Source organism: Gordonia sp. UBA7860 (genome assembly GCF_002500165.1).
GTDB lineage: Bacteria > Actinomycetota > Actinomycetes > Mycobacteriales > Mycobacteriaceae > Gordonia > Gordonia sputi.
Genome location: NZ_DLSO01000178.1, coordinates 2,669 through 50,054, shown reverse-complemented (window position 1 = coordinate 50,054; position 47,386 = coordinate 2,669). Strand labels below are relative to the sequence as shown.

The 47,386-nt window shown below is 64.8% G+C and carries 42 protein-coding genes; 14 read left to right on the top strand and 28 right to left on the bottom strand.

Annotated features, from left to right (window positions below):
• Positions 1 to 954: MFS transporter (locus tag B3T59_RS22050; RefSeq protein WP_287005146.1), on the bottom strand; the 954-nt coding region annotated here is incomplete at its 3' end.
• A gap of 104 nt (positions 955 to 1,058) precedes the next feature.
• Here B3T59_RS22050 and B3T59_RS22045 point away from each other — a divergent pair.
• Both B3T59_RS22045 and B3T59_RS22040 read left to right on the top strand, forming a co-directional pair.
• Positions 1,059 to 1,388: a LysR family transcriptional regulator gene (locus B3T59_RS22045; protein WP_287005145.1), complete on the top strand. Its 330-nt coding sequence runs from the start codon at positions 1,059 to 1,061 to the stop codon at positions 1,386 to 1,388.
• The gene (locus B3T59_RS22040; RefSeq protein WP_287005144.1) at positions 1,361 to 1,993 is read left to right on the top strand and encodes a LysR substrate-binding domain-containing protein; all 633 of its coding nucleotides are present in this window, start codon (positions 1,361 to 1,363) and stop codon (positions 1,991 to 1,993) included. The genes B3T59_RS22045 and B3T59_RS22040 overlap by 28 nt, the downstream gene beginning before the upstream one ends.
• Before the next feature lie 66 nt (positions 1,994 to 2,059).
• Here the strand turns inward: B3T59_RS22040 and rsgA are convergent, their stop codons facing one another.
• The 4 genes from rsgA to B3T59_RS22020 form a co-directional block, all read right to left on the bottom strand.
• Positions 2,060 to 3,094, bottom strand: a complete 1,035-nt coding sequence (gene rsgA, locus B3T59_RS22035; protein WP_064862034.1) for a ribosome small subunit-dependent GTPase A — start codon at positions 3,092 to 3,094, stop codon at positions 2,060 to 2,062.
• 49 nt (positions 3,095 to 3,143) lie between these two features.
• Positions 3,144 to 4,409 carry a 3-phosphoshikimate 1-carboxyvinyltransferase gene (aroA, locus tag B3T59_RS22030; RefSeq protein ID WP_064904950.1) on the bottom strand — a complete coding sequence of 422 codons (1,266 nt, stop codon included), beginning with the start codon at positions 4,407 to 4,409 and terminating at the stop codon, positions 3,144 to 3,146.
• Positions 4,410 to 4,453: 44 nt separating this feature from the next.
• On the bottom strand, positions 4,454 to 4,840 hold the full coding sequence (locus B3T59_RS22025) for a VOC family protein (RefSeq protein ID WP_064862032.1): 387 nt from the start codon (positions 4,838 to 4,840) through the stop codon (positions 4,454 to 4,456).
• A 105-nt stretch (positions 4,841 to 4,945) separates the two neighbouring features.
• Positions 4,946 to 5,167: a hypothetical protein gene (locus B3T59_RS22020; RefSeq protein WP_064904949.1), complete on the bottom strand. Its 222-nt coding sequence runs from the start codon at positions 5,165 to 5,167 to the stop codon at positions 4,946 to 4,948.
• A gap of 68 nt (positions 5,168 to 5,235) precedes the next feature.
• Here B3T59_RS22020 and B3T59_RS22015 point away from each other — a divergent pair, with 68 nt between their 5' ends.
• Positions 5,236 to 5,574: a DUF2200 domain-containing protein gene (locus B3T59_RS22015; protein WP_064865058.1), complete on the top strand. Its 339-nt coding sequence runs from the start codon at positions 5,236 to 5,238 to the stop codon at positions 5,572 to 5,574.
• 33 nt (positions 5,575 to 5,607) lie between these two features.
• On the opposite strand, the gene B3T59_RS22010 is transcribed toward B3T59_RS22015, so the two are convergent.
• Positions 5,608 to 7,308 (bottom strand): nucleobase:cation symporter-2 family protein, encoded by a 1,701-nt coding sequence (locus tag B3T59_RS22010; protein WP_064904947.1) that lies wholly within the window; start codon positions 7,306 to 7,308, stop codon positions 5,608 to 5,610.
• 78 nt (positions 7,309 to 7,386) lie between these two features.
• On the opposite strand from B3T59_RS22010, the gene B3T59_RS22005 reads away from it, so the two are divergent.
• Entirely contained in the window at positions 7,387 to 7,896 is a 510-nt protein-coding gene (locus tag B3T59_RS22005; RefSeq protein ID WP_197501446.1) for an NUDIX domain-containing protein, read from the top strand.
• A gap of 184 nt (positions 7,897 to 8,080) precedes the next feature.
• Complete coding sequence (locus B3T59_RS22000; protein ID WP_005202214.1) at positions 8,081 to 8,833, top strand: class I SAM-dependent methyltransferase; 753 nt, start codon at positions 8,081 to 8,083, stop codon at positions 8,831 to 8,833.
• A 53-nt stretch (positions 8,834 to 8,886) separates the two neighbouring features.
• Here B3T59_RS22000 and B3T59_RS21995 read toward each other — a convergent pair whose 3' ends face one another.
• Both B3T59_RS21995 and B3T59_RS21990 read right to left on the bottom strand, forming a co-directional pair.
• Positions 8,887 to 9,648: an SDR family NAD(P)-dependent oxidoreductase gene (locus B3T59_RS21995; RefSeq protein ID WP_005202213.1), complete on the bottom strand. Its 762-nt coding sequence runs from the start codon at positions 9,646 to 9,648 to the stop codon at positions 8,887 to 8,889.
• A 41-nt stretch (positions 9,649 to 9,689) separates the two neighbouring features.
• The gene (locus B3T59_RS21990; protein WP_005202211.1) at positions 9,690 to 11,516 is read right to left on the bottom strand and encodes an acyl-CoA dehydrogenase; all 1,827 of its coding nucleotides are present in this window, start codon (positions 11,514 to 11,516) and stop codon (positions 9,690 to 9,692) included.
• 194 nt (positions 11,517 to 11,710) lie between these two features.
• On the opposite strand from B3T59_RS21990, the gene B3T59_RS21985 reads away from it, so the two are divergent.
• A complete protein-coding gene (locus B3T59_RS21985) occupies positions 11,711 to 12,298 on the top strand; it encodes a TetR/AcrR family transcriptional regulator (RefSeq protein ID WP_039854309.1) in 588 nt (195 codons plus the stop codon).
• A 122-nt stretch (positions 12,299 to 12,420) separates the two neighbouring features.
• On the opposite strand, the gene B3T59_RS21980 is transcribed toward B3T59_RS21985, so the two are convergent.
• Both B3T59_RS21980 and B3T59_RS21975 read right to left on the bottom strand, forming a co-directional pair.
• Positions 12,421 to 14,349: an HNH endonuclease signature motif containing protein gene (locus B3T59_RS21980; protein ID WP_005202199.1), complete on the bottom strand. Its 1,929-nt coding sequence runs from the start codon at positions 14,347 to 14,349 to the stop codon at positions 12,421 to 12,423.
• A gap of 696 nt (positions 14,350 to 15,045) precedes the next feature.
• Positions 15,046 to 16,542 carry an aldehyde dehydrogenase family protein gene (locus tag B3T59_RS21975; RefSeq protein WP_005207126.1) on the bottom strand — a complete coding sequence of 499 codons (1,497 nt, stop codon included), beginning with the start codon at positions 16,540 to 16,542 and terminating at the stop codon, positions 15,046 to 15,048.
• Positions 16,543 to 16,875: 333 nt separating this feature from the next.
• On the opposite strand from B3T59_RS21975, the gene B3T59_RS21970 reads away from it, so the two are divergent.
• Positions 16,876 to 18,297 (top strand): purine-cytosine permease family protein, encoded by a 1,422-nt coding sequence (locus B3T59_RS21970; RefSeq protein WP_287005143.1) that lies wholly within the window; start codon positions 16,876 to 16,878, stop codon positions 18,295 to 18,297.
• Positions 18,294 to 19,898 (top strand): GMC family oxidoreductase, encoded by a 1,605-nt coding sequence (locus tag B3T59_RS21965; RefSeq protein ID WP_005207123.1) that lies wholly within the window; start codon positions 18,294 to 18,296, stop codon positions 19,896 to 19,898. Before B3T59_RS21970 ends, B3T59_RS21965 begins: the two co-directional genes overlap by 4 nt.
• Here the strand turns inward: B3T59_RS21965 and B3T59_RS21960 are convergent.
• Complete coding sequence (locus B3T59_RS21960) at positions 19,879 to 21,444, bottom strand: APC family permease (protein ID WP_287005142.1); 1,566 nt, start codon at positions 21,442 to 21,444, stop codon at positions 19,879 to 19,881. The two genes, B3T59_RS21965 and B3T59_RS21960, sit on opposite strands and share 20 nt — an antisense overlap.
• A 140-nt stretch (positions 21,445 to 21,584) precedes the next feature.
• Between B3T59_RS21960 and B3T59_RS21955 the strand changes: the two genes are divergently transcribed.
• Positions 21,585 to 22,496: a LysR family transcriptional regulator gene (locus B3T59_RS21955; protein WP_005207121.1), complete on the top strand. Its 912-nt coding sequence runs from the start codon at positions 21,585 to 21,587 to the stop codon at positions 22,494 to 22,496.
• Here B3T59_RS21955 and B3T59_RS21950 read toward each other — a convergent pair.
• A complete protein-coding gene (locus B3T59_RS21950) occupies positions 22,490 to 24,184 on the bottom strand; it encodes an amidohydrolase (protein WP_287005141.1) in 1,695 nt (564 codons plus the stop codon). The two genes, B3T59_RS21955 and B3T59_RS21950, sit on opposite strands and share 7 nt — an antisense overlap.
• 26 nt (positions 24,185 to 24,210) lie before the next feature.
• On the bottom strand, positions 24,211 to 26,313 hold the full coding sequence (locus B3T59_RS21945; protein WP_287005140.1) for an FAD-dependent oxidoreductase: 2,103 nt from the start codon (positions 26,311 to 26,313) through the stop codon (positions 24,211 to 24,213).
• A gap of 270 nt (positions 26,314 to 26,583) precedes the next feature.
• Here B3T59_RS21945 and B3T59_RS21940 point away from each other — a divergent pair, with 270 nt between their 5' ends.
• Positions 26,584 to 27,201 (top strand): TetR/AcrR family transcriptional regulator, encoded by a 618-nt coding sequence (locus B3T59_RS21940; protein ID WP_287005139.1) that lies wholly within the window; start codon positions 26,584 to 26,586, stop codon positions 27,199 to 27,201.
• Here B3T59_RS21940 and B3T59_RS21935 read toward each other — a convergent pair.
• The 6 genes from B3T59_RS21935 to B3T59_RS21910 form a co-directional block, all read right to left on the bottom strand.
• On the bottom strand, positions 27,137 to 28,627 hold the full coding sequence (locus tag B3T59_RS21935; RefSeq protein WP_287005138.1) for an aspartate ammonia-lyase: 1,491 nt from the start codon (positions 28,625 to 28,627) through the stop codon (positions 27,137 to 27,139). The genes B3T59_RS21940 and B3T59_RS21935 overlap by 65 nt on opposite strands.
• Entirely contained in the window at positions 28,617 to 29,777 is a 1,161-nt protein-coding gene (locus tag B3T59_RS21930) for a M20 family metallopeptidase (protein ID WP_287005148.1), read from the bottom strand. The genes B3T59_RS21935 and B3T59_RS21930 overlap by 11 nt, the downstream gene beginning before the upstream one ends.
• Before the next feature lie 50 nt (positions 29,778 to 29,827).
• Entirely contained in the window at positions 29,828 to 30,502 is a 675-nt protein-coding gene (locus B3T59_RS21925) for a DUF1028 domain-containing protein (protein ID WP_287005137.1), read from the bottom strand.
• A complete protein-coding gene (locus tag B3T59_RS21920; protein WP_065181078.1) occupies positions 30,499 to 30,951 on the bottom strand; it encodes a RidA family protein in 453 nt (150 codons plus the stop codon). Before B3T59_RS21920 ends, B3T59_RS21925 begins: the two co-directional genes overlap by 4 nt.
• A 70-nt stretch (positions 30,952 to 31,021) precedes the next feature.
• Positions 31,022 to 32,374: a flavin-containing monooxygenase gene (locus B3T59_RS21915; protein WP_287005147.1), complete on the bottom strand. Its 1,353-nt coding sequence runs from the start codon at positions 32,372 to 32,374 to the stop codon at positions 31,022 to 31,024.
• Between the two features lie 123 nt (positions 32,375 to 32,497).
• A complete protein-coding gene (locus B3T59_RS21910; protein ID WP_287005136.1) occupies positions 32,498 to 33,154 on the bottom strand; it encodes a class II aldolase/adducin family protein in 657 nt (218 codons plus the stop codon).
• Positions 33,155 to 33,344: 190 nt separating this feature from the next.
• Here B3T59_RS21910 and B3T59_RS21905 point away from each other — a divergent pair, with 190 nt between their 5' ends.
• Genes B3T59_RS21905 through B3T59_RS21895 form a run of 3 tightly spaced genes read left to right on the top strand, consistent with a single transcriptional unit; the run spans position 33,345 to position 34,701 of the window.
• Positions 33,345 to 33,824, top strand: a complete 480-nt coding sequence (locus B3T59_RS21905; RefSeq protein ID WP_287005135.1) for an SRPBCC domain-containing protein — start codon at positions 33,345 to 33,347, stop codon at positions 33,822 to 33,824.
• Complete coding sequence (locus B3T59_RS21900; protein WP_287005134.1) at positions 33,821 to 34,255, top strand: ArsR/SmtB family transcription factor; 435 nt, start codon at positions 33,821 to 33,823, stop codon at positions 34,253 to 34,255. The genes B3T59_RS21905 and B3T59_RS21900 overlap by 4 nt, the downstream gene beginning before the upstream one ends.
• Positions 34,255 to 34,701, top strand: a complete 447-nt coding sequence (locus tag B3T59_RS21895) for an SRPBCC family protein (RefSeq protein ID WP_287005133.1) — start codon at positions 34,255 to 34,257, stop codon at positions 34,699 to 34,701. Before B3T59_RS21900 ends, B3T59_RS21895 begins: the two co-directional genes overlap by 1 nt.
• A gap of 11 nt (positions 34,702 to 34,712) precedes the next feature.
• Here the strand turns inward: B3T59_RS21895 and B3T59_RS21890 are convergent, their stop codons facing one another.
• The 9 genes from B3T59_RS21890 to B3T59_RS21850 form a co-directional block, all read right to left on the bottom strand.
• Positions 34,713 to 36,428 (bottom strand): sigma-54-dependent Fis family transcriptional regulator, encoded by a 1,716-nt coding sequence (locus B3T59_RS21890; RefSeq protein WP_287005132.1) that lies wholly within the window; start codon positions 36,426 to 36,428, stop codon positions 34,713 to 34,715.
• A 277-nt stretch (positions 36,429 to 36,705) separates the two neighbouring features.
• On the bottom strand, positions 36,706 to 38,355 hold the full coding sequence (gene groL / locus B3T59_RS21885; protein WP_005207107.1) for a chaperonin GroEL: 1,650 nt from the start codon (positions 38,353 to 38,355) through the stop codon (positions 36,706 to 36,708).
• A gap of 98 nt (positions 38,356 to 38,453) precedes the next feature.
• Positions 38,454 to 39,515 carry an NAD(P)-dependent alcohol dehydrogenase gene (locus B3T59_RS21880; RefSeq protein ID WP_287005131.1) on the bottom strand — a complete coding sequence of 354 codons (1,062 nt, stop codon included), beginning with the start codon at positions 39,513 to 39,515 and terminating at the stop codon, positions 38,454 to 38,456.
• On the bottom strand, positions 39,512 to 40,324 hold the full coding sequence (locus tag B3T59_RS21875) for a metal-sulfur cluster assembly factor (protein ID WP_287005130.1): 813 nt from the start codon (positions 40,322 to 40,324) through the stop codon (positions 39,512 to 39,514). The genes B3T59_RS21880 and B3T59_RS21875 overlap by 4 nt, the downstream gene beginning before the upstream one ends.
• Complete coding sequence (locus B3T59_RS21870) at positions 40,321 to 41,382, bottom strand: amidohydrolase family protein (protein ID WP_287005129.1); 1,062 nt, start codon at positions 41,380 to 41,382, stop codon at positions 40,321 to 40,323. Before B3T59_RS21870 ends, B3T59_RS21875 begins: the two co-directional genes overlap by 4 nt.
• Before the next feature lie 180 nt (positions 41,383 to 41,562).
• Positions 41,563 to 41,901: a propane 2-monooxygenase effector subunit MimD gene (mimD, locus tag B3T59_RS21865; protein ID WP_174273062.1), complete on the bottom strand. Its 339-nt coding sequence runs from the start codon at positions 41,899 to 41,901 to the stop codon at positions 41,563 to 41,565.
• Between the two features lie 5 nt (positions 41,902 to 41,906).
• On the bottom strand, positions 41,907 to 42,866 hold the full coding sequence (locus tag B3T59_RS21860) for a toluene hydroxylase (protein WP_287005128.1): 960 nt from the start codon (positions 42,864 to 42,866) through the stop codon (positions 41,907 to 41,909).
• A 47-nt stretch (positions 42,867 to 42,913) separates the two neighbouring features.
• On the bottom strand, positions 42,914 to 43,957 hold the full coding sequence (locus B3T59_RS21855; RefSeq protein ID WP_287005127.1) for a 2Fe-2S iron-sulfur cluster-binding protein: 1,044 nt from the start codon (positions 43,955 to 43,957) through the stop codon (positions 42,914 to 42,916).
• Positions 43,958 to 44,124: 167 nt separating this feature from the next.
• Entirely contained in the window at positions 44,125 to 45,762 is a 1,638-nt protein-coding gene (locus tag B3T59_RS21850) for an aromatic/alkene/methane monooxygenase hydroxylase/oxygenase subunit alpha (protein ID WP_287005126.1), read from the bottom strand.
• Positions 45,763 to 46,196: 434 nt separating this feature from the next.
• On the opposite strand from B3T59_RS21850, the gene B3T59_RS21845 reads away from it, so the two are divergent.
• Positions 46,197 to 47,300 (top strand): hypothetical protein, encoded by a 1,104-nt coding sequence (locus B3T59_RS21845; protein WP_287005125.1) that lies wholly within the window; start codon positions 46,197 to 46,199, stop codon positions 47,298 to 47,300.
• The last annotated feature ends 86 nt before the right edge of the window (positions 47,301 to 47,386 follow it).

Below are 47,386 nucleotides of genomic sequence, written 5' to 3'. Positions count from 1 at the left end.
AGCCCACCCCAGGAGTTCGATCGCCCACACGCCGTATTGGGTGTGGCGTAGATACCCGCGGTCGGCGAGTTTGCCGACGCGCGGCGCCGCCAACGCCCCGGCCACCCCGGCGAGTCCGAAGAGTCCGATCGCGGCGTCGGAGAAGTGGTACTGCGAGCCGTGTGCCCCTGCGAGCAGGAATGCGATGGCCGTCCACATGCCGCTGAAGGCGGCCATGTTCAGTCCGCCGAGAAGCATGCGGTGACGTAGGACCCCTTCGCTGCGAACCAGGGTGACGATGGACCACAGCACGCGGGGATAGCTCGTCGACGTGGCGCTGATCGCCGTGCGCGGGGCATACCACCACACCGCGGCCGCCATCGCCAGCTGGACCACTGCTGCGACGACCAGCACCGTGCGCCACCCGCCGACCTGCGCAACCAACCCGGCGAATACACGGGAGAACAGGATTCCGACAAGTAGTCCGCTCATCACCGTGCCGACGATTGCACCGCGCTCGCCCGGCGCGGCGACCGCTGCTGCCCACGGCACGACGACCTGCGCTGCTGACGCGGAGACACCCACCGCGAAGACCATCACCATCAGCACCGCGTAGGCCGGAGAGAAGGCCGCGATGGCCAGGCCGATGCAGGAGACGACGAGCAGTCCGCCGACCAGGATGCGTCGGCTGACGAAGTCTCCGAGCGGCACGACGAGTGCCAGACCGATGAGGTAGCCGACCTGAGTGACCGAGACGACGAGACCTGCGGCAGCGGTCGAGATGTGGAAATCGTCGCCGACCTCATGCAGTAGTGGCTGCAGGTAGTACAGGCAGCCTGCGGATGATCCCGCCGTGATCGCAAAGAGCAGCACTACCAGTCGACTCAACCGCGGCGTGACCGTCGACGGTGTCGCGGACGTTCCGGACGGGTTCGTCTCCGATGAGCTGGGTGAGGTGCGCTGTGGCGAAGTCATGAGTCCATGGTGAGCCGGATAGGCCATGCTGAAAAGCGATAGATTTCGATACGGACATCACCATCGTTGATGATTGATACGTTGCTGCGACCACCCTGCTGGAGATGCGAATGGAATTGCGTCAGCTCGAGTACTTTCTCGCGTGCTGTGACCAGGGAACTTTCACCGCGGCGGCGCGATCTCTGCACGTCGTGCAGTCCGCGGTGTCGACAGGAGTGGCGAAGCTCGAGCACGAACTCGGTGCAAAGCTCTTCGACCGGACGCGCACCGTGCTGGTGTTGACCGACGCCGGGCGGGCGGCGATGGCCCCGGCGCGGGAAGCGTTGCGCGCACGGGACGAGGTGCGTGACGCGATCGCCGGGATGCGTTGCGCGCACGGGACGAGGTGCGTGACGCGATCGCCGGGATGCGAGGCGAGGTCCGTGGCGAGGTAGTGCTCGGAGCCCTCGTCAACGTCGCCACGATCAACCTCGCCGGGGCGTTCGAGGTGGTCCATCGCCGTCATCCGGGCATCTCAATCGCCATGCGGCAGAGTCCGCAGGGCAGCGCGGACAACGTCCGGCATCTGCGCAATGGCTCCCTCGACCTGACGCTGCTGGGTGGTCGCGTACGCGATCTGTCGGGGATCACCTCGTACGCGTTGGCCGCCGAGCCGCTGGTACTGGTTACTCATCCCGACCACCGGCTTGCGCGCGCGGGACGTTTCGCCGCCGACGACCTCGCAGACGAGCGCGTCATCGACTACCCACCTGGTTGGGGAACCCGAACGATCATCGACGCCGAGATCCCGACGCGGCATTCGGTCATCGAGGTTGCCGATCAGGTCTTTGGAATTCAGTTGGCACGCAGTGGTTTTGGTGTGACAGCGGTTCCCGCCAGCGTTGCGGCCGATCAGTCCGGAGCCGGTATCGTCCCCTGTGTCGACCGGGATCTCACCTGGGTGATCTACGTAGCCCACTCGGCTACCAGAAGCCTGACAAGGCGGCGGGCGCCGTGCTGGATATCGTTCGAGAGGTATGCGGGCCGCCTGGGGATATGACAGCGTGACAGGTCGAAATGCGAAGGGCCGGTGCGACATTGCGCGCCGGAAACCTGACCGCGATGTTCAGTTCTCCCCGCTCTGCTTCGTCCCGGTCTCCTTTGTGTCGCTGACCGCCCGTAACAGGTGCCGCACCGCCATGGCGCGCCGGTGGGAGTGTCCGGTCAGCGAGTCCAGTGCGCACTCGGGGTCGGCGGGCGGTCCGAGGTGGGTGCACCCGCGCGGGCAGTTCTCGATCGCTTCGTGGAGATCGTCGAAGGCGTTCACGATGTCGTCGGCGCTGACGTGCGCCAGGCCGAACGAGCGGATACCCGGTGTGTCGATCACCCAGCCGCGCGGCTTGTCGTGGTCGCCCGGCAGTGGCAGTGCAACCGACTGCGTCGACGTATGGCGTCCCTTGCCGACGCCGCTGACGACCCCGGTTGCTCGTTCCGCTTCTGGGACAAGGCGATTCACCAACGTCGACTTTCCGACCCCCGAGTGTCCGATGAGCGCCGTGCGGTGATTGGTGAGTAATGCCAGCACGTCGTCGAGTGGATCGTCGCGCCCCGCACGCACAACCGGCAGGTCGAGGTCGGCGAATGCGGCAGCGAATTCGTCCGAGGAGGCGAGGTCGGTCTTGGTCAGACACAGGATCGGTGACAGCCCGCCGACATACGCTGCCGCGAGCGCTCTTTCGACGAATCCGGTGCGTGGGGGAGGGTCGGCCATTGCTGTCACGATGAGGAGTTGATCGGCGTTCGCGACGACGATGCGCTCGTAGGGGTCGGTGTCATCGGCGGTGCGCCGCAATACAGTTCGACGCTCCGCCACCTTCACGATGCGTGCAAGGCTTCCGGAATCGCCGGAGAGATCGCCGACGAGCGATACGTCGTCGCCGACCACCACAGGTGTGCGGCCGAGTTCGCGGGCGCGCATCGCGACCACGCGTCGGTCGGGGTCTCCGTCGATCACGCAGCCCCAGCGGCCCCGGTCGACCGAGACGACCATCGCATGTTGCGCGTCGTCGTGTGTCGGTCTGGTCTTGGTGCGCGGTCGGCTGCCCTTGCCCGGACGAATCCGTACATCGGATTCGTCGTAGCTGCTCGCGCGGCGGCTCACCGGCGTCCTCCGTCAGGACACACTGTGAAAGCCTTTGCCGCGCGGTAGATCACGGATGTCCGACCATCTGCTGCCACATTCCGGGGAAGTCGGGCAACGTCTTCGACGTGGTCTCGATGTCGTCGACGGTGACGCTGGGGACCACAAGGCCGATGATCGCGCCTGCCGTGGCCATGCGGTGATCTGCATACGAATCCCATTGTCCGCCATGTAGCGGAGCCGGTCGGATGATGAGCCCGTCGTCGGTCTCGGACACATCACCACCGAGCTTGTTGATCTCGGTGGCGAGCGCGGCAAGCCTGTCGGTCTCGTGGCCGCGCAGGTGGGCGATCCCACTCAACAGGGATTCCCCATCGGCGAGCGCGCACACCGCGGCGATCGTCGGAGTCAGCTCGCCGATGTCGCGGAGGTTCCGGCTGATCCCGGTGAGTCGTTCTGGCCCGCGCACCGTCAGCACGCCGTCGGAAAGTTCTGCGGTGCAGCCCATCTCGGCGAGAATGTCGACGATCTGTGCACCCGGCTGTGTTGTTGTCGCGGGCCAACGCGGGATGCTGACCTCACCGCCGGTGACCGCGGCCGCCGCGAGAAACGCTGCGGCATTGGACAAGTCGGGTTCGACAGCGACGTCGACGGCTTTGATCACACTCGGGGGTACGCGCCAGGTATCGGGTTGTGACGTGTCGACGACGACCCCCGCGGTGGCGAGCATCTCGACGGTCATGTCGATGTGCGGCGTCGACGGCACCGGCGCTCCGACGTGTCGCACCGTGATCCCGTTGTCGAATCGCGCTGCGGCAAGCAGGAGTCCCGACACGAACTGCGACGACCCGGACGCATCGATCGTGACCGTGCCACCGTCGGCCGAGCCCGTGCCGTGCACCACGAACGGCAGGCTGTCGCCGTCGACCCCCACCCCGAGGTCGCGCAGAGCAGCGAGGATGGTGGTGAGTGGGCGCTGTCGGGCTTGTGGGTCGCCGTCGAATGCGACGTCGCCGGAGGCGAGCGCGGCCACCGGCGGCAGGAATCGCATGACTGTTCCGGCCAGGCCGCAGAACACCTCGCCCGCATGCAGCGGCCGAGGTTCGATGGAGACGGTCGTGGGATCGGCGGGGTCGACGCGGACTCCGACGCCGAGTTCGGTGAGCGCGGACAGCATGAGGTTGGTATCGCGACTGCGCAGGGTTCCGGTGATTGTCGACGGTCCGTCGGCCAGCGCGGCGAGTACCAGCGCGCGATTGGTGATGGACTTCGACCCGGGCAGGTCGACGGTGGCCTGAATATGGCGGTCGGCGAGGGGCGCAGTCCAGATGCTCATGCGTTCAGTCTCGCATGTCGTGCTTGCAGCGCCGGATGCCGAACTCAGCGGTTGTCCAACCGCAGCGGATGATCGGCAGGTACCTCGACGAGGATGAGGGTGCGTCCGTCCGGGTCGACGACGTGCATTTCGATGAGGCCCCACGGTTCGGTCAGCGTCTCCCTGCGGATGTCGACTCCCATTGCGCTCAGTTCGCGCTGGGTCGCGGCGACGTCGCGCACCTGAATCCACAGCGCGGCCCCGTTCGCGTGGCCGTCGGGCAGGTCGGTACTCATGTGGCCGGGTACTTCGATCAAGCCGTTGCCCGCGTGGAAGACCAGGCCGCCCGGGTACTCACGCGCGATCGCGAGATGAAGTTTGTGGCGGTAGAAGTGCTGAAGAGCCTCGGGATCACGCGACCGCAACAGGATGCGACTACTCAGGATCTCCATGTCTTCAGTATCTACACGGTTACCGACGAGTCGGACACCAGCCATCGCGGCGCGTCAGGACTTGCTGACGTGACCCGTTGTCATGGCACCGCCGGGCTGACGGCGTCACTGCCCCTCGGTGGTCCCGTCGCTGCCGCCGAGCGCGTGACCGCGATTGACGTCATTGCCGTGGCGGGCGGCCTCGTAGATGGCCTTCTCGCGGGCGATACGATCGGTCTCGCCGATCGGGGTGGCGTCGCCGAAAGCGAACGCCGACTCGTGAGGCTGCTCGTGTGGGATGTCGGGATCGTCGGGGTCGGGGCTGTCGGGATCGGGGCTGTCTGACATGCACCAACGATAGGACTCATCCGCTGGTGGCGCGGGGAGACGGCCCGGCGACCCGTTACCGTCGAGGAATGCGCCGCATCTTCACTACGAGCTTCGCCGACGTCTACCCGCTCTACGTCGCCAAAGTGGAGCGCAAGGGTCGCACCAAAGCCGAACTCGATCAGGTCATCTGCTGGCTCACGGGATTCGACGACGCCGCGCTCACCCGTCACATCGAGGACGGCACCACCTTCGCGGACTTCTTCGACGACGCGCAGCTCAACCCGCGCGCAGAACTCATCACCGGCGTCGTCTGCGGCAAGCGTGTCGAGGAGATCGACGACCCGCTCATGCGCAAGATCCGCTACCTCGACAAGCTGGTCGACGAACTCGCCAAGGGCAAGGCCATCGAGAAGGTGCTGCGGTAGTTCCAGCGTCCCCGCTGCTGGGCCCATCCCAGCTCAGGCCGGTGTGTCCTGTCCGCGGCTGGAGAACTTGCCGTCGGTGACGTCGTCCCACTTGTCGAACAGGCTCGTCACCTTCGGATCGCCGAGAGCCTTGATCTCGTCGCACAAATCCTTCGGTGCCGACGGGTTGGTGACGATGAACGGATGCAGCCCGGGGTCGTGGTCGGCCAGGATGCGTAGCGTCTGCGGACTCGTGTTCGGGTCCGCGGCGGCGAGTGCGTCGCGCGGATCGAATGCGGCCCCGCGCGGAGCGTCGGACCCCGAGATCCCGACGTTGTCGCCAGCGACGTCGATTTCACCGGTGTTGTGATAATCGACGGGATCGGTAGATGTGCTGCGCCAGTTGAAGACCAGGTTCAGCACGATGGCGCAGATGGCTCCCGCCGAGATTCCCGAGTGGAAGATGGTCTGGAACCAGTCGGGGAACTTGGCGTAGAGATCGAGCGCAACGGGAATCTTGTCGTCGTTGGTGTACGACAGGCTCGCCTCGGTGAGCATCGCGACGCCGATGGAGATCGCGACGACCAGGATGTTGGAGTTGTTGAACTTCACCTTGGTCAACGTCCGCACGCCGCTCGCGGCGACCATGCCGAACAGCGCCACGCCCGCACCACCGAGCACGGGCTGAGGAATGCCCTCGATGATCGCGGCCATCTTGGGAACCAGACCCAGGATCACCAGGATGACGCCCGCGCACGTTGCGACGTGGCGCGACTTGACGTTGGTGATCGCCACCAGCCCGACGTTCTGCGCGAACGCGGTGTACGGGAATGTGTTGAAGATGCCGCCAAGCACGGTGCCTGCACCGTCGGCGCGCATGCCGTCGGCCAGACGCTGCGGCGTGATCTTCTCGTCGACGATCTCACCGACGGCCACGATGTCGCCGGTCGTCTCGGTCATGATGACCAACGCGACGATGATCATCGCGATGATCGAGCTGACGTCGAAGCTGGGGAAGCCGAAGTAGAACGGTTCGGGCACGGCGAACCATGAGCTCGATCCGACGTGGCTCCAGTCGGTCATCCCGAACGGAATCGAGATGAGTGTTCCTGCGACGAGGCCGAGGAGGATCGAGACACGTTTGACCGCGGGTGGCCCGAATCGTTCGAGCAGGATGATGATCAGCAGCGTGAGGAAGCCGAAGGCGATGGACTTGGGAGCACCGAAGTCCTCACCCTTCGCGGTGCCACCGCCGAACCAACCTGCGGCGACACTCATCAGTGAGATACCGATGATCAAGATGATCGTGCCGGTCACCAGTGGTGGGAAGAATCTGATGAGCCGTCCGACGATGGGCGCCACGAGCATCATGAACAGGCCGCACGCGATCACCGAGCCATAGATCGCGGTGATGCCGTGGTTGAGGCCGATGGTGATCATCGGGCCGACGGCCGCGAACGTCACGCCCTGCATCAATGGGAGGCGCACTCCGAAGCGCCAGAATCCCACCGCCTGCACAATCGTGGCGATACCTGCGACGAAGAGGTCGGCCGTGATCAGGTGCACGATCTCGTCCGAGCGCATCTGCCCTGCGCCGACCATTGCCCCGCCGACGATCAACGGAACGGCTACCGCTCCCGCGTACATCGCCATCACGTGCTGTAGGCCCAGAGGGAACAGTCGCGCCAGCGGTGGGATGTCGTCGACCGCGCGGGCGGCCTTTCTGCCATGTTTGATCGTGTCGAGAACGGTCACGGATCATTGTTCTACTTATCGGACGTTTCGGACACGACGCGATCGTGTGACGTCCCTGTTTCCGCCAGAATATATTGCGTGGACACGCGCACTTCCCGACACAGTTTCGGGCTCCTGGTATTTCGACGGACCGGCGGGGCAGCTTCGATCGAAGGCGGCTCTTTCGGGGGAGTCGAGGTACTCATCGCGCACCCGGGTGGTCCGCTGTGGGCGCGCAAGGACGAGGGCGCGTGGTCGGTGCCCAAGGGGCTGCCGGAGGCCGACGAGTCTCCGCTCGACACGGCGCGCCGCGAGTTCGCCGAGGAGATCGGGCACGCCGCTCCTCGAGGCGAGGTCATCGAACTCGGTGACGTGCGCCAGAAAAGCGGCAAGGTCGTCACCGCCTTCGCTGTCGAGGGCGACGTCGACGTCGACACCGTCGTCAGCAACACGTTCGAGATGGTGTGGCCGCCGCGGTCGGGGTGTATGCAGACATTTCCCGAAGTCGATCGGGCGCAGTGGTGTGGCCTCGACGAGGCGCGCGTGAAGCTGAACCCCGCGCAGGCGGAGTTCGTCGATCGACTCGAATCGGCGCTCGGCAAGCAGTGAACCTCCACAACCAGTGAACCTCCACAACCACTGGACGCCGCCTTTCACCGTTCGCTGACAACCATTGTCGTTAAGGGTGTGGTGTCACTACGGTGGGTTGCATGACAGATCATGCGGTGGGTTTCAGGTTAATCGGCTTGTTCAATTCGATCGGAACCGATTTCGACGCCTTGCGACCGAGTCTGTGGGGCCTGCGGGTCAGGCTCTGGTCGACGAACTCGACATCCGGCCAGGGGAGCGCATCCTCGACATCTGTTCGGGGACCGGAGCGAGTGCGCTACCCGCTGCTCGGGCTACCGGATCGGCAGGCACGGTCGTCGCAGTCGATTTCGCGTCCGAACTACTCGACATCGCCGCTGCCAATGCGGCTGACGAAGGTCTGGAGATCGACTGCGTCGTCGCCGACGTCACGGCATTGAAAGCCGGAACATCGCCCTGCGTAACACCTTTCGACGTGGTGGCGTGTTCGTTCGGGATTTTCTTCCTTCCGGACATGGACGACGCCGTGCGCAACGTGTTGAGTCTGCTGCGCCCGGGAGGGCGGATGGGGGCGTCGATCTGGCACGCCGACAGCCTTCGTGAGTTCAGCGAGATCTACCGCGCATCGGTTGCGGAGGTGGCAGGCGAAACGTCACATCAAGGGCCGCGTAGCGGGAGTCGGATGCCGATCAGTCATATCGACACCGAAGAGTCTGTCTCGCAATGGTTCACGACGTTGGGCGCCCAGAAGGTCGACACGTCGGTGTACCGACTGCGCATCGAGTGCACGCCGGACTTCGCCTGGAAGTTGGTGGTGGGCACGGGGATGCGTGGCGCACTCACACCACTCGACGACGAGCAGATCGCACAGGTGCGGCAGGTGTTCCTCGAACGGCTGGCATCCGAGGGGCCCGCAGAGGTCAACTGCGACACACTGATCGCGGTGGCGACGGTTTGAATCGCCACCGCGGTCAATGGTTGTGTCGGGCGGTTGCGCGGGCGGTAGCCGATCTAGGTGACCGTGATTCCGCCGTCGACCGCGATCGTCTGGCCGGTGACGTAGCCGCCTGCGGCCGAGCTCAGCCAGATCGCCGTGGCCGCGAGTTCCGAGGGATCTCCCATACGTCCCAGCAGGACTCGCGGCATCTGCGACTCGATGTATCCGGGTGCGTAGGTGTCTGTCATCTCGCTCTCGAAAAACCCGGGTGCAATCGCGTTGACGCGGATACCCTTTCGAGATCCCCACTGTTGGGCCAGATCGCGGGTGAGGCCGACGATGGCAGCCTTGCTCGCCGCATAGGCGGCCTGGGGGAGACCTGCGGTGGTCAGGCCCAAGATGCTGGAGATGTTGACGATAACGCTGCCCGGCTGCATGACTCGGCCCGCGGCCTGAGCCATCCAGTACGAGCCGTTGAGGTTGACGTCGATGACCGAACGGAACTGCTCCGGCGTCTCACGCGTTGCCGGTACCGCGGTGCCGATGCCCGCGTTGTTGATGAGGATGTCGACGCGGCCGAAAGTTTCGACGGCGCTGTCGATCACGCGCTGGCAGTCCGCGGGGTCGGAGACATCTGCCGCCACGGTCAGGGCTTTGCGTCCGAGTGCCTCGACCTGTGCTGCGGTCTCGGTCAGCCGGTCGGCGCGTCGGGCGGCGAGTACGACGTCGGCGCCTGCCTCCGCGAAGGCCGTGGCGAAGCGTACGCCGAGTCCCGACGAGGCGCCGGTGACGACGACGACCTTGTCGGTCACGTTGAACAGATCGAGTACTGACATGAAGTCTCTCCTGAGTCGATCGTGCGGGGATGTGTTGTGGGTCAGAATATTTCGGGACGCGCGTCGAGCGTCGTGCGGTCGAGCGCTGCGAGCAGGTCGAACTGGGCGTCGACCTTCGGTAGCTCATAGGTGAAGAAGTACTGCGCTGCGACGCGTTTGCCGTCGTAGAAGTCTCCGGTCTTGTCTGCGACGGCGAGCAGTTGCTCGAGCCACATCCAGGCGATGACGATGTGTCCGGTGGCTTCGAGGTATGCGGTGGCGTTCGCGAGCGAGACCGCGACATCTCCTGCCGACCACACCTGCCCGGTCACGGTGACGAGTCGTTGGACGCGACTGCGCAATTCGTCGGCGAGAGCCGCAGTGGCGGGAGTGGAGCCAGCGCGGTCGGTGGTCTGGGTGATCGTGTTCGCGAGCAGTTCCAGGCCGGCTCCGCCATTCATGATGACCTTGCGGCCGAGCAGGTCGAGTCCGTGGATGCCATGTGCGCCCTCGTGGATGGGGTTGAGACGGTTGTCGCGGTAGAACTGCTCGACGGGGAACTCGCGGGTGTAACCGTAGCCGCCGTGAATCTGGATGGCGAGATCGTTTGCGGTCAAACACCATTGGGACGGCCACGACTTGGAGATCGGCGTGAGGACATCGAGCAGCAGGCCCGCTCGAGTTGCCTCGCTTGCGTCTCCGGTCCGCTGCAGGTCGACGAGCTTGCCGGAGTACAGGCCGAGCGCGAGTGCCCCTTCGACATAGGCCTTCTGCGCCAACAACATCCGTTTGACGTCGGCGTGCTCGATGATCGGGACGGGCTTGGAGGTCGGGTCCTTCTGGTCGACAGGACGCCCCTGCGTGCGAACCTTGGCGTACTCGAGGGATGTGAGGTAGCCCGCGTAACCCAGTGATGTTGCGAGGAATCCGACGCCGATGCGCGCCTCGTTCATCATGTGGAACATGTACTGGAGGCCTTTGTGCTCCTCGCCAACCAGGTAGCCGACCGCGCCGGGAACGGAGTGAGCGGGCGGGTTTTGTTCAGCGCCGGTGGATTCCGCGCCGGAGTTTTGTTCAGTGCCGTAGGTGCCGTCGCCGAAGTTGAGGAGGCAGTTGGTGGTCGCGCGCTGGCCCATCTTGTGGTTGAGGCCGACGAGTGCGACGTCGTTGCGGGTGCCCTCCGGCAGGTACTTGGGAACGATGAACAGCGAGATGCCCTTTACTCCCGGCTTGCCGCCCGGAGCCTTGGCGAGCACGAGATGCACGATGTTCTCACCGAGTTCGTGGTCGCCTGCCGAGATCCACATCTTGGTTCCGGTGATGCGGTAGGTGCCGTCGTCAGTCGGTGTCGCCTTGGTCGTGATGTCGGCGAGTGAGGATCCGGCCTGCGGCTCGGACAGGCACATCGTGCCGAAGTAGCGTCCCTCGACCATGGGGCGAACCCAGGTGTCGATCTGTTCTGGTGTGCCGTACTCGGCGATCAGATTGGCGTTGCCGATCGTGAGGAACGAGTACGACGACATGCCTGCATTCGCCGCCTGGAACCACGACTGCGCAGCGAGACTCACGACGCTCGGCAATTGCATGCCGCCGAGCGATTCGTCGAACGAGCCCGCGCCCAGGCCCGCCTTGATGAACTCGGCGATGCCCGACTGGATTTCGTCGGGCAAGACGACGGCACCGTCGTCGCCGACGTAGGGCTCCTGGGTGTCGCCGAGTCGGTTGACCGGCGCGAAGCGTTTGGTCGCGAGGTCGGCGGCGAGTTCGAGCACGGCGTCGAATGTGTCTCGGGAGTGTTCGGCGAAGCGTTCGCGCTCGGTCAGTGACTCGACGTCGAGCCACTCGTAGAGCATGAATTCGAGGTCGCGCTTGGAGATCGGTTCGGCCATGACACTTTCCTTGAGGCAGCGGATTGCTGGCTGCTCGACACGACGATCGGGTCACACGATCCGAAGTCCGACGTGACGGAATCGTCGTCCTAAGCAGTCGCTCATTTTATGAGCACTCGCTTATACTGCCTGGTGTGCCGGTTTGGGTCAACCATCAGGCGGGAATTCGACGAGCGAAACGGGGTGACGGCGACGTGACGACGCGGGAGTCGGCTGCAGCGCAGCGCATACGCGATGCGGCAATTGTGTCGTTCGCCCAACTCGGCTATGCGGGCACGTCGACGCGGCAGATCGCTGCCTCGTTGAAGATGAGCGCCGCGGCGATGTACCCACACTTCCGGTCGAAAGAGGACCTGCTGTACTCGATCGCCCTCGACGGACACCGCAGCGTCTACGAGGCGCTACGCGAAGTCGACGATCCGTCTGACCCGTACGCGGTTCGTCTGGAGAACGTCGTGAGTGCCTTCGCGCGGTGGCAGGCGGAGCACCACGAGCTGGCCAAGGTGGTCCAGTACGAACTGGGTGCGCTCACCGCCGATCACTACCGTTCGATCAGCGCGGTTCGACGCAAGACGACCGCAATTCTCGCGACGATCGTCGCCGGAGGGGTCGCGGCCGGGGAGTTCGCGGCCGACGACCCGGACGATGTGGTGCTCGCCATCTCATCGCTGTGCGTCGACGTGTGCCGCTGGTTCCCCAGTCGAGATCACCGCGACCCCGGCACGCTGGGCACCGCGTACGCGCGTATGGCCCTGCGCATGGTGTTGGCGCGCGAGGGTTGATTCGAACAGGGTTGATTCGACGCCCAACCACGTCAGCCCCGCCACCGGATGTACGGTGCGGGGGGCTGACGGGTTGCTGACGGGTTGCGGTGCAACAGGATTGGCGGCGACGCCGCAGCCAGTCAGGCTGCGTCAGACAGCGGCGGGTCGACGCCGCCAGGCGAGTCGGGTGCGGCCGGCGGGTCCGGTTCAGGTGACGCGCCGGGGTCGGATGGCCCGCCGGGGTCCGTCGGCGGGTCCGGGTCGAGTTGGAGTGGTCTGGGTGGGTTCCACGTGAAGTCGACGCGCTTCTCGCGGGCCGGGGTGTCGTCGGTGAGCATGCTCGCCACCAGTCGCAGTTCGACGCCGGTGAAGATCTGCTCATACGCGCTCGGCGTATCCGTTTTCCGGCGTGGCGATACAGCAGCGCCGCCAACGCTGGGTTCGCCTGCGCCGGTCATGCCGCTCGAACTCGCACCGCCGGCCGTTGTAATTCCTGCAGGATGCCCGGTGGTGTCGGTCGCGGTGTGTTCGGCGTTGATCTGCTCGGTGCCGGTGTGCGCGGTGCCGGTGTGCTCGGAGGCGAGGTAGTCGCGGAAGTCGGCGGCCACGTCGGCCATTCGGTTCACATGTTCACGATTGGGTGGCATGCCGGGACTGGCGTTCAACCGCCACGCCACTCGTCCGGTGTCGGGACCGTCGGTGATCATTCGCGTTGTGTACTGGCCGATATTCGGTCCGACCTTGCTGTTGTGCACGTCGCATGCGGGCACCAGTTGGTCGATATCGGTGAGTCCACCCTTCGCCCAGTCCTTGGCGGCGTGATGCATCTGTACTCGCGACGCGGGTTGGGTACAACCCGGTGCTGAACACATCCCGCCGCCATCGGAGGCGAACGAGGCGAAGCGTTGTCCGAGGGTGGCGATCCTTTTCGATCGACCCAAATACAGTGGCACGCTGGTGTGTTCGGCGAACACTGCGAGGAATGGCTGCGCGCCGCTGGTGGCAGCCATCTCGATCAGATCCTTGATCGGCAGTAGCGCTCCGGAGGCGGTCTGCGCCAAACCAGCCTGCTGCTCGAGTTCGGTGAGACTGGTTTTGACGATCACCTGGATCGGCAGCCCGCGATGAGACTTGCCGAGCATGCCGGAGTCGAGCACACGAGCCAGCAGCGCAGAGAAGGCGTCATGATTGCGTTGCGCTGCCGATCGCTCGTCACGTTGTGCCGCTGCGCGGAGCAGGTCGGGATCAGCCGAACCGACAGGTCCTGACGGCGAGTCGGGATCATCGGGATTGTTCATACCGGGTTTGCCCCACGCATCCAGCACCGCATCCAGACGCGCGCGTGCGGCCGGATCGAGATCGGCGGTCAGCCGTGACATCAGTTGCGCATCTTGCCGATTCACCCAGAACGCACGACGACGCTTGCGGTCTTTGGCGTCTGTCAGTGAGCCGTCGGGATCGAGATGGGCCAACAATCGTGCCCCGAGACTGCTGATTTCAGCCGGAGTGTATGAAGTCGCATAATCTGCCATCTGCACCTCGGCTGCCGCACGCGTCTCTGCGGGAACGGCGCGAGGGATCTTGTTGAGCACATCGATGACGGCCCGTGCATGTGCGGGCGCCACCAATCCCTGCGCCACACGCTCGGCCAGGGTTGGACACTTCGGGGCCACTCGCTCACCCAGTATCGAGGTGAACGTGCCGGTTTCGGCGATCAGCCAATACCTGGCCGCAGGGTCACCGACGTGCAGATGACTGGCCAAAAACCCACTTAGATTGCGGTAGCCCAGCCTACGGTCGGCACTGCGATCAGACACCTCGACCACCAGACGGTCGGTCACAGCTCCCGAGGTGCGCCGAGCCAGCCGCTCGGCAACCTGCGCAGCTTCTACGAGGACTCCGTCCGACAGCGCCGACGCATCAACCTCAGCCAACGTGTCCAAGGCTGCTGACAGACGTGACAGTTGCTCAGCCACCGCGGCATCGGCCGAACCTGGCACGGTTGAAGCCAAAGCGGAAGGCGTGCTGAGGTTTTCGTCGATCTGCTCGTCGTGAAATTCTGTGGCCATCTGTTCTCACCCCCGCCCGTGAGTATCCGTTACAGAGAATCGGCTGCCGAGATCGAGCCGATCAGCCTCTTCGAATATGTGTTCTATGCTACCTGACGAAACGGGCATCCGCCAGGAGAATCCGAACAATCTTTCGATGAGAGGCGGTGTCCTTTCGGGTGTGATCTCATCTCCCAGAACAACGCGGAGACGCCTCAGCTCGCAAGTCCCCGCACGGCTGTGGCGCGACTACAGAGCGTCGCGAACAGGCCAAGCTGAGCGAACGGGGTGCGGCAGAACCGTGATCTCACCGGGAGGACGGATATGGGAGCACCACGGAAGTTCGATCAGTAGACCCGTGAGCCGGCGGTTCGGATGTATCACGACCGTTTGAAGGAGGCGGCCGAGTCGAAACTCGCCGCCAGTAAGCACGTCGGTGGCCTGTTCAACGTCAAACTGCGACGTTGCCCAACTGGATCGAGAAAGACGCCTGCTGGATTCAGGGCCGGGCGCGCAGACGGTCGCCGAGCATGAAGCCGAGGTCCACCGGACTTCGGCGTCAATTTGCCGAATTGCCAAGAACTAATGAGATTGTGAAGACTGCTTCAGCGCTTTTCGCAGCGGCGGAGATCGACCGCGGACTGCGGTGATCGAGGACACAACACACGGTGCCCTTGGCTCCGTCGGGCTGTGTCAGCTACCTCGCGGACGTTATTCTCAGCCGCGCGCGATCCACGTCGTCTTGAGTCCGGTGAACTTCTCGATCGCGTGGACCGACAGGTCCGAACCGAACCCCGATGCCCCGAAGCCGCCGAAAGGTGTTCCGGGAGAAAGGGCGTCGACAGTGTTGATCGAGACGGTTCCGGCGTGCAGATTGTCCGACATCCGCAGTGCGCGATCGAGATTCGAGGTCCATGCCGATGCTGCAAGCCCGAACGGAGTGTCGTTGGCCAGGGCGACTGCCTCGTCCTCGGAATCGAACGCGATCACCGCCAGCACCGGGCCGAAGATCTCGTCGGTCATCACCGCCGAATCGGCGGGAAGGTCGACGACGACGGTGGGCTCCATGAAGCACCCGACGTCGCCGATTCGGTTGCCGCCAAGTGCTATTCGTCCGTCTTCGCGCGCCTGATCGACGAAGCCGAGGACGAGGTCGAGTTGCTTGCGCGTCACCATGGCGCCCGTTGTCGACGCCGGGTCGAGCGGGTCGCCAGGCAAGTAAGCCCCAGCCTTCTCGACAACCTTGTCGACGAATTCGTCGAGTATTTCGCGCTGCACCAGAAGTCGGCTGTTGGCAGAGCAGACCTCGCCCTGATTGCCGAAGATGCCGAAACAGGCCATCTCTGCGGCGGCGTCGAGGTCGGCGCAGTCGGCGAACACCAGGTTGGGGCTCTTGCCGCCACACTCGAGCCAGACCTGCTTCATGTTCGATTCTGCGCTGTAGGCCAAGAACTTCTTTCCGACCTCCGTGGAGCCGGTGAATGTCAGGCACTGCACGTCGGAGTGGAGTCCGAGCGCACGACCGGCGTCGGCGCCCAGGCCCGGCACGACGTTGAAGACGCCGGGTGGGATCCCGGCTTCGACCGCGATCTCGGCCAAGCGCAGAGCCGAAAGCGGGCTTTCCTCAGCAGGTTTGAGGACGACGGTGTTGCCCGCGGCCAGTGCGGGTGCGACCTTCCATGCTGCGATGTCGAGCGGAAAGTTCCAGGGCACAACTGCGCCGACGACGCCGAGCGGTACCCGGCGAACCATGGCGACGCTGCCGTCGGCGGTCGGGGGCAACTCGCCCGGGATCTTGTCGGCCACCTCGCCGTAGAACCGGAAAACGGCTGCGGCGCCGGGGACTTCGACCTCGTACGAATCGCGGATCGCCTTGCCCATCTCCAGCGTCACGAGCGTCGCGAGTTCCTCGGCATGCTGTTCGATCAGGGTGGCGAAGCGGATGAGTACCGTCCCGCGCTCGCCGGCGGACAGCTTCGACCAGCGCCCGTCGTCGAAGGCTCGACGCGCAGCGGCGACGGCGACGTCGACGTCCTCGGCGTTGCAGGCGGCGACGGAGGCGAGCACGGTGTCCGTCGCAGGGTTCACGACGTCGAAGGTCGTGCCGGACTGTGCGGAGAGCCACTGGCCATCGATGAACGCCTGGGAGCAGAACGCGATCTCGCCTGCGCGCGCGGACCAGTCGATCGAGGTGAGGTCGGGTAGATCGGTCATGACTCTATCGTGACGGGAAATCGTGAAGCGCGATAGATCAGGCAGCGCCGATTTATCTGACGTTCTACATCGGTCTGGTCGATGTAAGGGGGCGCCGACGTGGTACGGCTGCCCGTCAGCGCCGAGAACGTATAGCGCAACGAGGTCATCTGTTCTCTAGATGTAAAAGTCCGGAACTTTCTGTTTTCCCGGTGATGCTGATCGCCTCGATACTTGCTGAACAGCCCCGACGCCGTGGCCGTGGCTCGCTCCGAACCGCACACCGTGACACCCGCCAGACACACGCGCACAGGCCGATCCAGTGCCGCCCACACAGAGCAGAGGTATCTCCCGATGAACACGTCAACCCAGCCGTCGACGGGCGCAGCGCCGTCGGTGGAGCGCCGCACCATCGACCACATTCCGCACGACGAACGGCACGGCCGCGCGCGCGACATCTTCACCGTGTGGTTCGGCTCGAACATCATGCTGCTGACGATCATCACCGGAGCGCTGGCCACCACCGTGTTCGGGCTGCCCTTCTGGGCGGGCGCGATCGCAGTCGTCGCTGGCAATCTCGTGGGCGGTGTGGTCATGGCGCTGCACGCGGCGCAGGGCCCGCAGATGGGTGTACCCCAGATGCTCCAGACCCGAGCACAATTCGGTTCGCTGGGCAGCCTGCTCGTGGTGGTGCTCGTCGTCTTCATGTATCTGGGATTCTTCGCGTCGAACGCGGTGCTCGGCGGCAAAGCCTTCGCCGAAGTGACCGGGCTGCCGGACAACTGGGCGATCTTCATCATCGGTGCCTTCAGCGTCGTCGTGACGATGATCGGCTACAAGCTGATTCACTCCATGGCGGCTGTGCTGTCGGTGGTCGCGGGCCTGGCGCTCCTCCTCGCGTTCGTCTGGATGATCGGTGTCAATGGGTTGCCGACGGATACCTGGCACAGCAGCGGGTTCACCTGGGCAGGCTTCATGGCCACGTTCTCCGCAGCGGCGTTGTGGCAGATCGCCTACGCGCCCTACGTGTCGGACTACACGCGCTATCTGCCGCGCGACACCGGAGTGAAGACGGCCTTCTGGGCAACCTATGCGGGATGTGTTCTCGGGTCGGTACTTCCGATGCTGCTCGGTGTGCTGATCGGCGCCGCTCTGCCCGACTCCGACACCCTCGCGGGCATGGGAACGTTGACCCATGGGATCTCCACGGGGCTGTTCCTCGTCTTCGCCGTCGGTATCAGCGTCACCAACGGCATGAACCTCTACTGTGGCGCGCTCTCCACGATCACAGTGGGACAGAACATCTTTCCTCGATGGCGAGCACAGGCGACGAGCCGTGCAGTCATCGCGCTCGTGCTGTTCGCCATCGCGATGCTGCCTGCTCTGCTCAGTGCAGACGACTTCCTGGCCAACTACGCCAACTTCTTGGCCCTGCTCCTCTGCGTCCTGATTCCCTGGACCGCAGTCAATCTCGTCGACTACTACCTCCTTCGCCACGGCGAGTACGACATCGAATCATTGTTCCGTCGTGATGGTGGCGTCTACGGCCGATTCAACTGGATCGCGATCGCGTGCTACGTGATCGGTATCGGAGTGCAGATCCCGTTCCTCTCGACGACGCTGTGGACCGGTCCGCTGGCGAAAGAGATTGGCGGCGTCGATATCTCGTGGATTGTCGGGCTCGCTGTCATCTGCCCCCTCTACTACGTGCTGATGACCACACGTAAGAGCGAGGCGTTGGCGAGCTCGAACCTGGCGTCAGAGCCGGCGGCATGAGCCATCCTGACAACCTCGGTTCTCCTGACAAGCCCAGTGCCCCTGATATGCCCAGTGCCCCTGATATACCCAGTGTCACTGACTATCTCGTCGTAGGAGGCGGCACGGCCGGCTGCATCGTGGCGGCTCGACTCAGCGAGGACCCCGCGGTGACGGTCACGGTCCTCGAGGCCGGCCCGAGTGACGAGCACGAGCCCCGCGCCCGCTCGATTCGACGGTGGGCGGAGATGCTCGAGAGCGAGTACGACCAGGACTACCGCAGCGTGCCGCAGGAGCGCGGCAATTCCGGAATTCGTCAGGCGCGCATGCACATCCTCGGAGGTTGCGCGACGGCAAACACGATGATCACGTGGCGGCCGCTGCGCGCAGACATCGACGAGTGGGTCGCGCTGGGTGCCGACGGGTGGGATGCGGATACGCTCGGCCGTTGCTTCGACAAGCTCGTCACGCCCATCGCGCCCGTTGCAGAAGCCGACCGCAATCCGTACGTCGCCGACGTCGTCGACGCTGCGCGCTGCGCTCTTGACCTGCCGGCTCGAGCCGGCTGGAACCACGACGCCGACTTCGCGAACACGGGGGAGGGTGCCGGATTCTTCGACATCGGCTACACCCCCGAATCCAACCTGCGATCGTCGACCTCGGTGCACTATTTGCACCCCGTACTCGCCGAGCGATCCAATCTGACTGTGCTGCACCATGAACTGGCCAGTTCGATCATCTTCGACGGCGACCGCGCCGTCGGAGTGCGGACCATCGCGCGAGACGGTAGCGAGAACGATCACCTCGCCTCGCGTGAAGTCATTGTCTGCGCGGGTGCGATCGCTTCACCCGCACTGCTGCAGCGCTCAGGAATCGGTCCGAGCGACGTGCTCACCCGGGCGGGAGTGCCGGTGCGCGTCGTCGCACCCGGCGTCGGTGAGAACCTCATGGATCACGCCGAAGGTCTCATCGTGTGGGAGACCGATCGCGACGTGCCGTCGACGTGCGCCACGGGGTGGGATGCGGGCGCTGCGCTGCGCGTCGACGAATCGAGCCCCGCCCGTCCCGACGTGCTCATGCATTTCCCGGTCGAGGCCGTCGCAGATCATGCCGTCAGCTACGGCGTCGACATGCCTGACCGGATCATCTCGATCGCGCCGAACGTGGCCAAACCGCGCAGCCGCGGTCGGGTCCAGATCGTCGACGACGATCCGTCGACTCCACCGTCGATCGACTACCGGTACTTCACCGACCCCGACGGTGTGGACGAGGCGACGCTCGTGGCGGGCATTCGTGCCGCACGACGTATCGCGGCAACCGCACCGATGTCGAAGTGGGTTGTGCGCGAAGTGTTCCCGGGCGAGGCCCTGCAGTCCGACGACGAACTGTCGTCGGCACTGCGGGCCACGCATCAGACGGTCTACCACGTATCCGGAACCTGCAGGATGGGGTCGGACGACGACCCGATGGCCGTGCTGGACCCATCGCTGCGAGTCCGTGGGGTCAGCGGTCTGCGCGTCGTCGATGCCTCCGTCTTTCCCACGCTCACCTCGGTCAATCCTGTCGGCACCATCATGAGCGTTGCCGAACGCGCCGCAGAGATCATCGCTGCTCAACAGTGATCGGGTTGGTGCGTCGCGACCTTCGTGCGACGAGGTATCCGGCGGTGGCGATCAGTGTGAGCACGGCCAGAGTCCCGAGTGTGAACGCCTCGAAGCGGACGCGTGAGACCTTCCAGGTGTCGAGGAACGCGTAGTCGAGGCCGAACAGGCTCTCCAGGGTGCCAGGGAACACCGCGACCCAGACCCCGAGTGCCGCCCAGAATGTCGCGAGTCCCGCCGCGATGCCCATGCCGATGGTTCCGCCGGGGACGGCGTAGGGCCGCGGCGTGTTCGGATGGTTGATGCGCAGGCGGAATGCCGCGGGAAAGACGAAGAGGTAGGCGATCAGCGACGTCGAGATGGTGATGGTGAGCACCACCGTGAACGTGGCTGCGCTGTCACCGCCGGAGAAGACGACGCCGACGATCATGAACGCCAGGGCGATCACTCCGGTGAAGATGCCGACCCGAATCGGCGAACCCGTCTTGGCGTCGAACTTCGCGAAGTAGGGGAAGAATCCGCCGTCGCCGGCGGCCACCGCCAACGCGCGGTTCGCGGCCATCGCCCAGGTGGCGCCGGTGATTCCGAGCGCGATGATGAACGCGATCACCGCAACCTTCACGAGGATCGACGCCGCTGACCCGTAGACACCGAAGACGGTGTCGAGTGCAGCCATGAAACCCCCGATACCGGTGATCTTGTCGCTCGGCAACACCAGCAGCAGTGCCAGTACCGGCAGCGCGTAGACCATCAGACCGATGCATCCGCTCATCGCGATACCGCGCGGAACGTCGCGCTGCGGATTCTGCATCTCGCCGCCCGCCTGGCTGGGAACCTCGAAACCGACGAGGGAGAACAGGAGCAGCGGTACGAGGCCGAGGAAGCCGCCGAGCGTCGGCGACCAGGTGACCGAGCCGATTCCGTTGAATCCGTGCTGAATTCCGTAGATGACAGTCGTCACGAGGAACACGGCGGCCAGGATCAGCTTGAGGTAGGTCCCGAGTTGCAGCACTGCCCTCGCCCGGCGCATCGACAGCAGCGTCACTGCGACGGCTGCCACGACGAAGAGCGTCTTGAAGAGAAAGTCGCCCGCGGTGCCCGAACCGATCGGATGGATGAACGTGCTCCATGCTTCAGTGCTGATGAAGGCGAGCGACCCGCCGATCCACAACGGGTTGATCGACCAGTACCTGACTGTGGCGATGGACGCGGGTAGACGGCCGAAGGCGCGCTTGACCCACTCGAACAGTCCGCCCTCATCGGGAAATGCGCTACCCAGCTCCGAGGTGACGAGGCCGTACGGCACCATCCACAGCAGCGCCAACACGACGAGCCATGTGAAGGTCTCGCCGCCGAACGACGAGATCTCGCCCACCATGTCGAGGCTGATCAGGGCCGACAGGATCATGATCGGAACATCGAAGCGGCGCAACGAATGCCGGAGGTGAGGACCGCCTTGTTCGAGGTCGGGATGAATCTGCCCGGGATGCGCCTGTGTGGGATGAGCCCGTGTGGACGGCGCCTGGGCGGCGGGTGTCCGTCCCGGGTCGGAATGCGAGAGTGTCATGGAGGTGCTCCTGGATGGAAGGGGATTCCTCGCGCGGCGTCAGATAGCCGTCGGGATGACGCGAAGTTCTGTAGAGTCGGGGTTCTCGTGCATCGGCATTGATCGAGCCGATGCCGCGCCGGATCGTCTGTGAGGTCGTCGTGGCTGATTACACGTTGCGTCAGTTGGAGTATTTCGTCGCCGTGGCCGAGGCGGGGAGTATCACCCGCGCGGCGTCGGCGGTGCACCTATCGCAGTCGGCGATGTCGACGGCGCTGACCGATCTCGAAGGGGCACTGGGGATTCAGCTTCTTGTCCGTCATCACGCCAAGGGCATCACGTTGACTCCCGCAGGTCGACAATTGCTCGTGGCGAGCCGCCAGTTGTTGGCATCCGCGGCTGATCTTCGTTCTGCCGCACACGGATTGGGTGGCTCGCTGACCGGAACCCTGACGATCGGTTGTTTCGAGGTCATGGCGCCCTACCTCCTTCCTGAGTTGTTGTCCGTCGCAGCCGAGAAGCTGCCGAATCTGGAGTTGGTGACCACCGAGGTCGACATGGCCGACCTGGCCGAGGGTGTCGCGAACGGAACATTCGAGATGGGTATCGGTTACGACCTCGTCGACGACCCGCGACTCAAACGATGGCCGCTGCGCCGTGTTCCGCCCTACGCTCTGGTCGCGGGCTCGCACCGACTCGCCAAACGGCGGAAGGTCCGACTCGCCGACCTGGCCGACGAACCCATGGCGTTGCTCGACCTGCCACACAGCCGTGACTACTTCCGGCAGGTCTTCGCCGACGCCGGCGTCGAACCCGTTGTGCGCTACCGCTCGACGACCGTCGAGACCTGTCGCGCGCTGGTCGGACGTGGCTTGGCATACACGGTGCTCAACCTGCAGTCCGCCGTGCCGATGGCGCTCGACGGACATCCGGTCGCAGCGATACCCATCGCCGACGAGACGCCCGCGCTCACGATGGTCCTGCTCAATGCGATCGCCGCGCGACCGACCCGGCGTGCGGCAGTCGTCGCCGAACTGTGCCGAGACCTGTTCGGCGACACCTCCGCTCAGTGAGCGCATGCCTGGCCACCGACGTTCTCGCCGAGCACGCTACCCCCGACAACGCTTCCCCCGACCATCGTCAGTTGTGCTGTGAGGCAACCGATATCCGGCGTTGTCGAGATGTCACCGGAGAGTGCGACGAGGTCGGCGTCCTTGCCGATCTCGATCGAACCGCTGTGTTCAGCGCAGTGGGCGGCGCGCGCCGCGCCGATCGTGTAGGCATCGACGGCGGTCCGCAGAGTGAGGGCCTGCTCGGCGACGAGCGGCACGGTGCGAGCGTCGGTGCCGATTGCATGTGGATCGGCGGCAGAACCGGTCCGATTCACTGCGGTGTGGATTGCCCACAGCGGATTGGGGTCGGTGACGGGCCAGTCGCTGCCCATCGCCAGCGTTCCACCGGCCGCGCTGATCGAACCGAAGGGGAAGTGCCATCGCTCGCGGTCGGCGCCCAGTAGCGGGAGCTTGCGTTCTACGATCTCGATGTCGCGGCGAGCCCACAGTGCCTGGATGTTCGCCATCACGCCGAGCGCTGCGAAGCGTGGAATATCCTGCGGGTCAACCACATCCAGATGTGCGATCTGGTGTGCGGCGTCGAACTGTGGATTGGCGGCGCGTGCGGCACCGAGCGCATCGAGGCATTCGCGGACCGCGCGGTCGCCGACTGCGTGCATGTGGATGTGGAACTCGTCGCGTGCGAGGAGTGCGCAGACCTCGTTCAGTTCTGCCGGGTCGATGAAGGAGAGCCCGGTGGGGTCGGCCCCGGTCGGCAGGTCGGAGTAGGGCGCAAGCATTGCGGCAGTGCAGTTTTCGCAGATCCCGTCCTGCATCACCTTGACGGTGTCGACGTGAAACCGGCCGCCGTGTCGCGCGAGTGCCCGGCGTTCGCGGAGTGCGTCGATCTGCGAGAGCCCCTGTTCGGCCGCCCACCACAATGCCCCGCACACGCGTGCGGTCAACTCTCCAGCCTCGTCCGCGGCGAGGTACGTCGCGAGTGTGTCCGAGAGTCCGAATGCGGGGATGTCGACGCCCGCGTCCTGCCAGCCGGTGACTCCGACGGAGTGCAGTCGACGTTGAGCTGTCAACAATGCCTCGCGCAGCACGGCGTCGTCGATCTCGGGCGCGAGCGCCTGGACGCTGTCGGCCGCCCGCTCGAACAGGACGCCGGTGGGTTCGCCCGCGGCGTCGCGCTCGATACGTCCACCCGTCGGGTCCGGTGTGTGCCGGTCGATTCCGGCGCCGGCGAGTGCGGCGCTGTTGACCCAGACGCCGTGTCCGTCGTGGCTGGAAAGCACAGCCGGTCGGTCCGCGACCACCTCGTCGAGGTCGGCACGCGTGGGCAGACCGCCGGGAAATGCGTCGCCATACCAACCACTTCCGGTGATGACCGGGGCATCGGGGTGTGAGTCGACGTAGGCCGCGATGGCCTCGAGGTAACCGCGCCGGTCATGTGCAAGCTCGGACAGATCACAGCGCAGCGCTGCGAGTCCGCCTGCCACTGGATGCACGTGCGCATCGATGAACCCCGGGAGCAGGCTTGCTCCCGCGAGGTCGTGGATGACGGTCGACGCCGAGACGAGGTCACGGTCGACGTCCGACGCGATCGCGACGATGGTGCCGTCGGACACCGCGACCGTGCTCGCCGGTGGCATACCGAGTGGTTGCCACACCGCGGCGTTGGTGAAAATGTGATCTGCGTACATCACCACTCCTGTGGTCAGTGGGGCCGTCAGGACACCGAGACCGGCGTGCTGAACACCGGCTCGATCGACAACTGGGTGACCTCACGGCGGAACGGCACCGGATCGTCGTTACGCGGCGCGTCGAGTTCCTCGGCGAACCGGTGTCCCGACCAGACTGCTGCAGCGATGGTCGACGGCGCCCAGGCGTCGCCGACACCGGTGACGCTGCTGACTCCCGCAGCGGCCCAGTCGTCGCCGCGCTCCTGCAGTTGGGTGTAGAGCTCGTCGTGGGGGAGACGTGCGGTCACCATGACGACGGCGTCGGCGTCGAGATGCCCTGTCCGACCGGTGAATCGGCATGCGGTCTGCACGCCTGACGCGTCGACAGTTGTCACGGCGGTGTCGGTGCATACGTCGACGCCGGCCTCCATGATGCGCGCGCGGATGCGGTGAGCCTCCATGGTGTTGGTGGTCCACTGCGACACCTGGGGGACCGGGGTGACGAGCGTGACCGCGAAGCCTTCCTTGGCCAGCATCTCCGCGATGACAGCACCGAGGTAGTAGTGGTCGTCGTCGAACAGCACGACTCGCTTGCCGGTAGGCCGCGCCCCGGCCATGATGTCGTCCGGAGTGAAGACCGCTGTGCTGGAATCGATCTCGATGGGATGTGTGTGCCAGCGGCCGACACCGTCGTTACGCCACGACGCCCCGGTCGCGATCACGACGTGGTCGAAACCGTACTCGAGGATGTCGTCGGTGCTCATCGGCGATTCGCGATAGATCTCGACGTTGTCGAGCCGGTCGAGTTGCTGGAGCCGGTAGTCGATGACGCGAATCCATGCGGAGAGCCCGGGAAGCTTCGACTCGCGGGCCACACGGCCACCGAGCACCCGGCTCGCCTCGGTGAGCGTCACGGGATACCCGCGATTACCCAGTGCCCGAGCGGCTTCGAGGCCCGCCGGTCCCGCACCGACGACGAGCACCGAGGCGTCGGAGCCCTTCACCGAGATGCGCTCCGGATGCCAGCCGCGTCGGAATTCCTCACCCATTGTGGGGTTTTGCGTACACCGGATCGGCGACATGGTGAAATCGCCGGACACGCAGATGTTGCAACCGATGCACTCGCGGATGTCTGCGAGGTCGCCGCGTTCGATCTTGTTGGGCATGAAGGGATCTGCGATCGACGGTCGAGCGGCGCCGATGAGGTCCAGGATGCCCGACTTCACGTGGCGCACCATGGTGTCGGGAGAGGTGAAGCGGCCCACTCCGACGACGGGCTTGGTGGTGAGTTGCTTGAGTCCGGTGACGTAAGGTTCCTGCTCGGCCTCGGGGCCGAAGCGCGAGGTCACCGAGTCGTCCTCCCAGCTTCCGAGCACGAGGTCCCAGAGGTCGGGATGCTCGCCGATCAGGCCGAAGACGTCTTCCATCTCGCTGCGGGTGATGCCGTCGTCGCCGAGCAGTTCGTCGACCGAGATGCGGCACGCGACAGCGGCTTTGCCGTCGGCGATCTCGCGGGTGTCCTCGAGGATCTCGCGGATGAGGCGGACACGGTTCTCGAGGCTGCCGCCGTACTCGTCGGTGCGGTTGTTGTATCGACGCGACAAGAAGTGGTGCAGACCGCCGATCGCGTGTCCCGCGTAGACGTAGACGATGTCGTAGCCGGCTTTCAGTGACCGATGGACCGAATCCGCATGCCATTTGCGCAGATCGACGATGTCGGCCTTCGTCATCGCACGGGCCTGCACCGGATCGAGATTCCACGAGACGACGGGCAGATGCTGTGGTGCCAGCGGAGTTTCGCGGCTGATCAGGTTGGGGCTGTTGAGTCCGTTGTGCGCCAGCTCGATTCCCGCGAGCGCACCGCCCTCGTGAATCTGCTCGGCGATACGCGCGATCGCGGGCATGTCCTGGTCGTCCCAGAGGCGAAGCTCGATGAACGGTCCGATATCCGAGGTGGGATGGATCTCGACCTGCTCGGTGCAGACCACGGCCCACCCGCCCTCGGCTTTTGTCCGACGCATCGCCGCCTCGCCGGACGGATCGCGGTACCCCATGCCGTTGCAATGCGGCACCTGGAAGAACCGGTTGCGGGCGGTGACCGGTCCGATCCGGACCGGTTCGAAAAGGATGTCGTAGCGATGGTCGCGCATGTGAATCTCCGTCGAGAGGTGCTGCGGCGTGAAAATGCTTGGCGCAGTGATCAGTTGTGGGCTGTGGAGTCGGCGTCGGGCAGTGGCGGCGACTCGTGTCATTCTTTGAGGTAAATCGCAAAGAATGAAATGACGGTATCGCGGTTTGTCCCATCGGGCAGCCCTGTTGCGGACATCTCACGGTGCGAACTTCCGAATTGGTTCATCGGGAGAACCGATGTAATCAGCGGAGTTGCCCCGACGTGGTGCAGGGCGGCAGTATCGGGACGTATGGCACGTCCACGCAATCAGCACGCGCGTCGCGCAGAGATCGTCGACGCCGCGACGCGTGCGATCGCCGCGCGCGGACTGATGGGATTGCGCATCAAAGACGTCGCCGACGCGGCGGGTCTGTCGCCAGGATCGATCACCTACTATTTCCCCGGGATCGACGAGTTGTTGCTTGCTGTGCACGAGGCTGCGGTCACGCGGTTCTATGAGACCCGACGCACCGCCGCCACCGACGTCGACGATCCGGTAAAGGCCCTGGCACGGCTCGTCGAACTCGGAATCTGTGACCCGGATGATCCGATGTCACCTGCGCTGTACGAATTGCATCTCTACAGTGCGCGCTCACCCGCACATGCCGAACTGATGTCAACGCTCTTCGACCTCGAGACCTCGCTCTACCGCGAGGCGATCGATGGGGGTATCGCGGAGGGTGTCTTCGCCGACGTCGACAGCGAACGCGTCGCCAGGGCCGCGGTGGCGCTCGAAGACGGATGCGGAATACACCTTGTCGGGCGCACCAGAACACTCGACGCGGCGAGTGCTCGCAGCGCCGTTACGCAGTATCTGCAGGCAGCGTTGCGGTGTCCGGATCTCGTGGTCGAGGAGAGTCCCCACTGACGTCTGGACGCGCCGAATCGTGTGGCCGACAGAGGTTGTCGGGGTGGAGCGCGGTGTCGAGGGCGATGTCGTCGAGCAGTGCGGAGCGTCGGACGAGATCGGGAATCGACGCTCCGGTTGCCACCGCCTCCGCGACCAACGCGGTGGTCGCCTCGTAGCCGAGGACCGGATTGAGCGCGGTGGCGATACTGGCCGAGCCGTACACCGCGGCACGCATGCGGTCTTCTCTCGCGGTGATGCCTCGGATACAGCGTTCGCCGAGTACGTGCACCGCGGCGCGCAGATGGGTCAGTGACGAGAGGAGCGCCCGCGCGATGATCGGCTCGAAAGCGTTGAGCTGCAACTGACCTGCTTCCGCGGCGAGGGTCACCGTGAGGTCGTTGCCGATCACCTCGAAGGCCACCTGGTTCACGACCTCGGGGATGACCGGGTTGACCTTGCCCGGCATGATGCTCGATCCGGCCTGCACGGCGGGAAGCACGATCTCGCCGAAGCCCGCACGCGGACCAGAAGACAACAGGCGCAGATCATTACAGATCTTCGACAGCTTCACCGCGGCACGTTTGGTGACACCGGAGAGTTGTACGAAGGAGCCGACGTCTGACGTCGCCTCGACCAGATCTCCCGCGGTGGTCAGCGGCAGACCGGTGAGCTCTCGCAGGCGTTCGCATGCGTGCGCGGCGTAGGACGGGTGGGCGTTGAGTCCGGTGCCGATCGCGGTGCCTCCGAGATTGATCTCGGCGATGAGCGAGATCGCCTCGTCCATCCTGTCGGCGTCCTCGCCGATGGTGACCGAGTACGCGCCGAACTCCTGCCCCAGCGTCATCGGCACGGCATCTTGCAGTTGCGTACGTCCGAGTTTGAGCATGTCGCCGAATTCGACTGCCTTGTCGGCGCATTCGGTCGCCAGTTCGCGCAGTGCGTCCGAGAGCCCACGGGCGCCGATTCCGAGCGCCACCTTCACGGCAGTGGGGTAGACGTCGTTGGTGCTCTGTCCGAGGTTGACGTGTTCGAGCGGGTGGAGCACGTGATAGTCGCCGCGTCGCTGCCCGAGCAGTTCGAGCGCCCTGTTCGCGATCACCTCGTTGGCGTTCATATTGGTCGACGTCCCCGCGCCGCCCTGGATCTGGTCGACGACGAACTGCTCGTGAAGCGATCCGGAGCGGATTTCGGTGCATGCCGTGATGATCGCGTCGGCAATCGGGGGATCGAGTAGTCCGAGCTCACGATTGGACTCTGCGGCAGCCTGTTTCACCGAAGCCAGGGCGACGACGAGATCGGGGTGTGTGGAGATGGGAACCGCGGAGATCGGGAAGTTCTCCATCGCCCGTGCGGTGTGCACCCCGTAGTAGGCGTCGGCGGGTACCGCATGATCGCCGAGGAGGTCGTGCTCGATGCGAACCGCACCCGCGGCGTCAGCGCTCATCTGTTGCCCCTAGCGATGACGTGCGAGTGCCGTTGGCCAGGAGCCTGTCGCGGATCGTATCGAGCAGGGCGGCGTCGACGACGGTTCCCGCCAGCGCGAGCGCACCCTGAGCGATCGCGGTCTCCGCCGCCGAGGTGAGTGTGGCAGCGGCGAATTCGGGTTGATGGTTGACCGCGGGCAGCGAGTCGATGCCGATGTAGGGGTGAATCGCAGGCAGCACCTGCGAGACATTGCCCATATCGGTCGACGCACGCGCCATGGTCGCGTCTGGTCCGGAGCCGAAGCTGCGTCCCGCCGCGAGTGCGCGGCGTTCGTAGCGGCCGAGAAGTTCATCGTCCGTGCGGAACTCGGCGTAGGGCTTCGACTCCGGGGTCACCGTGAGCGTCGCGCCACTGGCGAGTGCGCCCGCCTCGAAACATCGCATGACACGGGGTTCGACCTCGGCGAGTTCGGCAAGTGTTTCGGCGCGGACATACCAGCGTCCCTCGGTGTGCTCGGCGATGGAGTTGGGTGCCTCACCGCCGCGTGTCATCATGCCGTGCACGCGCACCGACGCCGGAAGCTGTTGGCGCAGAAGGCCGATGGCTACCTGAGCGATGGTGAACGCATCCGCGGCGTTGACGCCACGTTCGGGGTATGCGGCAGCGTGCGCTGACTTGCCGTGGTAGTCGATGTGGCTGTGCGACACGGCGAATGGCCGCGCGCGTGCGACGTCAGCCGGTCCGGGGTGAACCATCGCGGCGGCATGCTGAGCGGCGAATCCGCCCCGTTCGAGCAGTTCGATCTTGCCGCCACCGCCCTCTTCCGCGGGAGTGCCGATGACCGTCAGTGTCAGACCGAGGTCGTCGACGATCGGTGCCAGTGCGAGCGCCGCGCCGACGGTGATCGCCGAGATGAGGTTGTGTCCGCAGGCGTGTCCGAGTCCCGGCAGTGCGTCGTATTCGGCGCAGAGCGCGACGTGGAGGTCGCCGCTGCCGAGCGTCGCGGTGAACGCTGTCGGGAGGTCGCAGAACTGTTCGACGATGGTGAAGCCGCCGTCGGAGAGGGAACCGGCGACCCGAGCTGCCGAATAGGTTTCCTCCCAGGCGGTCTCGGGGTTGTCGTACAAGTCGTGCGAGAGCGCGATCAGACTCGGGTGTGCCGACGCGATACGGCTGCCGAGTTCGGCGTCGAATCGATCGGGGGTGGCGTCGATGGTGGTCACAGGTCTCCCGGAACTCCGTAGGAGGGCGCACGCGTCGGGTCGACGCCGCGGACACGGTAGTCGTTCTTCTGCGGTTGCCAGATCTGCCAGAGCGAAGCGAGGTCGTCGAGCGGGTCGTCGGCGAAGTCAACGCGCAGATCGGTCACCGGCCACGGCACGTCCTCGACGACCAGGAGGCCTGCAGAGTGCACCGGTCCTTCTTCGCCGCCGGCGTCGAGTGCGCTGTGTAGCCCGTCGAGCAGTCGCTGCTCGAATGTGTCGGCGGCACTGTCGGCATAGCCGTTCAGCAGCGACTCGAGCACAGACAGATCGGCGAGCATATTTCCCGCGGCCACCGCCTGATCGCCCTCGACGCCGCCGTAGGTGCCCAGGCTGCGAGCGCCGGAATGCAGCGCGGTGTGCCCGTGTGTGTCGACGACGCTCACCTGGCGGTACTCGGGGTGTTGCTCCGCGGAAAGCGCTGCGCTGAGCGCTTTCTCGGCGTCGAGGCCGTCGGAAAGTCGGTCGAGCACCGCGGGCCCGAGCGCGGGGTTGGTGACGTTTTGCGACGCCACCACTCCGACGCCTGCCCCAGGGTGTGCGCAGCGCGCTGCCACCGCGGGACTCGACGAGCAGACGATGATGCCGAACGCGCCACTTGCGGGGTCGCGCGCCACGAGTGACATCGTCATCGTGCCGCTTCGCTCTGCTCGCTGAGAACTGCGGTCGCATCGATCTCGACGAGCCATTCCGGCCGCGCGAGTGCGTCGACCACCAGCCCGGTCGACACCGGATACACGCCCTTGAGCCAACGGCCCATCACCCGGTAGACCGTCTCGCGGTACCGGATGTCGGTGAGGTACACGGTCACCTTGACGATGTCGCGCAGCGAGCTGCCCGCCTCGTCGAGCAGCATGGCGATGTTGCTCATCGCCTTCTCTGCCTGCACCTCGACGTCGCCGATGCCCACCGATTCGCGAGTGTCGAGATCTTGGCCGATCTGGCCGCGCAGGTACACGACGCCGCCCGCGACGACGGCCTGGCAGAGGTCATTGTCGAGGTTCTGTTCCGGGTAGGTCTCGCGGGTGTTGAAGGGACGGATCCGGGTGTGGGTGACGTCAGGGCTGACGGCGGCGCTCATGGGTCGCTCCTCGTGCTGCGGCTGGTGGAGTAAATGAAGTGGGCGGGGTTTGCGTGTTGGCAGATTACGGCTAGTTCACCGAAACAGCTTGCGCGGCAAGAACATCGGAGTCCGCCGGTGTGGTGGCGTCGACCTGCTCCGGTCGGTAGGCCCGGTAGCCACGCTGGATCGCGATCTGGTCGGCCAGATACTTCGCGTCGTGCCATACACCCCAGATGAAGCTCGACCCTCGACGTGAGAGCCAGGGCAGCCCGAGGAAGTAGATTCCCGGTTCGACCGACACGCCCCGCTGGTGGACCGGGCGGCCCTTCTCGTCGAAGGCGTCGACCTCCAGCCAGCCGTAGTCATAGGCGAAACCGGTTGCCCACACGATGGACGTGATCCCGGCTGCCGCGAGGTCGAGCTGTGCGATCGGGTCGGTGATGCAGTCGGGGAGTGGTCCCAGGATGTGCGCCTGTGGCTCCGCGGGGAGGTCGAGGCCGTTGCGCTCGATGTAGTCGTCGGCCTCTCGCAGCATGGCGAGATAGGTTGCGTCGCCGTTCTCGATGTTGGTGCGCAGGTCGGAGGCGAAGGTCATGGTGCCGGCGTCGAATGCCTGCGCGCGCCCGAGAAGAGTGATCCCGTCCGCGGCGAGCTGCCGGAAGTCGACGGTGTGCCCACCGCCCGCGCCGCTGACTGCGATGGTCACATGCTCGGCGCCCGCGGGAGGGGCCGCCGCGTCCCACTTGCCGAGAACGCCCAGCCACCAACAGAAGTCGCGTCCACGGTAACTACGTGGCGGGCGATCATGCGGTCCGACGGCGAGGTACGTCGCGCGGCCTGACGCGCGTAGTTCTGCAGCGATCTGCACGCCCGACGATCCCGCGCCGACGACGAGAACGCCACCGCCGGGGAGCTGCTGCGGATTGTGATAGTCGCTGGAGTGGATCTGATGGAAGGGCGCTTCGTGAGGCACGACGGCGGGGATGACCGGGGTCTGAAAGGCGCCGGTGGCGGCAACGACGAAGTCGGCTTCGATCGGGCCATCCGAGGTATCGACGCGAAAGCCGTTCTCGCCCTGCTTCTTACGGACCGATGTCACCTCCACGCCGGTGCGGATGGGTGCATTGATGCGCTGGGCATAGGAGCCGAGGTAGTCGGCGACCTGATCCTTGGTCGCGAACGCGTCGGCGTCGACGTCGAACTCCAGTCCGGGGAAGCGATCGTGCCATGCGGGACCGTTGGCGACCAACGAATCCCATCGCCACGTGCGCCAGCGTTCGGCGACGCGATCACGCTCGAGTACGAGGTGGTTGATTCCCTGTGTGGTGAGATGCTCACTCATCGCGATACCTGCCTGGCCCGCGCCCACGACGAGCACCTCGACCTGTGTGGCTGCGGTACCCGCGGGTACCTGCGTCCCCGGCGTAGCCAACTCCACCATCTCGTACCTCCGCTGTTGCATGCGTTGTCGTTGACTCAATGATCATCGGACCGCCTGCATCTGTACAGCAGAGATATTCTAGGTATTACATCGGTTCAGTCGATGTAGGGTTGTGCCGCATTCTCAGCGGTCGCGACCGGGGTAGGGCTGGTAGGCCCGTCGGGCGGCGGTGGCGACGACCTCGGTGAGCTGGTCGTCGCTGAGTATTGCCGGCGCCCCGGCGCTGACGGCTTTCAGATACACCTCGCTGAGCCATTCGACGACGCCGAGGTGCTCACACGCGGTCTCGATGTTGCCGCCGATGGCGACCGAACCGTGGTTGCGCATCAGGGCTGCGGTGCGCTCGAACAGTGCCGCCAACACGCCTTCGCTCAGCTCGGGGCTGCCGAAGACCGCGTAGGGGGCGACTCGTACCGAGCCGCCGACCATCGCGGCGTCGTAGTGGATCGGTGGGAGAAGCTCGGTGATCGTCGACACCGCGACCGACGCGAGCGGGTGAGCGTGGGCGATTGCCGACGCGGAGGTCGACCGGTAGAGGTCGAGGTGGAATCGGAGTTCTGCCGTCGGCCGGTAGCGGGTTTCCTCGATCACCGAGCCATCCATGTTGACGACGACCAGCTGGTCCGGTTGGACGGCGCCGAGGCGTGCGCCCGATGGCGTCACGAGCACGCAATCGCCGACGCGGACAGAGAGGTTGCCGCCGGTGCTCAGCGACGTGCCCGCGGCTGCGAGCTGATGCGCAGCGACGCACAGGGGTACGCGCTGATCGACGATGTCCACCTCTTCGACGGTAGTCGTTCGAACGGTCTCGCCGCAGTGAGACGGCTGCGGCTGCGCATCTCGATCTGGTTCCGCGGGCTTCTCTCACCGTCACGTTCCGATTGGTTGAGCGCATTCAATGCAACTAATGGTTGCGCATCGGGTCGCGGGGTCGTAGATTGATACGCAACCAGAGGTTGCAGGAGGCGACATGGACAAGCTGACCGACGCAGAGGTGGGGACCCTCGTGCGCGAGCTCTACATTGATGCGGAGCCCGACATCGTGTTCGACGTGGTGAGTTCGCCCGAGTACGTCGAACAGTGGTGGCCAGATGAGGCGCGATACCGACTCGAGCCGGGATCGCCCGGCGAGTTGGTGTTCCGTACCGCCGAGGGCGACGAGACCGTCCAGCAGTTCAGCGTCGTCGAATCGAATCCGCCGCGCACGTCCTCATTCCGGTGGACTCACCAGGTCGGCGAGGACCCGGCCGCGGGCAACTCGTTGCTCGTCACCTTCGCCCTCACCGCGTCGGGCAGCGGTACGACGCTGACGATGACCGAGACGGGATTCCGTGAAAGAGGTTGGGAGGAAGCAGAACTCGAGCGGCATTTCCGCGAACACATCGACGGCTGGAACTACTTCCTGCCCCGACTGGTGACCTACGTTGCCGGAATGGAAGCAGCGTCGTGACGCGGGGCCAAGCGTCGACAGGCGACGTCGACGACGCGCTGTGGTCGGCCATCGGAGATCCGACGCGGCGCCGCATCGTCGACCTGCTTCTCGCTGGCGACGGGGGCACGGCGACGTCGTTGAGCGAACAGCTTCCGGTCAGCAGGCAGGGAGTGGCAAAGCATCTCGGCGTACTCGACCGAGCAGGACTCGTGCACGCGACGTCTGCGGGACGCGAGCGACGTTACGACCTCAACAGGGCTCAGCTCGCGAAAGCTGCTGCGCAGCTCGAATCCGTCGGCGCGGCATGGGATGCCCGGCTGCATCGCATCAAGGGCATCGCCGAGGCGTTGCAGCAGGCCCGGAACCGCAGCAAGACAGAACACCAACGTTCGCACCAGAACGGTCCAGAACAGAACCGTTCAGAACAGAAAGATCAAGGGAGTACCTGATGAGCAGCATTCTGCACAGGATCGGCGTCGAAGGCGCCACCACCACAGACGTCTACGGCGCACTGACCACGATCGACGGACTTGCGGGCTGGTGGACAGAAGACGTGAGCGGTGACGGCACGGCCGGTGGGCGCCTCGAATTCCGCTTCCCACCGGTCGGCGGATTCGACATGGAGGTACTCGAGACCGTTCCGTCGGAGTCGGTGCGATGGCGGGTCGTCGAGGGGCCGGACGAGTGGGTTGGCACGACCATCACGTGGTCGCTTCGCCAGGAGGGCGCCTACGCCATCGTGATGTTCAGTCACGACGGCTGGCGCGAGCAGGTGCCGTTCATGAATCACTGCAGCACCAAGTGGGCGGTCTTCCTGTTGAGCCTCAAAGCGCTGATCGAGTCCGGCAAGGGGACACCCGCACCGCGCGATGTGGCGGTCAGCGACTGGCACTGATCGCACCGGGGTCAGGTGTTGATCCCGAACTCGCGGATCTTGCGGTAGATGGTCGCCCGCGAGATACCGAGGGCTGCGGCGGCTGCGGCCTTGCTGTGGTTGTTCTCCTCGAGGCTGCGCACGATTGCGTCGCGTTCGAGCGACTCGATCCTGGTCAGAGTGTGCCTGCTGGTCGAGCGGCAGCGCGGAGGCAGTTGAGCCGCTTCGATGGTTCCGGTGCGCTGATGAGTGACCACCTCGCGCAGGATCTGTCGCAGCTCCGCGACGTTCCCCGGCCACGAGTACTTGCTGAGCTGGTTCATCGCGTCCGGAGCGACGGTCAACTCCCGTCCACGGGTCAGTTGTTTGAGCAGTGTCGGCACCAGATCGCGGAGGTCTTCGATGCGATGCCGCAGCGGAGGGAGTTCGACCGTGTGCCCGAAGAACGGCAGGAGCACCGAAGCCGCGTTGCCTGCGTCGGGCAATGTTGTCACCGCGAGCCAGCCCGCGTGCTCGCGTCCCGGAAGCAGATCAGAGATCGCGTTCACGGTGTCGTCGTCGAGTTGGTCGAGACCGCGGATGATGACCCCGAAGCCGTCGCCCGAGAGTTCGGCTTCGAGTGAATCGAACGTCTCCGGCGACTCGAAGTCGTCGGCGTTGAACACGCGTGTCGTGCCGGGTAGGAACTGTTCGGCCGCGGCCCGGAGTACGGCGGTCCGACCGGTACCGGATTCGCCCGAGACCGCGATCCAGCGTCCGGACCGAACGTGCCCGGCGACGCTGTCGCAGCACTGACGCCACGACGAACTGCTGCCGACGAGTCGTGGAAGGGCAGTGGTGGACGGCCGGGTGACGCGTGTGTGTCGGGTGGGGCTGCTGTGTAGGAGGTGAATTCGGAAGACGGCGATATCGGAGTCGCAGTGTTCGTCGATAGGTGACAACCGTGCGACTATCCCGCTGGGCAACGCGCTGACTCGGGGAACAGCGGCGTCGAGCGAATGGCCGTCGGCGGAATGGTCGACGGCCAGTTCGAGGAGTGCGGTCTGGTCGGAGGGATTCACGCTGTGGCGCAGTCGGCGGTTCATCAACACGACGTCGCCAGACAGCCCGATCACCATCGCCTGCGGAGCTCGACGACACGTCGCTAGATAGGCGTTGAGAAGTCGGGATTCGCGCTCGCTGGCCTGCGAGACCATGCGCTGCACGATCTGTGACGTCGCCGACTTCGCCAGTGAGAGGAGCAGCGTCGACGGGTGCTCCTGCTCGGTCAGGCAGGTGAGGTCGAGCGCGCCGACGATGGCTCCGGAGATGGGGTTGAGGATGGGAACTCCGGCGCAGGAGAGTCTGCCGAGACAGCCTGCGTAGTGTTCCGAGCCACTCACCAACGTCGGTTGCCGGGTCTCTAGGGCTGTGCCGATTCCGTTGGTTCCCGCGTGCTCTTCGCTGTAGCTGTATCCAGGAGCGAGGCTGACGTCGTCCAGCATCCTTTGCAGGCCGCGATTGGCCGTCGCACGTGAGAGTACGACGCCGTCGGGCGAGGTGAGGATGATGCTGATCGGGTCGGCGACGAGGTCGTTGGCGAGTTGGTCGATCACCGGCCGAGCCGCGGCGATCAGCGGCGTCTCGGGATTCGGTTCACGAACGAAGGGAAGTTCGAGTCGGTCGGCATCGACGTTGAACGCGCGGGAACGCCGCCACGACGTGAAGATCGCGTCGCGGACATCGACATCGACGTCGTCGTCGCTCAAGAATCGCTCGCGGGCGCGAGCGACGAGTCGTGATGTCGGAGCCTGGGCTGGCGGCCGGGTATCACGTGACAGGTACCCCTCTGTGATCTATATCTCACTTTCGAGTGTAGCCGACACATGGTCCCGAGCGAATGAGTTCGCGGCAGAGCACGCACGTGTGCGACTGGGGAAGGGCCGGCCGCGATCAACGCCGTGAACGGTTTGTTCAGATCGCGACCGGCCCAGTTCGGGGACTACCGACGGTTCGGTGTCTCCCGGTCAGGGGAGATCCTTTCGGTCAGTAGATATTGGACGGACGTACCATTCCTTCCGCCAGGTCGCCGAATCCGGGTGCGGGGATCGCGCCGGGATTGCCCATGACCTCCTCGACCACCGCGGTCTCCGTGGTGATCAACAGTGCAGCGATGGATGCCGCACTCTCCAGCGCGGCGCGGGTCACCTTGCACGGATCGATGACGCCCTCGTCGAACATGTCCGCGTACTCGCCGGTGAGCGCGTTGAAGCCGTGCCCGAGGGGCAGCCCTGTCACAACCTTCACGACCTCGTCGCCGTCGTAGCCCGCATTGGTGGCGATCCAGCGCACCGGTTCGGCGAGGGACCGTCGCACGACGTCGATGCCGACGGCGTCGTCGCCGGTCGCCTCGAGCGGTTCGAGCGCGCGATGCGCCTGTGCCAGCGCGGTACCGCCGCCGGAGACGATGCCCGCCTCGACCGCTGCGCGTGTCGCCGCCAACGCGTCTTCCACGCGAAGCATGCGTTCCTTGAGTTCGACGCTCGTCACGCCACCGACCCTGATCACGGCCACGCGTCCGGTCAATCGCGCGATGCGGAGCTCGAGACCGTCGCGATCCGCGTCGATACGGGCCCGCTGGAGCTGCGCTTCCAGATGCGACACGCGGGCGTCGACGGCCGCCTGGTCGCCGTGCGCGCCGACGATCGTCGTCTCGTTCTCGGTGACCGTCACCCGATCGCAGGTCCCGAGATGGTCGATTGACACCTCGGACAACTCGATGCCGGTGTCCTTGGCGATCACGTGGCCACCGAGTGCGACCGCGAGATCTTCGAGTTCGGCGATACGTCGATGCCCGAAACCGGGGGCGCGCACCACGACCGACTGCATCGTCTTGTGCATGTTGCCACCGACGAGCAGCTGCAGCGCCGGGCCGTCGACGTCCTCGGCGAGGACGAGCAGCGGCCGATCGGCCCGCTTGGCCACCTCGATCGCGGGCATGATCTCCTGCACCGACGTGATCTTCTTGTTGGTCAACAAGACCACGGGATTGTCGAGGACAGCTTCCATGCGGTCGGGATTGGTGACCATGTAGCCGGAGATGTAGCCGTGGTCGAACTCGATGCCGTCGACGATGTCGACCGCAAGGCCGAGGGTGTCGCTCTCCTCGGTGGTGATCACTCCGGTCTTGCCGACATGCTCGACGGCCGTTGCGATGACGTCGCCGATGACCTCGTCGTCGCTTGCGGCCAGAGATGCGATCCGTTCCAGGTCGCTGCGGCCGCCGATCTGGACGGCCTGGTCGTTCAACGACCCGACGACAGCGGTCACCGCGCGCTCGATACCGCGACGCACCCGCATCGGATTGGCGCCCTGCTCGACGGCGCGCAGTCCCTCGCGGACCATGGCCTGCGCCAGCACGGTGGCCGTCGTGGTGCCATCACCCACGACGCCATTGGTCTTCATGGCGACTTCCTTGACCAACTGAGCACCCATGTTGGCGAACGGATCTCGCAGCTGGATCTCGCGTGCGATTGTGACTCCGTCATTGGTGATCGTCGGCGGTCCGGTCAGTTTCTCCAGCACCGCATTGCGTCCTTTCGGACCCAATGTCACCTTGACCGCGTCGGCGAGGGCGTTGACGCCCCGCTCCAGCCGCAGTCGCGCTTCGGCGTTGTAGCGCAACTCCTTGGCCATGTTGGCACCTCTTTCGATTGGGTTGTGGGGGTTGGTTTTTACTGGTTGAGCTGTGCCCGCTGGTTGAGCTGTGCCCGCTGGTTGAGCCTGTCGAAACCTCAGGGGACGAGGATCGCGCGGCCGCGCACCCGTCCGGCGTCGAGGTCGTCGAGTGCCTGCTGGTATTCGGTCAGTGGGTAAGTGACGGTGTGTAGCTTCACCTTTCCCGCCGCCGCCAGCGTCATGAGCTCGGTCAGATCGTTGTACGAGCCGACGAGGTTTCCGATGAAGTTGATCTCGGTCGAGATCACGTCGATGGTCGGGATGTTGATGTTCTCCCCGTAGCCGACGACGAAGTAGTTGCCCGCCTGGCGCAGCATCGCGATGCCCTCCGACGTCGCGCCGCCCTCGCCGACGAAGTCGAGGACGGCTTCGGCGCCCTTTCCGTCGGTCAGCGCGAGCACCTTCTCGACCTGCGTGCCGTGTGAATCCGGCCCGCTCGCTGCGCTCCCGGCGCCGTCGGCGACGATGCCCTCGTGCGCACCGACCTCGACCGCAAGCGCCACTGCATCGGGATTGCGGTCGACCACCACGATGCGCACCCCGGAGATCGCGGCAAGAACCTGAATCCCTATGTGCCCCAATCCACCCGCGCCGATCACGACGCAGGTGTCGCCGGGCCGTGTCATCCGAGCGACCTTGGCGGCCGCGTGATAGGCCGTCAAACCGGCGTCCGCGAGAGCCGCGATATCGGCAGGTTCGAGCGAATCGTCGATCTTCACGACGCTGCGCGCAGTGGTCTTCAGGTAGTCGGCGTAACCGCCGTCGGTGTCGATGCCGGGGAACTTGCTGTTCTCGCAGTGCACGTCGTCGCCTGCGCGGCAGGCACGGCACAGGCCACACGTGATCAGCGGATGCAGGATCACCTTGTCGCTCACCGACACATTGGTGACGGCGTCGCCGATCGCCTCGACCCATCCGGCATTCTCATGCCCGATCGTGTAGGGCAGTTCGACCCCGCTCTTCTCGGCCCACTGTCCTTCGAGAATGTGCAGATCGGTGCGGCACACTCCGGCGCCACCGATCCGCACAATCACGTCGAGTGGACCGGTCACCACCGGATCGGGGACCTCGGTGAGTTGTAGCTTGTCGTGGTAGCCGACAACTTGTACGGCTCTCATGATGACCTCCCGGTAGTGGTTGCTGTGCGCGCTGCGTCGAACGTGGGGTGGCGCAGATCGGTGATGACCGGCCCGCTGGTTCCGTCGCATTCGTCGTCGTCGGCGTAGCGTGTCGCGAGCAAACCGCGGCAGAAATGTGCGTTGCCCTCCATGGAAATTCGCACCGATCGCGCGAATCGCATGCGCATCGGAACGTCGTCGGCACTCAGGGTTCGCCCCTCCTCGTCGACGACGACTCGACAGTTGGGGCAGACACCGAGTCCGATCTGTACTCGTCTGCGTAAGAGTGCGTACTTCTCCGGTCCGTCGGGGATGTCGCGCAGCAGCAGATGCGTGCAGCCCTCGACGCCGACGACGCCCGACGAGATCAGCGGTGTCACAGCACGTTCCATGGCGGCGGTGTGTGCCTTGCGGAAGAAGGTGAGTCGAAGTTCCTCGAGACCCTGCTCCGCCTCGACACCGAAGGTGCCCTTGTAGCCCGCGTGTGCCGCCAGACCCGCGTTGATCTTGTCCGAGTCGTGGTGATCGTCGAGCATCACGCGGACCCGTCCGATGTCGTCGATCGCTTCCAGTGCATCGAGTGCGTCAGATGCCATGAGGTAGGCGAAGTTCGGCGAACAGAACGATGTGGGGAGTCGCAGATGCACGGTGACTCCCTCGTCGTCGAGGTTGATCGAGCGCACAAACCCCAGTTCGGTGATGGGCAGATCCAACTCCGGGTCGGCGACGGTGTCGAGAGCTTCGATGACGATGTCCGATAACGGCATACCCGATGTGTGCGCCTGCCCGCGATGTGCGAGCGCGGTCATGCGGTTGCCGCCTCCGCTGCCGGCGTATCCTGGGCGCCTGCTGCCACGTCGGCGCCGGGATCGGCTGCGTCGGTGGGGATTCGCAGTTCCTCGGGAACCGAGATATGCGGATACAGTGCCGCAGCGTTGAGTCCGAGGATCTTCTTCTTCTGCTCGATGGTGATCGGCGCGTACTCCGTCATGTCCTGGGGAATCTGGAAGTCGACGAAGCGTTCGACGAGCCACTGCGGTGTCCAGAGCGCGTAGTCGCTGGAGAACAGAATCTTGTCCTCACCGATCCAGTAGAGGAGTTCGCCGATGATCTGCGCGAAGTACCTCGGCCGCGTGTGAATGAACGGAATGGCAACGGCGAGACCGCCGTACACGTTGGATTCCTGCGTGGCGATCCAGCAGAAGTCCTCGAGACGAGGAAGACCGACGTGCTCGATGATGAAGTTCAGGTCGAGGTAGTCGGTTGCGACCTTGTCGACATCTGCGACGTCGAAGGCGTCTCGGTCGAGCGGGCGGATGGTCGGGCCCTTGTGCACGTGAATGTTCTTGATCCCTAGTTTCAGGCACTCCTCCAGGTAGCGCCTCGACCACGGATCGTCGAGCTTGTATCCGCGTGAATCCCCATGCCACTCAGCGGTATACAGCTTGACGCCCTTGAGGTCCATCGTCTCCGCGTCGCGTCGGAGCTGGACCAGACCGTCTTCGCCATCGCGCGGGTCGTAGGCGTGGTTGTAAGTGAGCTTGTCGGGGTTGTCCTGCGCAAGCTTGAGTGAGTCGTCGACCTGAGCGAAGCCGTTGACGTAGAAGTCCTTGAGGATCGTGGCCTGGAAGATCGCGTGATCGGCAGGACCATCGACGAAGAGATCCTGCATCAGACGGTCCGCGCCGTAGTAGCAGTAGGTGTCGTAATCCCACACCTGCTCCTCGGGACTCAGGTTGCGGTGATAGTCGTAGAAGCAGTCGATGAACTGTTTGCCGTGAATGTTGCGCTGATTGGATTCACGGCCGTCCCACAGGTGGACGTGGGCGTCGACGATGAAGTATTTCTCGCCATTCTTCTCGTACATCTTCTCACTCGCTCTCTGAGATCTGGGCTGTCGTGATGATCGGGCTGTTGGGGTGATCGGGCTGTCGTGATGATCGGGCTGGCTGGAAGAGCGGAAAGCGGCTGCACGGCAACACAAGTGAGCCGCGATGGATTCGCCGCAGGCGCCGGGTGGACGATTCTCGGCGCCTGCGGCGAAGTGTTACGACGACGCGGTGAGGTCGAATCCGATGAACTCGGCGGCGTCCTCCGGGCTGGCGAACAGGATGGTCTTGTCGTCGAGGTGAACCATCCGCCCGTAGTGCGTGGAGCTGATCTCCTCGAAGATCGAACCGTCGAAGTCCTGGCCGAGGGCATCGGTCAGTTCGTCGTAGTCGAATATGAGGCGGTTGACGCCGTCGACACGGATCATCGACGGGTACTCGGTGAGTTCGACGCCGTCCTTGGCTCCCATGACGTCGGCCACGATGCGACCGATCGGCGTGTTCATGAGCGTGACACCGCACATGTTGGAGAACTCGGTATCGGCCCCGAATTGCATGGTGCTCACTTGTTCAGCTCCTCTGGGATATCGACGTCCATGGCGGTCAGAACGTCGGCGAACTTGGTCTTCGCGTGTTCGAGACTGGATGAGAAGGTGACCGACTTGTCGGCGGGCTGTGACCAGATCGGCTGCAGGGCGCGGGCGGCGTCGAGGCTTCGCGGTACCCATTCAGACATCCATCGCGAGAAGAGCTTTCGATTGTCGATGCCGTACTTCTCGTCACGCGAGAGCATCTGGAACAGTGCGCGTGAGTAGTTCAGGTCGCGGTCATAGTCGTACTCTCCGGTGCCGACGATCGTGGGTGTGATGTAGTCGCCGTTGCGGGCGGCGACCTGCGTGACGAGCTCCGACCGGAACAGTGAGCCCACCAGTTGCTCGAAGACGATATTGGAGCAGAACAGCAGCTCGGCCCAATCACCGATCGCCGTCAGTCGTTCCACCGCCTCGCGCGTGGGCTGCCACTCGGGGGCCGATTGCCAGACCTCCTTGTGCGCCGAGCCATCGAACGCTTCCTCGGCTTCGGAGAGGTCGAGGTTGAACAGGGCGAGATCCTGCGCGAAGCGCAGCTTGTGCGCGGCGTTGACGCAGACCGCGTTGTTGATCATGTTGGTCGGTGCCGACCGCTGAATCGAGGTGAACACATGCAGACCCATGCCGCTCTCGGCGTGCATCCAGGCGCCGAGGTTGCGCTCGATGAACTTGAGCCACGCGGAATTCCACCCGTCGTAGGCCCGTGCGCGCTTGGCGTTCTGTAGGTAGATCCATCCCTGGGTGAGGTGACGTTCAGGGTCGGGCTGGACGTCGACGGTGACGTCCTCGTAGATCGTGGCCCGCTTCTTGGACGGCTGATAGTAGTTGTACTTGCGGCTGCGGCTGCTCGGGAATTCCCTTGCGCCGGCCTCGGCGTCGGTGAATTCGATGGTCGGGAAACTGCGTTCCCTCGATTGAGCTGGTGCGGACATACCTTTCGTTCCTGTCGTTCAGGCTGACTCGACCGCGGTGGTCGTGATCAGGAGTCGAATGCCGGGCTGGTGAACTTGTCGTAGAAGATCTGGTCGCGGGGAACCGAATGCTGCTCGGCAAGCGCGAGAGCTGCATCGACCATGGGTGGGGGACCGCAGAAATACACCTCCGTTCGGGCGAGGTCCGCTTCGTTGTCGTTGACGATGTCGGTGACGTTCCCGCCGATGACAGTGACGCCGTCGGGTGCGTCGTCGGTGCTCTCCGACAGGCAGGCCGTGAACGAGAAATCGTCGATTTTCTCACCGAGAGTGGCGATTTCGTCGAGAAGGAAGAGATCCGACGCGGTGCGCGCGCCGTAGTAGAACCGAACCGGTCGGTTGAGTCCTGTCTCGCTGATGTATCGGAGCAGCGAGAGCAGTGGCGCCATTCCCGCGCCGCCGCCGATCGCGACGATCGGCAGGACGTGACCGTTGCGCAGAGTGCACGACCCGTACGGTCCGTTGACGTTGATCTCTTGCCCCACCGACAGGCCGTCGGTGAGCATGCCGGCGAACAGACCACCGGGATACTTCTTGATCAGGAACTCGAGCCGATCCGGAGTCGCCGGAGTGGTGGCGATGGAGAACGACCGCTTCTCGTCGGTGCCCGGGATGAACAGGTCGAAATACTGACCCGACCTGAATTCGACGGTCTCCGGTTCGACGACGTCGAGTTTCAGCGACACGATGTCGCGGGTCATCGGCTCGATGGCGGCGACCTTCGTGGTGACGTCCTGGATCGGCGCGCCGCCGAGCAGTTCGTCCTCGTCGAAGTTGAGGAGCTCGATCTCGCAATCGCTGTATGCGTATGTGCGACAGAGGAGCACGTACCCTTCGGCTTCTTCCGCGTCGTTGCAGGCGAAGGTGGAGTAGTCGTCCATTTGGACGTCGCCGTCGAGCATGTACGACTTGCAGGCCGAACAACGGCCTTCCCGGCAGCCGTGCATGAGGTGGATTCCCTGCCGGAATGCGGCGTCGAGGATGGTCTCGTCCTCGGCTACCTCCATCTCGATGTCGACGGGTTCGAAGCTGATGTGATGCGTGTCGGCCATGAAGTCTCCTGGGCTTTATGGGGATGTCCGCGCTGGTCGGACCAACCGGTCCTGAGGAGCCCGCGAGGTACGAGCGCGCGTCTCGAAGGGGCACGGTGACCCTTCGAGGCTCGGCTGGCGCCTCGCACCTCAGGGATCGGGTGGAGGGCTCCTCAGGGATCGGAAGATCAGACCGTGACGGCCCCGTTCTTGTTGGCCATGTAGGCGGCGATGTGAGCTTCGCGTTCCTCGTCGCTCATTTCGTTCAGCGCCACGTTCGGGCTGCCGAACGGGATGCCGCGCACATCGTCGAGCGTCCACATCTTCTTGGGATCGAGATCGAGATGCGGCTGCGGGATGAGCGTCTTGCCGTCGTCGCGGACGTAGCCGAGATCCTTGACGATGTCGGCGAGATCCTTGCCGTGGTGCAGCGTCTCCCATTCACGGAAACCGGTGAGGCGCCCCATGTTCGGGGTTGGACGTCCCTCGTACTCGGGTCGGAAGGCCACCTTGTCAGTCCAGGCGCAGGTCTCCGAGCAGTAGGTGCGCCACTGGCCGTCGACCTTGTCGGTCACCATGTCCTCGCGGATCAGGCACGGCACCATACACGTCCAGCACCGGTGTGGGTACTCGTAGTCGACGTCCTCGAAGGCGATGGGCTTGTTTTTGCCGGGGTAGGCGAGGCGGTTGTAATTCTCCCACCACTTCCCGAACTTGTTGTACCAACCGGGATACTTCTCCTCGAACCATTCGAAGTCGGTGTCGGTCATGGCGTCGATGCGCCAGTAGTTGACCGGCCAGCCGGTGGCAAAGAAGCGGGCGACCTCGTGCACGTAGTGCTTGTCGACGATGCGGTTCCACGCCTCCTCGACCAGATCGTGCGGAATCGTCAGACCGTACTTCTCCAGCGGCAGAAGGTAACTGCGGTAGTAGTCGTCGTAGATCCAGCGACGCCACATCTCGGCATAGGACTCGCGATCCTTGCGGCGGTCCTTGGTTCCGTACTCGATGAAGGTGCCGATCGCGGCGTCGACGACGCAGTGGTTGTTCCACCATGCGTAGCGCAGATCCCGTTCCAGCAGTGGACGATTGCGTTCGTCGGCCAGCGCCATCAGCAGAATCGAGTAGCCGTTGGAGATGTGGCGCGACTCGTCGGACTGCACGGAGTGGAAGACCGTCGGAAGCAGGTAGTCGCCGTTGGCGGCCGCCTCGTCGGGCATTGCCACGAACAGGGTGTTGGTGAACGCGGTCTCGGCGACGACCGTTAGATAGATGTTTGCCGCGGTGATCGCGTCACCGGTGATGAAACCCTCACCGAACTGCCTGCCGATGGTGCCCGCGTAGTTGTTCGCGAATGCCTTCTCGGTGATGTCGAAGCCGGCCGGGTCGATGTAGTTGTTCATGTACAGCTTCTTGAGGTTCATCTGGATCGTCGAATGACGAACCTCGTCGATCATCTGCACCGCGAGTCCGTTGTGGATCTCAGGGTTCGGGACGGCGTCGATGGCCATCGGCATCGCGCGTGCGGCGGAGATCTCGGGAAAGGGGATGATCGACAGGAACAGCTTCTGCCATTCGAGCCAACGTTCCTGGACCTGCCGGAACATGTTGCCGCGAATGGCGCCGTCCATGGCACCGTAGACGCGGTTGTCCTTCTCCTCCTCCATCGGGAAGTACGACCGCATGATCTGCTTGAGCGGATCCTTCTTGGGGGCCTTCTCGAACGTGTAGTCGGTACCAAACCGAGTGGCGGGGGTGGCGAAGGTGGGCTCCCACGACAACTCGGTGATCTTCGCATGGGCTTTGGTCAAGCTCTGCCTGCTCAATGTGCGCCTCCTCGTATGGGCCGGCGCTGTGCCGACCTGGCTGGACTGGAGCGCTTTCGATACAACCGCGTGAGGTGCATCACAACCGTCTCACTGTGAGACGGGGCACATATTCACGATCGCGCAGCGGTTATGCGATGGGGGCGGGGCGTCGATGGCGCGGGGCGTCGATGGCGCGGGGCGGTGGGCCGGTGAGCGGGGCTTGGCCGTGCGCCGCGGCGGAACGTTAGGCGCGGGCGGGGCGTCGTGCGCGGCGGTCGGCCGCGGCTGGGCGCGGCGCGCCCGACGTCGGGCCTGGTTGTAAATGTGTGTTGGATCGAAGGATGTGGGTGCTGCAGCACCCACATCTTCACGTTCGACACACATTTGCCGCGGCCAGAGGCGTATCTCGGCGGATGTGGAACCTGGCGGGTCGGGGGTGCGTCGGATATGTCATGCACTCACCCGCTACTGAACCCGACTCTGCTGCCCGCTATGCCGCTGCTTGTTATCCAGCCGACCGGTTCGGGCTCATCCATCGGAACGCGGTTCTTGCGGCCGGATACACCGACAACGACCTGCGCGCGTCGCTGCGTCGACGGGAGATCGAGCGTGTCCATCGCGGGGTCTTCGTCGTCAGCGCTGAGCGGACTCGGCTCGAACGCCACCGGCTCGTCGCGCTCGCGTCCGTGCGAGCCGTGAGGGGTGAGGGCGTGGGCGCAGGGGACCTCGGGCCGGGCGAGTCGGGCGCTGTCGAGTCGGGCGCCGGGGAGCCTGAGGTGGAGGAGTCGGGCGCAGCGGTATCAGGAGCGGAGGAGTCGGGACCGAAGGTTCGCGCGGCGCTGAGTCATCAGAGTGCCGCGGCGGTGCATGGCCTCGAGATGCTCTCGCCGACGCTGACGCGCGTCCATTCGACGACGGTGAGTGGTGCGGGATTTCGAACCGCGACCCATCACCGCCATGTCGTGACATTGTCTGACGACGAACTCGTCGAGGTCGACGGCGTGCTGGTCACCTCGATCGAACGAACGGCCGTCGACATTGCCTGCGGGGCACAGACGTTCGCCCAGGCGCTCGCCGTTGTTGATTCGGCTCTGCGGCTCGGTGCCGACCGTGACGTCATGACGAAGATGCTCGCCGGCAAGCGTCGCGGTGTGGGTCTGGCGCGCCGAGCGCTGCATCACGCCGACGGGCGGTCGGAGAATCCGGGCGAGTCGTGGAGTAGGGCGCAGATGATCGAGGCGGGTCTGCCCGCGGCGAGGCTGCAGCACACGTTCCGCGACGCCGACGGCGAGCACGTGGCGCGTACTGATTTCGACTGGGGCGGGAGGCTCGTCGGAGAGTTCGACGGCAAGGTGAAGTACGCGAAGCTGCTCAAACCCGGGGAGGACGCCACCGAGGTCGTGGTGCGCGAGAAGCGTCGTGAAGACGAACTCCGCGCGATGGGCATCATGGTCGTGCGCTGGACCTGGGACGACCTTCGCGCAGGGAGAGTGGCAGCGCTGATTCGACGCTGGCTGGTGAAGTTGGCGCTGATCGTCGAACCTGCCAGCGCATGAATGTGTGTCGTATCGAAGGATGTGGGCGCTGCAGCACACATATCCTTCAAAACGACACATATTTTCGACGCCGCGCACCGGCCCCG

Coding starts and splice junctions, on each gene's coding strand:
- B3T59_RS22045 (WP_287005145.1), top strand. CDS start 1,059: ATGCGAATGGAATTGCGTCAGCTCGAGTACTTTCTCGCGTGCTGTGAC.
- B3T59_RS22040 (WP_287005144.1), top strand. CDS start 1,361: ATGCGAGGCGAGGTCCGTGGCGAGGTAGTGCTCGGAGCCCTCGTCAAC.
- aroA (WP_064904950.1), bottom strand. CDS start 4,409: ATGAGCATCTGGACTGCGCCCCTCGCCGACCGCCATATTCAGGCCACC.
- B3T59_RS22025 (WP_064862032.1), bottom strand. CDS start 4,840: ATGGAGATCCTGAGTAGTCGCATCCTGTTGCGGTCGCGTGATCCCGAG.
- B3T59_RS22020 (WP_064904949.1), bottom strand. CDS start 5,167: ATGTCAGACAGCCCCGATCCCGACAGCCCCGACCCCGACGATCCCGAC.
- B3T59_RS22015 (WP_064865058.1), top strand. CDS start 5,236: ATGCGCCGCATCTTCACTACGAGCTTCGCCGACGTCTACCCGCTCTAC.
- B3T59_RS21995 (WP_005202213.1), bottom strand. CDS start 9,648: ATGTCAGTACTCGATCTGTTCAACGTGACCGACAAGGTCGTCGTCGTC.
- B3T59_RS21990 (WP_005202211.1), bottom strand. CDS start 11,516: ATGGCCGAACCGATCTCCAAGCGCGACCTCGAATTCATGCTCTACGAG.
- B3T59_RS21980 (WP_005202199.1), bottom strand. CDS start 14,349: ATGGCCACAGAATTTCACGACGAGCAGATCGACGAAAACCTCAGCACG.
- B3T59_RS21975 (WP_005207126.1), bottom strand. CDS start 16,542: ATGACCGATCTACCCGACCTCACCTCGATCGACTGGTCCGCGCGCGCA.
- B3T59_RS21970 (WP_287005143.1), top strand. CDS start 16,876: ATGAACACGTCAACCCAGCCGTCGACGGGCGCAGCGCCGTCGGTGGAG.
- B3T59_RS21965 (WP_005207123.1), top strand. CDS start 18,294: ATGAGCCATCCTGACAACCTCGGTTCTCCTGACAAGCCCAGTGCCCCT.
- B3T59_RS21960 (WP_287005142.1), bottom strand. CDS start 21,444: ATGACACTCTCGCATTCCGACCCGGGACGGACACCCGCCGCCCAGGCG.
- B3T59_RS21950 (WP_287005141.1), bottom strand. CDS start 24,184: ATGTACGCAGATCACATTTTCACCAACGCCGCGGTGTGGCAACCACTC.
- B3T59_RS21945 (WP_287005140.1), bottom strand. CDS start 26,313: ATGCGCGACCATCGCTACGACATCCTTTTCGAACCGGTCCGGATCGGA.
- B3T59_RS21940 (WP_287005139.1), top strand. CDS start 26,584: ATGGCACGTCCACGCAATCAGCACGCGCGTCGCGCAGAGATCGTCGAC.
- B3T59_RS21935 (WP_287005138.1), bottom strand. CDS start 28,627: ATGAGCGCTGACGCCGCGGGTGCGGTTCGCATCGAGCACGACCTCCTC.
- B3T59_RS21925 (WP_287005137.1), bottom strand. CDS start 30,502: ATGACGATGTCACTCGTGGCGCGCGACCCCGCAAGTGGCGCGTTCGGC.
- B3T59_RS21920 (WP_065181078.1), bottom strand. CDS start 30,951: ATGAGCGCCGCCGTCAGCCCTGACGTCACCCACACCCGGATCCGTCCC.
- B3T59_RS21915 (WP_287005147.1), bottom strand. CDS start 32,374: ATGGTGGAGTTGGCTACGCCGGGGACGCAGGTACCCGCGGGTACCGCA.
- B3T59_RS21905 (WP_287005135.1), top strand. CDS start 33,345: ATGGACAAGCTGACCGACGCAGAGGTGGGGACCCTCGTGCGCGAGCTC.
- B3T59_RS21895 (WP_287005133.1), top strand. CDS start 34,255: ATGAGCAGCATTCTGCACAGGATCGGCGTCGAAGGCGCCACCACCACA.
- groL (WP_005207107.1), bottom strand. CDS start 38,355: ATGGCCAAGGAGTTGCGCTACAACGCCGAAGCGCGACTGCGGCTGGAG.
- B3T59_RS21880 (WP_287005131.1), bottom strand. CDS start 39,515: ATGAGAGCCGTACAAGTTGTCGGCTACCACGACAAGCTACAACTCACC.
- B3T59_RS21875 (WP_287005130.1), bottom strand. CDS start 40,324: ATGACCGCGCTCGCACATCGCGGGCAGGCGCACACATCGGGTATGCCG.
- B3T59_RS21870 (WP_287005129.1), bottom strand. CDS start 41,382: ATGTACGAGAAGAATGGCGAGAAATACTTCATCGTCGACGCCCACGTC.
- mimD (WP_174273062.1), bottom strand. CDS start 41,901: ATGCAATTCGGGGCCGATACCGAGTTCTCCAACATGTGCGGTGTCACG.
- B3T59_RS21860 (WP_287005128.1), bottom strand. CDS start 42,866: ATGTCCGCACCAGCTCAATCGAGGGAACGCAGTTTCCCGACCATCGAA.
- B3T59_RS21855 (WP_287005127.1), bottom strand. CDS start 43,957: ATGGCCGACACGCATCACATCAGCTTCGAACCCGTCGACATCGAGATG.
- B3T59_RS21845 (WP_287005125.1), top strand. CDS start 46,197: ATGCACTCACCCGCTACTGAACCCGACTCTGCTGCCCGCTATGCCGCT.